Source organism: Marinobacterium litorale DSM 23545 (assembly GCF_000428985.1).
Lineage (GTDB): Bacteria > Pseudomonadota > Gammaproteobacteria > Pseudomonadales > Balneatricaceae > Marinobacterium_D > Marinobacterium_D litorale.
This window is the reverse complement of sequence record NZ_AUAZ01000002.1, coordinates 57672-115342: the sequence shown is the minus strand read 5'-3', so window position 1 is coordinate 115342 and position 57671 is coordinate 57672. Positions and strand designations below refer to the sequence as shown.

Annotated in this window: 53 protein-coding genes and 2 tRNA genes (2 of these 55 cut by a window edge); 14 read left to right on the top strand and 41 right to left on the bottom strand. The window is 56.5% G+C overall.

Going from position 1 to position 57671, the window contains the following annotated elements:
* The 4 genes in view from G403_RS0102090 to G403_RS0102075 are tightly spaced (at most 3 nt apart) and all read left to right on the top strand, a layout consistent with a single transcriptional unit that may run on beyond the window.
* Window positions 1–459, top strand: the 3' portion of a protein-coding gene (locus G403_RS0102090) for an extracellular solute-binding protein (RefSeq protein WP_245578181.1). It extends 1350 nt beyond the left edge of the window; the window shows 459 of its 1809 coding nt (coding positions 1351–1809); the start codon falls outside the window, past its left edge; its stop codon occupies window positions 457–459.
* A complete protein-coding gene (locus tag G403_RS0102085; protein WP_027852522.1) occupies window positions 459–1553 on the top strand; it encodes a microcin C ABC transporter permease YejB in 1095 nt (364 codons plus the stop codon). Before G403_RS0102090 ends, G403_RS0102085 begins: the two co-directional genes overlap by 1 nt.
* Before the next feature lie 3 nt (window positions 1554–1556).
* Window positions 1557–2582, top strand: coding sequence for an ABC transporter permease (locus G403_RS0102080; RefSeq protein WP_027852521.1), 1026 nt, complete (start codon window positions 1557–1559; stop codon window positions 2580–2582).
* Entirely contained in the window at window positions 2579–4180 is a 1602-nt protein-coding gene (locus G403_RS0102075) for an ABC transporter ATP-binding protein (RefSeq protein ID WP_027852520.1), read from the top strand. The genes G403_RS0102080 and G403_RS0102075 overlap by 4 nt, the downstream gene beginning before the upstream one ends.
* Before the next feature lie 112 nt (window positions 4181–4292).
* Here the strand turns inward: G403_RS0102075 and G403_RS0102070 are convergent, their stop codons facing one another.
* The 5 genes from G403_RS0102070 to nfuA all read right to left on the bottom strand — a co-directional run bounded on the left by G403_RS0102070 (window position 4293) and on the right by nfuA (window position 10083).
* Window positions 4293–6170, bottom strand: a complete 1878-nt coding sequence (locus tag G403_RS0102070; protein WP_027852519.1) for a SurA N-terminal domain-containing protein — start codon at window positions 6168–6170, stop codon at window positions 4293–4295.
* A 105-nt stretch (window positions 6171–6275) separates the two neighbouring features.
* Window positions 6276–6352, bottom strand: a tRNA-Asp gene (locus G403_RS0102065).
* A 33-nt stretch (window positions 6353–6385) separates the two neighbouring features.
* Window positions 6386–6691 carry an HU family DNA-binding protein gene (locus G403_RS0102060; RefSeq protein ID WP_483803752.1) on the bottom strand — a complete coding sequence of 102 codons (306 nt, stop codon included), beginning with the start codon at window positions 6689–6691 and terminating at the stop codon, window positions 6386–6388.
* A gap of 105 nt (window positions 6692–6796) precedes the next feature.
* Complete coding sequence (lon, locus tag G403_RS0102055) at window positions 6797–9220, bottom strand: endopeptidase La (protein ID WP_027852517.1); 2424 nt, start codon at window positions 9218–9220, stop codon at window positions 6797–6799.
* A gap of 269 nt (window positions 9221–9489) precedes the next feature.
* Window positions 9490–10083 (bottom strand): Fe-S biogenesis protein NfuA, encoded by a 594-nt coding sequence (gene nfuA, locus G403_RS0102050; RefSeq protein ID WP_027852516.1) that lies wholly within the window; start codon window positions 10081–10083, stop codon window positions 9490–9492.
* A 143-nt stretch (window positions 10084–10226) separates the two neighbouring features.
* On the opposite strand from nfuA, the gene G403_RS0102045 reads away from it, so the two are divergent.
* On the top strand, window positions 10227–11393 hold the full coding sequence (locus G403_RS0102045; protein WP_027852515.1) for a cation:proton antiporter domain-containing protein: 1167 nt from the start codon (window positions 10227–10229) through the stop codon (window positions 11391–11393).
* Window positions 11394–11418: 25 nt separating this feature from the next.
* Here the strand turns inward: G403_RS0102045 and G403_RS0102040 are convergent, their stop codons facing one another.
* A complete protein-coding gene (locus G403_RS0102040; RefSeq protein ID WP_027852514.1) occupies window positions 11419–12411 on the bottom strand; it encodes a glycosyl transferase family protein in 993 nt (330 codons plus the stop codon).
* A gap of 137 nt (window positions 12412–12548) precedes the next feature.
* Here G403_RS0102040 and rlmD point away from each other — a divergent pair, with 137 nt between their 5' ends.
* Both rlmD and G403_RS0102030 read left to right on the top strand, forming a co-directional pair.
* Window positions 12549–13904: a 23S rRNA (uracil(1939)-C(5))-methyltransferase RlmD gene (rlmD, locus tag G403_RS0102035; protein WP_051298404.1), complete on the top strand. Its 1356-nt coding sequence runs from the start codon at window positions 12549–12551 to the stop codon at window positions 13902–13904.
* A complete protein-coding gene (locus G403_RS0102030; RefSeq protein WP_036232216.1) occupies window positions 13898–14524 on the top strand; it encodes a pseudouridine synthase in 627 nt (208 codons plus the stop codon). Before rlmD ends, G403_RS0102030 begins: the two co-directional genes overlap by 7 nt.
* Here G403_RS0102030 and G403_RS0102025 read toward each other — a convergent pair.
* The 5 genes from G403_RS0102025 to dapA form a co-directional block, all read right to left on the bottom strand.
* Window positions 14521–15477, bottom strand: coding sequence for a 2-hydroxyacid dehydrogenase (locus G403_RS0102025; RefSeq protein WP_027852511.1), 957 nt, complete (start codon window positions 15475–15477; stop codon window positions 14521–14523). The two genes, G403_RS0102030 and G403_RS0102025, sit on opposite strands and share 4 nt — an antisense overlap.
* A gap of 12 nt (window positions 15478–15489) precedes the next feature.
* Entirely contained in the window at window positions 15490–20319 is a 4830-nt protein-coding gene (locus G403_RS0102020) for an NAD-glutamate dehydrogenase (protein WP_027852510.1), read from the bottom strand.
* Between the two features lie 241 nt (window positions 20320–20560).
* A complete protein-coding gene (gene purC / locus G403_RS0102015; RefSeq protein WP_027852509.1) occupies window positions 20561–21274 on the bottom strand; it encodes a phosphoribosylaminoimidazolesuccinocarboxamide synthase in 714 nt (237 codons plus the stop codon).
* 41 nt (window positions 21275–21315) lie between these two features.
* Window positions 21316–22719, bottom strand: a complete 1404-nt coding sequence (gene bamC, locus G403_RS0102010) for an outer membrane protein assembly factor BamC (RefSeq protein ID WP_027852508.1) — start codon at window positions 22717–22719, stop codon at window positions 21316–21318.
* An 11-nt stretch (window positions 22720–22730) separates the two neighbouring features.
* Window positions 22731–23606, bottom strand: coding sequence for a 4-hydroxy-tetrahydrodipicolinate synthase (gene dapA, locus G403_RS0102005; protein WP_027852507.1), 876 nt, complete (start codon window positions 23604–23606; stop codon window positions 22731–22733).
* A 182-nt stretch (window positions 23607–23788) separates the two neighbouring features.
* Here dapA and bcp point away from each other — a divergent pair, with 182 nt between their 5' ends.
* A complete protein-coding gene (gene bcp, locus G403_RS0102000) occupies window positions 23789–24241 on the top strand; it encodes a thioredoxin-dependent thiol peroxidase (protein WP_027852506.1) in 453 nt (150 codons plus the stop codon).
* Window positions 24242–24255: 14 nt separating this feature from the next.
* Here the strand turns inward: bcp and G403_RS0101995 are convergent, their stop codons facing one another.
* Window positions 24256–25335, bottom strand: a complete 1080-nt coding sequence (locus G403_RS0101995) for an AI-2E family transporter (RefSeq protein ID WP_027852505.1) — start codon at window positions 25333–25335, stop codon at window positions 24256–24258.
* Window positions 25336–25357: 22 nt separating this feature from the next.
* The gene (locus G403_RS0101990; RefSeq protein ID WP_036232212.1) at window positions 25358–25615 is read right to left on the bottom strand and encodes a sulfurtransferase TusA family protein; all 258 of its coding nucleotides are present in this window, start codon (window positions 25613–25615) and stop codon (window positions 25358–25360) included.
* Between the two features lie 32 nt (window positions 25616–25647).
* On the opposite strand from G403_RS0101990, the gene G403_RS0101985 reads away from it, so the two are divergent.
* Window positions 25648–27144: a M48 family metalloprotease gene (locus G403_RS0101985; protein WP_051298402.1), complete on the top strand. Its 1497-nt coding sequence runs from the start codon at window positions 25648–25650 to the stop codon at window positions 27142–27144.
* Window positions 27145–27193: 49 nt separating this feature from the next.
* Here G403_RS0101985 and nadA read toward each other — a convergent pair whose 3' ends face one another.
* The 18 genes from nadA to G403_RS0101895 all read right to left on the bottom strand — a co-directional run bounded on the left by nadA (window position 27194) and on the right by G403_RS0101895 (window position 41339).
* Window positions 27194–28237, bottom strand: coding sequence for a quinolinate synthase NadA (gene nadA, locus G403_RS0101980; RefSeq protein WP_027852502.1), 1044 nt, complete (start codon window positions 28235–28237; stop codon window positions 27194–27196).
* 202 nt (window positions 28238–28439) lie between these two features.
* Window positions 28440–28515, bottom strand: a tRNA-Lys gene (locus G403_RS0101975).
* 72 nt (window positions 28516–28587) lie between these two features.
* Window positions 28588–29268 (bottom strand): 7-cyano-7-deazaguanine synthase QueC, encoded by a 681-nt coding sequence (gene queC, locus G403_RS0101970; RefSeq protein ID WP_027852501.1) that lies wholly within the window; start codon window positions 29266–29268, stop codon window positions 28588–28590.
* Between the two features lie 18 nt (window positions 29269–29286).
* Entirely contained in the window at window positions 29287–30111 is an 825-nt protein-coding gene (gene ybgF, locus G403_RS21845; protein WP_051298400.1) for a tol-pal system protein YbgF, read from the bottom strand.
* Window position 30112: 1 nt separating this feature from the next.
* On the bottom strand, window positions 30113–30640 hold the full coding sequence (gene pal / locus G403_RS0101960) for a peptidoglycan-associated lipoprotein Pal (protein ID WP_027852500.1): 528 nt from the start codon (window positions 30638–30640) through the stop codon (window positions 30113–30115).
* A gap of 179 nt (window positions 30641–30819) precedes the next feature.
* The gene (gene tolB, locus G403_RS0101955; protein WP_027852499.1) at window positions 30820–32121 is read right to left on the bottom strand and encodes a Tol-Pal system beta propeller repeat protein TolB; all 1302 of its coding nucleotides are present in this window, start codon (window positions 32119–32121) and stop codon (window positions 30820–30822) included.
* A complete protein-coding gene (tolA, locus tag G403_RS21840) occupies window positions 32115–33032 on the bottom strand; it encodes a cell envelope integrity protein TolA (protein WP_051298398.1) in 918 nt (305 codons plus the stop codon). Before tolA ends, tolB begins: the two co-directional genes overlap by 7 nt.
* Window positions 33033–33035: 3 nt before the next feature.
* The gene (gene tolR, locus G403_RS0101945) at window positions 33036–33455 is read right to left on the bottom strand and encodes a protein TolR (protein WP_027852498.1); all 420 of its coding nucleotides are present in this window, start codon (window positions 33453–33455) and stop codon (window positions 33036–33038) included.
* A gap of 11 nt (window positions 33456–33466) precedes the next feature.
* Window positions 33467–34147, bottom strand: coding sequence for a protein TolQ (tolQ, locus tag G403_RS0101940; protein WP_027852497.1), 681 nt, complete (start codon window positions 34145–34147; stop codon window positions 33467–33469).
* A 15-nt stretch (window positions 34148–34162) separates the two neighbouring features.
* Window positions 34163–34564 carry a tol-pal system-associated acyl-CoA thioesterase gene (ybgC, locus tag G403_RS0101935; RefSeq protein ID WP_027852496.1) on the bottom strand — a complete coding sequence of 134 codons (402 nt, stop codon included), beginning with the start codon at window positions 34562–34564 and terminating at the stop codon, window positions 34163–34165.
* Window positions 34565–34701: 137 nt separating this feature from the next.
* The gene (locus G403_RS21835; protein WP_169719875.1) at window positions 34702–35022 is read right to left on the bottom strand and encodes a TraR/DksA family transcriptional regulator; all 321 of its coding nucleotides are present in this window, start codon (window positions 35020–35022) and stop codon (window positions 34702–34704) included.
* A 106-nt stretch (window positions 35023–35128) separates the two neighbouring features.
* On the bottom strand, window positions 35129–36145 hold the full coding sequence (ruvB, locus tag G403_RS0101925; RefSeq protein WP_027852495.1) for a Holliday junction branch migration DNA helicase RuvB: 1017 nt from the start codon (window positions 36143–36145) through the stop codon (window positions 35129–35131).
* Window positions 36146–36160: 15 nt separating this feature from the next.
* Window positions 36161–36790, bottom strand: coding sequence for a Holliday junction branch migration protein RuvA (gene ruvA / locus G403_RS0101920; RefSeq protein WP_027852494.1), 630 nt, complete (start codon window positions 36788–36790; stop codon window positions 36161–36163).
* Between the two features lie 2 nt (window positions 36791–36792).
* Window positions 36793–37470 carry a trimeric intracellular cation channel family protein gene (locus G403_RS0101915; RefSeq protein WP_027852493.1) on the bottom strand — a complete coding sequence of 226 codons (678 nt, stop codon included), beginning with the start codon at window positions 37468–37470 and terminating at the stop codon, window positions 36793–36795.
* Window positions 37467–37982: a crossover junction endodeoxyribonuclease RuvC gene (gene ruvC / locus G403_RS0101910; RefSeq protein WP_027852492.1), complete on the bottom strand. Its 516-nt coding sequence runs from the start codon at window positions 37980–37982 to the stop codon at window positions 37467–37469. Before ruvC ends, G403_RS0101915 begins: the two co-directional genes overlap by 4 nt.
* An 86-nt stretch (window positions 37983–38068) precedes the next feature.
* A complete protein-coding gene (locus tag G403_RS0101905; RefSeq protein ID WP_027852491.1) occupies window positions 38069–38812 on the bottom strand; it encodes a YebC/PmpR family DNA-binding transcriptional regulator in 744 nt (247 codons plus the stop codon).
* Window positions 38813–38880: 68 nt separating this feature from the next.
* A complete protein-coding gene (gene aspS, locus G403_RS0101900) occupies window positions 38881–40644 on the bottom strand; it encodes an aspartate--tRNA ligase (protein WP_027852490.1) in 1764 nt (587 codons plus the stop codon).
* A gap of 248 nt (window positions 40645–40892) precedes the next feature.
* A complete protein-coding gene (locus G403_RS0101895; RefSeq protein ID WP_027852489.1) occupies window positions 40893–41339 on the bottom strand; it encodes an HIT domain-containing protein in 447 nt (148 codons plus the stop codon).
* An 86-nt stretch (window positions 41340–41425) separates the two neighbouring features.
* Between G403_RS0101895 and G403_RS0101890 the strand changes: the two genes are divergently transcribed.
* Together G403_RS0101890 and G403_RS0101885 are read left to right on the top strand one after the other, a co-directional pair.
* A complete protein-coding gene (locus G403_RS0101890; RefSeq protein ID WP_027852488.1) occupies window positions 41426–42559 on the top strand; it encodes a GNAT family N-acetyltransferase in 1134 nt (377 codons plus the stop codon).
* Between the two features lie 324 nt (window positions 42560–42883).
* Complete coding sequence (locus tag G403_RS0101885) at window positions 42884–43156, top strand: hypothetical protein (RefSeq protein ID WP_027852487.1); 273 nt, start codon at window positions 42884–42886, stop codon at window positions 43154–43156.
* An 81-nt stretch (window positions 43157–43237) separates the two neighbouring features.
* Here the strand turns inward: G403_RS0101885 and G403_RS0101880 are convergent, their stop codons facing one another.
* The 9 genes from G403_RS0101880 to G403_RS21830 form a co-directional block, all read right to left on the bottom strand.
* A complete protein-coding gene (locus G403_RS0101880; protein ID WP_027852486.1) occupies window positions 43238–43426 on the bottom strand; it encodes a hypothetical protein in 189 nt (62 codons plus the stop codon).
* Between the two features lie 174 nt (window positions 43427–43600).
* The gene (proX, locus tag G403_RS0101875; RefSeq protein ID WP_027852485.1) at window positions 43601–44587 is read right to left on the bottom strand and encodes a glycine betaine/L-proline ABC transporter substrate-binding protein ProX; all 987 of its coding nucleotides are present in this window, start codon (window positions 44585–44587) and stop codon (window positions 43601–43603) included.
* 12 nt (window positions 44588–44599) lie between these two features.
* The gene (proW, locus tag G403_RS0101870) at window positions 44600–45676 is read right to left on the bottom strand and encodes a glycine betaine/L-proline ABC transporter permease ProW (protein WP_027852484.1); all 1077 of its coding nucleotides are present in this window, start codon (window positions 45674–45676) and stop codon (window positions 44600–44602) included.
* Complete coding sequence (gene proV / locus G403_RS0101865; protein WP_027852483.1) at window positions 45669–46871, bottom strand: glycine betaine/L-proline ABC transporter ATP-binding protein ProV; 1203 nt, start codon at window positions 46869–46871, stop codon at window positions 45669–45671. Before proV ends, proW begins: the two co-directional genes overlap by 8 nt.
* A gap of 281 nt (window positions 46872–47152) precedes the next feature.
* Entirely contained in the window at window positions 47153–48235 is a 1083-nt protein-coding gene (hemH, locus tag G403_RS0101860; protein ID WP_027852482.1) for a ferrochelatase, read from the bottom strand.
* A gap of 75 nt (window positions 48236–48310) precedes the next feature.
* Window positions 48311–48817: an META domain-containing protein gene (locus G403_RS0101855; protein ID WP_027852481.1), complete on the bottom strand. Its 507-nt coding sequence runs from the start codon at window positions 48815–48817 to the stop codon at window positions 48311–48313.
* 109 nt (window positions 48818–48926) lie between these two features.
* Entirely contained in the window at window positions 48927–50120 is a 1194-nt protein-coding gene (gene fabV / locus G403_RS0101850) for an enoyl-ACP reductase FabV (protein ID WP_027852480.1), read from the bottom strand.
* 81 nt (window positions 50121–50201) lie between these two features.
* Entirely contained in the window at window positions 50202–50978 is a 777-nt protein-coding gene (locus G403_RS0101845; RefSeq protein WP_027852479.1) for an ABC transporter permease, read from the bottom strand.
* The gene (locus G403_RS21830; protein WP_051298394.1) at window positions 50975–51658 is read right to left on the bottom strand and encodes an ABC transporter ATP-binding protein; all 684 of its coding nucleotides are present in this window, start codon (window positions 51656–51658) and stop codon (window positions 50975–50977) included. Before G403_RS21830 ends, G403_RS0101845 begins: the two co-directional genes overlap by 4 nt.
* Before the next feature lie 111 nt (window positions 51659–51769).
* Between G403_RS21830 and G403_RS0101835 the strand changes: the two genes are divergently transcribed.
* The 3 genes from G403_RS0101835 (at window position 51770) to G403_RS0101825 (ending at window position 54695) form a co-directional block, all read left to right on the top strand.
* Entirely contained in the window at window positions 51770–52207 is a 438-nt protein-coding gene (locus tag G403_RS0101835; protein ID WP_027852478.1) for a MaoC family dehydratase, read from the top strand.
* A 183-nt stretch (window positions 52208–52390) separates the two neighbouring features.
* Window positions 52391–52930, top strand: a complete 540-nt coding sequence (locus G403_RS21825) for a 2-thiouracil desulfurase family protein (protein ID WP_084403894.1) — start codon at window positions 52391–52393, stop codon at window positions 52928–52930.
* 52 nt (window positions 52931–52982) lie between these two features.
* The gene (locus G403_RS0101825) at window positions 52983–54695 is read left to right on the top strand and encodes a proline--tRNA ligase (RefSeq protein ID WP_027852477.1); all 1713 of its coding nucleotides are present in this window, start codon (window positions 52983–52985) and stop codon (window positions 54693–54695) included.
* Window positions 54696–54762: 67 nt separating this feature from the next.
* On the opposite strand, the gene G403_RS0101820 is transcribed toward G403_RS0101825, so the two are convergent.
* Window positions 54763–57671: the 3' portion of a bifunctional diguanylate cyclase/phosphodiesterase gene (locus tag G403_RS0101820; RefSeq protein WP_027852476.1), read on the bottom strand. It continues 151 nt past the right edge of the window; 2909 of the gene's 3060 nt are visible here — the last part of the coding sequence; the start codon falls outside the window, past its right edge — the gene reads right to left on this strand; it ends in the stop codon at window positions 54763–54765.

The following is a 57671-nucleotide window of genomic DNA, read 5'->3' as shown; positions in this document are numbered from 1 at the left end:
AAGGAGTTTGAACGGGTTGTTGCTCCGTTTATCCGCAACCTGGAGCGGATGGGGATCAGCGCGTCCATTCGCTTGGTCGATGTTTCGCAATACATCAACCGCATTCGCCAATTCGACTTTGACATGATCGTCAGCGGCTTCGGACAGTCCACATCGCCTGGCAATGAGCAGCGCGATTACTGGCACTCCAGCATGGCTGACCAGCCGGGCAGCCGCAACATTATCGGCATCAAGAACCCTGCCGTGGATTACCTGGTCGGCCAGGTGATCTCGGCACCCGACCGCAAGCAGCTGGTGCTTCGCACGCGCGCGCTGGACCGGGTGCTGCAATGGAACCACTACGTCATCCCGCAATACCACATCAGCGCCTATCGGGTGGCGTACTGGGACAAATTCGGGATTCCGGAACAATCTCCCCGCTATGCGCTGGGCTTTGAAAACTGGTGGGTTCGCCCCTGATGGCAGCCTACGTTGCGCGCCGATTACTGTTGATGATCCCGACCCTGTTCGGGATTCTTCTGTTGAATTTTGTCATTATCCAGCTCGCCCCGGGCGGCCCGGTCGAACAGACCCTGGCCCACCTTCAGGGGTTGGGTGTCGATGCCGGTAACAGGATCGGCGCCGGCGAACAAAGCGATCTGGCGGCAGGGCAGAATTCGGGCCAAGAAAGTGGCTACCGGGGTGCTCAGGGGCTCGATCCTGCACTGATCGCTGAGATCGAGCAGTTGTACGGGTTTGATAAACCGCCCCTCGAACGCTTCCTCAAGATGCTGGGCGATTATCTGACCTTTGACTTCGGCCGCAGTTTCTACAGTGACAAAACAGTCGTCGAACTGATCATCGAAAAGATGCCGGTCTCAATCTCCCTTGGCCTATGGACCACACTGATTACCTACCTGGTTTCGGTCCCCCTGGGGATTCGCAAAGCCGTCAGAGATGGCACCTCTTTCGATGTCTGGACCAGCAGCATTGTCATACTCGGCTATGCAATTCCTAATTTCCTGTTTGCGATTTTGCTGATCGTTCTCTTCGCGGGGGGCACCTACCTGGAGTGGTTTCCGCTGCGAGGGCTCACCTCGCCAAACTTTGATGAACTCTCTTTGGGGGCCCAGGTTCTGGACTACTTCTGGCACATTACACTGCCGGTTCTTGCTTCAGTCGTATCCAGCTTTGCCACACTGACCATGCTGACCAAAAATGCGTTTCTCGACGAAATTCATAAACAGTATGTGCTGACTGCTCGGGCCAAGGGCCTGTCGGAGACCGGCATTCTGTATGGTCATGTCTTCCGCAACGCCATGCTACTGATTATCGCCGGCATGCCCGCAGCACTGATCGGTATATTTTTCACCGGCTCCATGCTGATCGAGGTAATCTTCTCTCTGGACGGACTGGGTCTGCTTGGCTACGAAGCCGTGATCAACCGGGATTATCCGGTTATTTTTGGTACGCTTTACATTTTTACGCTGGTTGGCCTGATCCTGAAGCTGGTCTCTGATTTGACCTACACCTTTGTCGACCCGCGGATCGATTTCGAGAGCCGGGAGGTGTAACCCATGGCGCTCTCTCCCATTCAAAAAAGACGCCTGCAGCTGTTCCGCCGCAATCGCCGAGGTTTCTGGTCCCTATGGATTTTCCTGGTACTGTTCGGCCTCAGCCTGGTGGCCGAGCTGATCGCCAATGACAAGCCGCTGTTAATCGGCTTCGAAGGCGAGCTCCGCTCTCCCCTGCTCGCCGAATATTCCGAGCTGGACTTCAACGGTGAGTTCGATGCGCCGGCCGACTATAAGGACCCGTATATTCAGGACCTCATTACTGAGTCGGGAGGCTGGATGATCTGGCCCTTGATCCGTTTCAGTTACGATACCATCAACTACGAACTACCCACCCCGGCACCCTCACCGCCGTCCGCTGAAAACTGGCTGGGCACCGACGATCAGGGCCGGGATGTCGTAGCCCGGGTCATCTACGGTTTCAGGATTTCGGTACTATTCGCCCTGGTACTGACCTTGGCAAGTTCGGTGATCGGCGTTATGGCCGGTGCCGTCCAGGGCTATTACGGCGGCAAAACGGACCTTTTTTTTCAACGCTTTATCGAGATCTGGTCAGGACTACCCGTCCTTTTTCTTTTGATTATCCTTGCCAGCCTGGTCGAACCTAATTTCTGGTGGCTGCTGGGAATCATGTTGCTGTTTTCCTGGATGAACCTGGTAGACGTGGTCCGCGCCGAATTTCTGCGTGGGCGCAACCTGGAATATGTCCGTGCCGCCCGCGCCCTGGGGCTTGATAATGCGCGCATCATGTACCGCCACGTATTGCCCAACGCGATGGTTGCCACACTGACCTTCATGCCCTTTATTTTTAACAGCGGCATCGTTACGCTCACCGCGCTGGACTTCCTCGGATTTGGCTTGCCACCCGGCTCGCCCTCGCTCGGAGAGCTGGTCGCGCAGGGTAAGGAAAACCTCCACGCCCCCTGGCTGGGGCTGACCGCTTTTCTGTCTCTCTCCGTGATGCTGACGCTGTTGATTTTCATTGGCGAAGCGGTTCGCGATGCATTCGACCCGAGGAAAGCCCTGTGACCGATAAGCTGTTTGAGATCGAAAACCTGTCGGTTGCCTTTGGCCAGAACACTCCCGCGGTGAATGGCATCAGCTTTGATATCCGCCGCGGCGAAACGCTTGCGCTGGTTGGCGAATCCGGGTCCGGCAAATCGGTGACCGCGCTATCACTGCTGCGCCTGCTGCCCCCTCTGCAAGCCCGTTATCCTTCGGGCCGGGTGCTTTATAACAGCAGGAATATGCTGGAGCTGAGCGAGGCCGAACTGCGCCAGATTCGGGGCAACCGGGTCGGGTTTATCTTTCAGGAACCGATGACCTCGCTTAACCCCCTTCACAAAATTGGACGACAGATTTCAGAAACACTGCGCCTGCATCGCGGCACGGGCGGCAAAGAAGCCCGTCAGCGTGCGCTGGAGCTGTTGGACCTGGTGGGCATCCGTAACCCTCTAGAACGCCTGGAACAGTATCCACACGAGCTCTCGGGCGGCCAGCGTCAACGGGTTATGATTGCGATGGCGCTGGCTAACGAACCTGAACTACTGATTGCCGACGAGCCTACAACGGCTCTGGACGTCACAATACAGCAGCAGATTCTGGAGCTGCTGAGCCGCCTCCAGCAACAGCTCAACATGACCGTGCTGTTAATCACCCATGACCTCAACATTGTCCGCCGACACGCGCATCGTGTTTGTGTCATGTACCAAGGTAAAATTGTCGAATCCAATACCACCGAAAAGGTGTTCAACGCACCCCAACACGCCTACACGCAAAAGCTTCTCGATGCAGAACCTGATGGCGAACCAAACGCCGTGGATGATCGCTCTCCAGAACTGCTGCGCTGCGATTCACTGAAGGTCTGGTTTCCGGTAAAACGTGGTTTCTTCAAGCGCACCATCGATCATTTCCGTGCCGTTGATGGTGTCAGTCTGTCACTGAGACGGGGAGAAACCCTCGGTGTTGTCGGCGAATCCGGCTCGGGAAAAACCACACTGGCGATGGCACTGCTGCGACTGAGCAGCTCGCGCGGATCGATCCAGTTTCAGGGATGCTCTATCGACAACCTGAAACAGAAAGAGATCAAACCGCTACGACGGCAGATGCAGATCGTGTTCCAGGACCCCTTCGGCAGCCTCAGCCCACGGATGCCCATATCGGAGATCGTGGCCGAGGGGCTGAGCGTACACGACATCAACGACCCCACGGAGATCGAGAAGAGAGTTGTTGAGAGCCTGCAGGATGTGGGCCTTGATCCGTCGGTGCGCCACCGATATCCCCATGAGTTTTCAGGCGGACAACGTCAGCGTATCGCTATTGCACGGGCGCTGATTCTTAAACCGGAACTGATCGTGCTGGATGAGCCCACATCCGCGCTTGATCGCACGGTACAAAAGCAGATCATCGAGCTATTACGGGAGCTGCAGGCTCGTTACCAGCTGGGCTACCTGTTTATCAGTCATGACCTGGCAGTGGTCCGGGCACTGAGTCATCGCGTGCTGGTGATGCAGCAGGGCAAGGTGGTGGAAAGCGGTAGTGTTCAGCAGGTGTTTAACGCTCCCAGCGAAGCGTACACTCGATCACTTCTAGCCGCAGCCGGCATGGCTGGTCAATCCGGGCAGTAAAGGTGCATTAAACCGGCGCACCGCTGCCAGGTAAAGCGCTGGATGGCGGGATAAAAGCCGTGGTTGTCCGGTACCCATTCACAAGATACCGGACAACCGCTCACATCCAAAATCAGTTACGCTCCACTTCAGCCTTTTCAAGCAACGTGCTGGCATGCTGCTGGTAGAGCTGCTGGCCACGCTGATTGGCGATCATGGAGCCCAACGCCTGACGCTCCTGATCAGACAGATCGGTAGAACCCGGAGTCACCCCTTCCAACGCAACAATAGCGTAAGCGCCTCCGGCAAGCTCAGCGGTGGCATATACGCGCGCATCCCCTTCAGGCGCGGGCAGCGCAAACGCTTTACCCAGCACAGGCAATGGCAGGTTTTCCGCACCCCGGTCAGCCGCCTCAACCTGTGTCCAACGCTTGTCAGGGTCGATCTGATCCAGCGCTTCTCCCTGTTCCAACCGATCGACCCACTCTTGTGCTTGAGCGGCCAGACGGTCAACCGCCTGCTGCTGCTGAAGCTGAGCCACCAACTGATCACGGACCTCTGCCAACGTACGCTGACGGGGCTCCTGGTGGTCCTTAAGGTGCACCACAACGGTTTCGCCGTTACTCAGCTCAATCGGGTCACTATTGAGCTGGTCGTTCAACACCTGGTCCCCAAAGGCCGCTTCAACCACTCGCTGAGAGCTGCTGACGGGGTCCGAACCTCCTTCACGGGAGAAGAGATCAGTGGAGCGAATCTCCAGTGACAGCTCCTCTGCGGCGGCCTGAAGGTCACTGGAAGAGAAAGTCAGATCCGCCAGACGCTCCAGCGCTGCCACGTAATCCATCTCAGCCTGGTCCTGCGCGACCTGATCACGCAGCTCCATCTCGACCTCGGCTAACGACGGAACTTCGGTTTCACGCACATCGTCCAGTTTAATCAAATGATAACCAAACTCCGTACGTACCGGCTCTGATACCTCGCCCGGCGAAAGCGCAAACAGCGCATCCTCGAATGGCTCAACGAAAACACCTGTACCGTTGTAACCCAGATCACCGCCCTGCTCTGCTGAGCCCAGGTCAGCGGACTCCTCCCGGGCCAGCTCGGCAAAGTCCGCCCCGCCGGCAATCGCCTCGCGGAGCTCCTGCGCCTTGGCCAACGCAGCATCGGCATCACGATCATCATTGATATCGATCAGGATATGGCGCGCAGAACGCTCCTCCTGTGCCTGATATCCAGCCAGCATCTGATCATAGGCCGCCCGCAGGTCCGCTTCAGTGACCGAGTCAGGATCTGCGAAGTCCGCTTGAGAAAGCAGCACATAGTCCACGGCGACCTGTTCAGGTGTCATGAACGCATCCATGCGACTCTGATATGCTGCTTCGAGGTCGGCTTCATCGACCTCGATCGATGCCGGATCCAGCTGCAGTGTCACATAGGCCAGATCACGGGTTTGGCGATCAAGCGCCACCAACTGTTCGATTTCCGCGCCGGTCGTGAACTCAGACAGCATGAACCCGGCCTGCTGCTGCTCAATCAGCTTCTCCTTGCGTACAAGATCGCGGTACATCAGCGGCGTGAAACCAGCGCTGCGCAACACGGCCTGAAACTGGTTACGGTCAAATTTACCGTCAACCTGAAATTGAGGGGTACCCACAATCACCTGATCGACAACCTGCTCGGGCATACTCATACCCATCTCTTCGGCAGACTGCAGTAATACGGTACGTTGAATCAGGCCGTCGAGCACCATCTGTCGAAGCAGCTTATCGTCAATGGCGGCCGGGTCTGCATTTTCGCCCATCTGCGCCAGCAGCTGCCGGCGTTGCTGCTCCATACCCTGCAACAATGCCGGTCGGGTAATCTCTTCGCCGTTAACTTCCGCCGGCGCCGGCTCCTGATTGGCCAGGCTGACCAAAGACTCAACCCCCCACAACGCGAAGGTGATCGCGATCAAGCCCACGATCACCTTGGCGATCATACCTTGAGAATTTTCCCTGATGGTTTGAAGCATTGTCTGCAATAACCCTAAGTTGATGTGTCCTGCGGTGTAGATAAGCGATAAACGAATCGGTTCAAAAAAAAAGCGCATTCAGGTCGAATGCGCTTTTTCTGGATCTGGCGGAACGGACGGGACTCGAACCCGCGACCCCCTGCGTGACAGGCAGGTATTCTAACCAGCTGAACTACCGCTCCTGAACCTGATTCTCAGCTAACGGTGGGCGCGTATTACTTGTTGACCGCGTCCTTGAGAGCTTTACCAGGCTTAAACGTCGGCAGAGTTGCAGCCGCGATCTCGATCGGCTTGCCAGTCTGCGGGTTACGGCCGGTGCGAGCTGCGCGTTCCTTCACTGAAAAGGTACCGAAACCTACCAGCGCAACCGATTCACCCTTTTGCAGAGCACCGGTCACTGCTTCAAGCGCAGCATCCAGCGCACGGCCGGCAGCAGCCTTGGGAATATCGGCTGAATCGGCAATTGCGTCGATCAGTTCAGACTTGTTCACATTGTTCCCCTTTATGTATCGAGTCGTTATTTTGCTCTATCTGATAACTTTACCCAGCGTGTAGTCAGGCACTTTATACCAACTGGCTAAAACAGGTGTCAACTGGCCGCAGCCCTTTTGTGCCGCGGCTTTCGGCTAATGAGTGCTCAATTGACCGGACTCGTTCTTGTCACCTTTGGGCTCCGCCGACACCACTTTGTCCTCCTCTTCGGAGAGTGGTTTGGGCGGGTAGGCCAGCGCGATGTCGAGCACCTCATCGATCCATTTCACCGGCTTAATGTCGACATCAGCTTTGATATTGTCCGGAATCTCCTTAAGATCGCGTTGATTCTCGTCAGGGATAATGACGGTTTTTATGCCACCACGGTGTGCCGCCAGAAGCTTTTCCTTGAGCCCGCCGATAGGCAGTACCTGACCCCGCAAAGTGATTTCGCCGGTCATTGCCACATCGGCTCTGACCGGTATTTGAGTCAGTGCAGAAACCAGGGCCGTACACATACCGATACCGGCGCTCGGGCCATCTTTTGGCGTTGCGCCTTCCGGAACGTGAATGTGCAGATCGTGCTTCTCATGGAAATCCGAACGGATACCCAGTGTCCGGGCACGACTACGCACCACCGTCATCGCCGCCTGGATCGATTCCTTCATCACATCACCCAGCGACCCGGTGTGCGTCAGACGCCCTTTTCCGGGCACGACAGCCGACTCGATAGTAAGAATATCGCCGCCCACCTGGGTCCAGGCAAGTCCGGTTACGTGACCCACCAGGTCCTGTTCCTCGGCCATGCCAAACTTGTGCTTGCGCACACCGCAGTAGTGCTCCAGATCCTCGGCGGTCACTGTCGGCGACTTCGCCTGACCATCCAGGGTGATCTCCTTGATCACTTTACGACAGACCTTGGCGATCTCGCGCTCCAGGCCACGTACACCCGCTTCACGGGTGTAGTAGCGGATAATATCGATCACTGCCGAGTCGTCGATATCCAGCTCTTTTTCCTTCAGGCCATTCTGCTTTATCTGCTTTGGAATCAGATACTTACGCGCAATATTTAGCTTTTCGTCTTCGGTATATCCCGGAATACGGATGATCTCCATGCGGTCCAGCAACGGGCCGGGAATATTCATGGAGTTAGAGGTACACATGAACAGCACATCGGACAGATCGTAATCGACTTCCAGGTAGTGATCATTAAACGTGCTGTTCTGCTCCGGATCGAGAACCTCCAGCAGTGCGGAAGCCGGATCACCGCGATGATCCATGCCCATCTTGTCTATCTCATCGAGCAGGAAGAGCGGATTTTTAACGCCGATTTTGGAGATTTTCTGGATCAGCTTGCCGGGCATGGAACCGATATAGGTGCGGCGATGGCCGCGAATCTCGGCTTCATCACGCACACCACCGAGCGCCATACGCACATACTTGCGGTTGGTGGCACGCGCGATCGAGCGGCCCAGTGATGTCTTACCCACACCTGGAGGGCCAACCAGGCACAAAATTGGGCCCTTGAGCTTCTTGACGCGCTTCTGTACCGCCAGGTACTCGATAATACGCTGTTTGACCTCTTCAAGGCCGTAGTGGTCCTCGTTGAGTATTTTCTCGGCGCGCTTCATATCCATGCGCACCTTGGTTTTCTTGCTCCAGGGGATCTGCAGCATCCAGTCGATGTAACCGCGCACCACGGTCGCTTCCGCGCTCATGGGTGACATCATCTTGAGCTTGTTGAACTCGGCCAGAGTCTTGTCGAGCGCCTCTTTCGGCATGCCCGAGTTTTCAATCTTGCGCTGCAGCTCATCCAGATCGCTGCCGCCGGATTCGTCCATGTCGCCGAGCTCTTTCTGAATCGCTTTCATCTGCTCATTCAGATAGTACTCGCGCTGGCTCTTCTCCATCTGCTTTTTAACCCGGCCACGAATGCGTTTTTCAACCTCAACCAGATCGATCTCCGCTTCCATCAGGGACATCAGATGTTCCAGACGCTGACGGGCGCCAAGCATCTCAAGCAGTTTCTGCTTCTCGTCCAGCTTCAACGCCATATGCGCTGCGATGGTATCGGCCAGGCGGCTGACATCATCAATATTCTGAAGTGATGCCAGGACCTCGGACGGTATCTTCTTGTTGACCTGAATGTAACGCTCGAACTGATCCAGCGCCGTGCGCTTGTAGACGTCAGTCTCGGACTCACCAATATTGTCAATCTGTAACACGGCAACAGTCGCCGCATAGTGGTCTTCTTCGTCACGCAGTTCATCGATACGGGCGCGCTCCTCCCCTTCAACCAGCACCTTGACCGTGCCATCGGGGAGTTTCAGCATCTGCAGCACAGTGGCGACGGTGCCGGTTTCAAACAGATCCGAGAAGGCGGGCTCATCTTCGGATGCGCTGCGCTGGGCCACGAGCAGAATCTGTTTGTCGCGGGCCATGGCAAGTTCAAGCGCCTGAATCGACTTTTCCCGGCCCACGAACAACGGAATAACCATGTTCGGGTATACCACCACGTCACGCAGCGGCAGTACGGGAAGCTCGAGTGTCAACGCTTCATTGGATTCATGTTGGTCCATGATGAGTGCCTCTTAGCAGTGCACCGGAATGACGACCGATGCTTGGAACTTCTGAATTTAGTACATCAATGGGGGTCGACAAAGATATTGCAACCGTCCAGGCTGAATTCACGTCGTTATTCTTTAGGCGGGAGAGGTAAGGTCAGTTATAACAGTTTAAAGGAGCGGCGAACAGGTAGAGCGCCTCTGCACACCGCAGCGTGAAAGACGCCCTTCAACGTTATGATAGCCAGGGTAGCAACAGGACCGCCCATGGACGGCCCTTAACATCATTTGTAGTAGGCGTTTGTCGTTTCGGTGTGATCGGTCACATCGCGAACACCGACCAAGCCCGGCACGCGTTCCATCAAGGTCTTCTCAACGCCGTCCTTCAGAGTCAGGTCCACCGCGCTGCACCCCTGACAGCCGCCGCCGAAACGGAGCACTGCAACATGGCCATTCTCCTGTTCGACCAGCTCGATCAACTTAACCTCTCCACCATGGGAGGCCAGACCCGGGTTAATATCGGCGTAGAGGACATAATTGACCTGCTCATCGATCGGGCTATCGGCTGAAACCTTGGGTACTTTGGCGTTGGGCGCCTTGATAGTCAGCTGGCCACCCATGCGGTCTTCCGCAAAATCGATGGTCGCTTCCTCCAGGTAACGAACACTGGTGGGCTCGATATAGAATCGCAGCAACTCCATGTCCATGATCTCGTCTTCCGGGTCGACTTCATCCGGCCGACAGTAGGCAAGACAGGTTTCAGCGTAAGGCGTACCGGGCTGGGTTACGAACAGCCGCACCGCAATACCCTCAACCTGCTGCTTGTCCAACAGCTCAGCCAAATACTTTTCAGCGCTCTTGCTTACCGTAATATCCATAGAAACGTTATAACCTGTGATTGTGCCAATTTACGTTCAGGATACACGCTTTTTATATCCGAGTAAATTGGTTGGTTTTAGACTCTACTGCCGATGGCCTTTCGCATCTGCTAAACTGGCGACCCGCAGCAAGGAGACAGGGCATGGTCGAGCATTCAGTGGTTTTTTCGTTTTTTTTGATTTTCAGTGGTGCTGCGGTCCTGGCCTCAATTGCACTTTACACCCGCCAGCCGTTGCTGGTTGCTTACGTCATTCTGGGCGCCGCACTGGGCCCCTGGGGCTTTAAAGCGGTTTCCGACACGAATCTGCTGGCCGACATTTCCCATGTCGGAATCATCTTTCTGCTTTTCCTGCTGGGCCTTGATATGCAGCCCTCGCACCTGATCCATATGCTGCGCAAAGCCACCATGGTCGCAGTGATCAGTTCAGCAGCGTTTATGGGAATGGGATACGGTGTTGGCATCCTGTTTGGATTCACTCAGGTCGAAGCCGTGGTAATCGGTGCGGCTGTCATGTTTTCAAGCACAATCATCGGCATCAAGTTGTTACCCACCACCGTGCTGCACCACCGCCATACCGGGGAACTGGTGGTCGGTCTGCTGCTTTTGCAGGACGTGGTCGCCATTCTCGTCCTGTTACTGCTTAACAGCGGCAGTGACGAGAGTGCAGGCATGAATTTCGCCCGCTCAATGCTGGCGCTGCCGCTGCTGGCACTGTTTGCCTGGGGCTTCGTGCGCTGGGTACTGCTGCCCCTGCTTCAGCGCTTCGACCGCTTCCATGAGTATATATTCCTGGCAGCGATCGGATGGTGTCTGGGTATGGCTGAGGCCGCCGTTTACGTGGGCCTGTCGGCGGAGATGGGGGCATTCATCGCAGGCGTCGCTCTGGCCACCAGCCCCATCTCACAATACATCGCCACCAGTCTGAAACCACTGCGTGACTTTTTCCTGATCCTGTTTTTCTTCTCCGTCGGCGCAAGTTTCAACCTCACGCTGATCGACGATATCCTGTTGCCCGCCATTGCTCTTACCATCGCTGTGCTGGCCCTGAAACCGGTTGTTTTCCGCTATCTTCTGCAAGGCATCAGTGAGTCAGCCGATACCGGATGGGAGATCGGCTTTCGCCTGGGACAGATCAGTGAGTTCTCGTTACTGATCGCGTACCTGGCCTTTGCCGGCGGGCTGATCGGTACCGAAGCCTCTCACGTCATCCAGGCAACAGCGATTCTCAGCTTCCTGCTTTCAACCTATGTCGTTATTTTCCGCTTCCCCTCTCCGATCGCGGTTTCCGACCGATTGAGGCGGGACTGAGCCCGGCAGGCGCCGGGCTCAACGGTTAAAAGCGGCTGCGGTCACGACCCTCCCAAAGCGTTCGCGCCCGGTTGACCAGTTCAGCGGGTTCGGCCGCCTGCATGGGGTTCAATAACCGCAAAACCATGGCCAGGGTCGAGATTACCGCGCCCTCTCCGTAGGGGTGCTCCAGCGTACCCCGCCAAACCTTTAACAGGTCTTGGGGGTCAAGCTGATCATCTTTCACCAGGCGCTGCGGGTACAACCGCGGCCAGACGCCATCCTCCAGCTCACCATTGATGATCCAGTGCAGATCACAGTCGGTATCCGGTTTGACCTCGGCCTCGCCGCCGTCGCCGCGTACGGTCACGGCCTGGCGAGTGTTCAGTAACTGCGCGGTGCGCTGATGCATGGGCGCATAGGGTGGGTGAAATACGCCGTCGATGCTGATCTCTGCATCCAGCGGGTTCAGCATACGGCACAGGGTATGAACCGGTGACCGTAACCCGAGGATGTTACGCAGCTGGATAATCTCGCCCAACCGGGGACACAGCGTATCGATTGACATAAATGCAAAGCGCTCGTTCACAAGGGCCTCTTGCACCTGCTGCCAGTCCCGGCAGGGCGATATACCGAACAGACGGAGCATATCTTCGGTGTATATACGCCCGGCGGTGTGTCCCCGTGAACCATGCATAAATACCGGGTATCCGGATTCAGCCAGCACCAGCGCGACAAGCAGGAACCAGGGCAGGTGACGCTTTTTCCCGGCATAGGTGGACCAGTCAATTCGTGCGCAGACCTGTTCCGGTGGTACAAACCGCGTTTTAACGGCATCGGCAAAACCGGCCAACTCTTCCGGCGCCTCCTCCTTGACCCGCAGCAACATTAGAAATGCGCCCAGCTGTTCAGGCCTGACCTGATCATCAAGGATCATGCCCATCGCTTCGGCCGCTTCCTCTCGCGTCAAAGATCGACTTCCCTTTTTTCCCTTCCCGAGTATTCGGACGAAAGGTGCAAATGGGTGTTCCTGTGACATGGGGCTAATACCTCAAATAGTCGGATCGATATATGCCATTCTACATCAAGGCACCATTGAATAGGTTTACGGCTACCCATGGCCCAGATACCCGTGTAGTTGGTAGAATGCGCTCCCGCTAACGGAACATGACACACATGAATCGAAAACGTATCCAGTTTGGTGGCCCATCCCGCCGTGGCAAAGCAGCCCCCTCAGGCCCCGTTCAGCTCGACATCAACAACCTCAGTGGCGAAGGCCGGGGGGTTGGTCGATCGGAGGGCAAAACGGTGTTCGTTGAAGGCGCCCTGCCCGGAGAGCGCGTGGATGCCGAAATCATTCGCCGCCATAAACGTTTTGATGAAGCACGCTTGATTCATCTGCTGGCACCGAGTTCCGAGCGTCAGTCGCCACCCTGTCAGTACTACGGTCGCTGCGGCGGCTGCCAGCTGCAACACCTGGAGAGTGATGCGCAGATCCGTTATAAACAGGCACAGGTACTCGAACAGCTGCAACGCTTTGCCGGGATCCAGCCTCAATCCATCGAACCCGCATTGCACGGCGACAGCTTGAGTTACCGCCGAACCGCCCGTATCGGTATCAATCAGCGCGGCGATGGTGAGGTAATCATTGGCTTTCGCCAGAGTGGCACTCACCGACTGCAGGATATCGAAAGCTGCCCGGTCCTGCTTACGCCGATCAACCAGTTGATCGGCAGACTTCGCCAGGTACTCTCGGATTGCGGCAAGATAAAACATCTGACCCATGCGGAGGTCAGCTGGGGTGACGATAGCGGCATTCTCTGTCTGCGCATCACCCGGCGTCTCATGCCCGACCTTCAGCAGTCATTGCTCGCACTGACAGCAGAGCTCGGATTTCAGCTGGTTATCGAAGATAACGACGGACACTATCATCTGCTCGACCCAAACCCGCACACACCAACCTACACCCTGAAAGCGCAGACGATAGAGCTTGAGTTTGAGGCCGGTGACTTCCTTCAGGTGAATCCCGCGATGAATGCGGCCATGGTTGAGCGAGCCGTGGAGTGGCTCTCCCCCTCGCCCTCTGACCGCGTACTCGACCTGTTCTGTGGCCTGGGTAATTTCACGCTGCCACTGGCACGGCACGCCGCATCGGTTATCGGCGTGGAGGGGTCGGAGACCATGGTCAACCGTGCTCGTTCCAATGCCGCGCGCAACGGAATCACCAACGTCGAACTGTTTCGCAGCGACCTTAGCGCCGATATCCGGGAAACGGGTTGGTACCATCAGGGGCAACGCGAGGGATTTGACCTGATTCTGCTCGATCCGCCGCGCACCGGTGCGGCCGAAGCCATCGATCACCTGGTTCATTACCAGGCTCGAAGGATCCTCTATATCGCCTGTGATCCCGGTGCATTGGTGCGTGATGCCAAGGCATTACAATCGGCGGGTTATCATCTTACGCGTTTTTGTATCGTCGACATGTTCCCCCACACCGCCCATGTGGAATCGATGGCCCTGTTCGAATGCTGAATGTGGAGCTGCTTTACAGCGATAATGAGATCGTTGTCGTCAACAAACCGGCAAACCTGCTATCGGTGCCAGGCAAGGGCCCCGATAAGCAGGACTGTCTCTGGCGTCGGGTGCAGGAGCGCTTCCCCACTGCCAGAATTGTGCACCGCCTCGACTACGCCACCTCCGGGATATTGGTACTGGCGCTGAATGCGAGCTCACATCGGCAACTGAGCTTGCAGTTTCAGGCCCGTGAAACCGGTAAGCGCTATCAGGCCATTGTGACGGGTTTACCGGATCAGCTGACCGGAGAAATTGATCTACCGCTGCGCTGTGACTGGGATAACCGACCTTTGCAGATGGTCGACCACGAACAGGGCAAGCCCGCCCTGACTCGCTGGGAAGTAATCGAGCAAAACGCGCTGGGCACGCGTTTGTTGTTGACGCCCATCACCGGCCGCTCTCACCAGTTGAGAGTGCACCTGCTGGCGATCGGGCATCCGATTGTCGGCGACGGTTTCTACGCGCCGCCGGAGGTTAGAGCCCTGTCACCGCGTCTGCTGCTACACGCGGAGCTGTTGCAACTCAAGCACCCCACCACCGGTGAGATGCTTGAGTTCCATGCATCCTGCCCGTTTTAGGCCTGATCAACTCGGCGCAGGCTCTCGCCATTACTGAAGGCGCGGATATTTTCCGCGGTCTGATCGATGATACGCCGACGTGCCTCAACACTGCCCCAGGCACAGTGCGGCGTCACGATCAGGTTGGGAATATCCGGCGCCAACAATGGATTCCCCGACTTTGGCGGCTCTACGGTCAACACATCGGTTGCCGCACCGCCCAGATGGCCATTGCGTAGCGCATCTACCAGTGCCGGCTCATTAACCACGCCTCCGCGGGCCGCATTGATCACAAAGCTGCCTTGACGCATCCGTGCCAGCACGTCCGCATCGACGAGATCACGGGTGGTCTCGGTCAGGGGACAGTGCAAACTCAAAACATCCACGGACTCGACCAGCGCTTCAAAGCTCACCCGTCCTGCAGGCACCTCTGCCGTCCCCGGCCTTGCCGATACCAGCACCTCCATGCCGAAGGCCCGGGCGAGCTCCGCAACGGCTTGGCCCAGGGCGCCATACCCGACAATGCCGAGTTTGCGCCCCGCCAGTTCCAGGATTGGATAATCCAGCAGGCAGAACTGGGTCGCACGCCCCCAGTCACCGTCCCGTACCGCGCGGTCGTAGTCCAATAGATGCGTGTGTAACGCAAGCATCAACCCCATCACATGCTGAGCCACGGAGCGAACCCCGTAGCCCTGAGCATTGCATACAGCGATGTTATTGCGCCGCGCGCTATCCAGGTCCACATTGTTGACACCGGTAGCGACAACACAGACCAACTTCAGCGCATCAGCACTGTCCAGCGCCTGCGCGTCAAGGACTACCTTGTTAACCAACACCAGATCGCAGTCAGCAATCCGTTCGCTGACCTGCTCCGGGGCGCTGCCCCGATAGCAGGTCAGCTCATCGACGCACGCCCGAATGGGCGCAAGATCGAGATCATCCAGACTCTCGACATCGAGAAAAACCGCCTTCATGCAACGCGCTCCTTAACTTCCGTTGGCCAACTCTACAAGCTCACGTATCGCAACGGCGAATACGGCACTGTCAGGTTGAGAAACGGAACGGAGATCAGTCAGCACCTGGTTCCAGCGGGCCAGCAACACCTCATTGGCTTCCAGCCAGTGCTCTACACACGCCTGACTCGAAAGCCCATCGCCATCGACAGGCTCGGTCTCCCGGGCACGGGCGAGCACACTGAGCGTAATCGCGCGCTGCTGGGTATTCAGATCCTCTCGGAAACCATCACGAGCCAGTGATTGCCAGTGGGTATCCTGGTCCATCGCCTTGATCTGACGATCCACGCTGTAGAAGTCCAGGCGGTCGCCCACCAGGAAGTAGACGTCGGCCACCCGATCCAGCGGTTCGCCCGTCTGATGCTCGGTAGCGATAATACCCAACAGGGTATAAAGCGAATCGAAGGATGCTGCCTGCACGGCCAACTCGGCAGGGACGCCAGCCTGTTCCAGCTCCGTGTAACGGGCCTGCCACGCTTCCAGGGGCTCTCCTGTCAGACGCTCAGCCAGAGACAGGGACATCGCTTCAACGCCGGGACGGAACTGCCCCACCAATGCCTCTGGATCGATCCGCTGGCGACAGGTGTTGAGAATCCAGTTCGCGGCACGCCGCACCAGACGCTGTAGATCCGCCATCATTCCCTGCAACAGATCCGCCGGTACTCGGTTATCCAGCGCCTCCATCTGATGCCACAGATTATCCATGGAGAAGATATCCCGCGCAGTTACATAGGCCGCGGCAATATCGGGCAGGTCACGCCCTGTCGCCTGATGCATCCGCAGCGGGAAGTTGATGCCCATGCGGTTGATCATGCCGTTGGCAATCTGAGTGGCGATAATCTCCGCCCGCAGTCGGTGACCCGCCACTTCGTCGCCGTATCGCTCGACCATCCCATGCGGAAACGCCGTTTCGACCTCGCGGGCCAGATACGGGTTCTCCGGCAACCAACTGGCGGTCAGCACCTCTTTCAACTCCGCTTTAACGTAGGAGATCAGTACCGAAAGCTCCGGCCGTGTCAGTTTAAGTCCCTGCTCGGAACGCTGCACGATCTGATCATCGGTGGGGATGAACTCCAGCGCGCGGACCAAACGGCCACTGCTCTCCAGCTCATTGATCAGACGACGGTAGTCATCCAGCGCACGATCAACCTGAGCCCCGGCAATACTGATGGCAAGCGCCTGACTGTAGTTGTTTTTGAGCACCAGCGATGCGACCTCCTCGGTCATCTCCTTGAGGAAGCTGTTGCGCTGCTTGACCGTCAAATCGCCGTTGTTGACCACTTTATTGAGCAGGATCTTGATATTGACTTCGTGGTCGGAGCAATCGACGCCGCCGGCGTTATCGATAAAGTCGGTATTACAGGCACCGCCCTTGAGCGCAAACTCGATTCGACCGAGCTGGGTGAAACCCAGGTTACCGCCCTCGCCCAGCACCTTGCAGCGCAAGTCCCGGCCATCGATGCGCAAACCGTCGTTGGCTTTGTCGCCCACATCCGCATGGGACTCATGACTGGCCTTGACGTAGGTACCGATCCCGCCGTTCCAGATCAGATCCACCCGCGCCTTGAGCAGCGCTGAGATCAGATCGTTCGGAGCAAGCCGGTCCTGTTCGATATCAAACCGTGCTTTCATTTCAGGGGTGATATCGATCCATTTGGCCGCGCGCGAGAATACGCCACCGCCTTTGGAGATCAGCGATTCATCATAATCGGCCCAGCTGGAACGCGGCAGCTCGAACATTCTCTGACGCTCGGCAAAACTGGCCGCTTCATCTGGATCGGGATCAATGAAAATGTGCAGGTGGTTAAAGGCCGCGACTAACTGGATGTGCTCAGACATCAGCATACCGTTACCGAATACATCGCCGGCCATATCACCAATCCCCACCACCGAGAACGATTCGGTCTGAGTATCCAGCCCCAGCTCACGGAAGTGCAGTTTGACCGATTCCCAGGCCCCCCGGGCGGTAATCCCCATCTTCTTATGATCGTAGCCCTGTGAGCCACCGGAGGCGAAGGCATCACCCAACCAGAAGCCGAACTCTTCCGCAATGGAATTCGCGATATCGGAAAACGTCGCCGTTCCCTTGTCGGCCGCGACCACGAGGTAAGGATCGTCCTCATCGTGACGCACCAGCTCAGGCGGCGGCACCACGTCACCATCCACGTAGTTGTCGGTAACATCGAGCAGCCCGCGGATGAAGGTCTTGTAGCTGGCGATGCCCTCCTCCATGATCTCTTCCCGGCTGCCGTTGGCCGGCAACTGCTTGGCGACAAAGCCCCCCTTGGCACCGACCGGAACGATAACCGCGTTCTTCACCTGCTGAGCTTTAACCAGACCCAGCACCTCGGTGCGATAATCCTCGCGACGATCCGACCAACGCAGCCCGCCACGGGCCACCTTGCCACCGCGCAGATGGACACCTTCCACCCGCGCTGAGTAGACGAAGATCTCGAACATGGGCCGCGGTAGCGGAATATTGGCGATGGCATGGGGATCCATCTTGAAGACGAAGTAGTCCTTCAGCTCTCCGTTGCCGTCAGTCTGGAAGTAGTTGGTACGCAAGGTGGCGCGGATCAACTCCAGGTAGCGCCGCAGGATCTTGTCATCATTGAGGTGATCGACTTTTTCCAACGCATCGAGAATGCTGTTGGCGATGCGCTCCGCCAACGCCTCGACCTTGGAGCTGTTCTGACGTCCCGGCTCGAACCGCGCCCTGAACAACGCAACGAGCAGTCGCGCGATATACAGGTGACGGGCCAGGGTGTCGGCAATATAGGGCTGACTGAACCCGAAACGGATCTGCTGGTTGTAACGGGAATAGGCGCGCAGCATGGCCACTTCGCGCCAGGTCAAACGGGCGCCGATAACAAGCCGGTTAAACTCGTCGTTTTCGGCATGCCCGCTCCAGATATTGGAGAACGCATCCTGGAATACCTGTTTTACCTCCTCAAGATCAACCGTCTCCGAGCTGTTGTAGAACAGTGTAAAGTCGTGAATCCAGAACTGTTCGCCATCACGACGACGCACCATGTAAGGATGCTCGCCCACAACTCGCATTCCCAGGTTTTCCAGCACCGGAATGATGTCGGAGAGAACCAGCGGATCATTGCGGTTAAAAAGCTTGAAGCGCAACAGGTCTCGCGACTGCTCGATCTGCCGGTAGAAACTCATGCTGATGCTCTTACCGGTATCGAGTTCCTCGATATGTTCGATATCGAAAACCGCGCTGCTCGGCGAGAAATGCTCGCGGTAGGCGGACGGAAACGCCGTACGATAGCGGTTGGCCAGATGATTACCGCGCTCTTCGCCGGCAGAATCCACCAGTACATGGTGCAACTCATCGGACCAGGAGCGCGATAGTTCCGCCACCTCCGCTTCCAGCTCCTGAGGATCAAAGCGGATCTCTTTGCTCGGATCTACAGGCAACACGAAATAGACACGGGTCAGAACGGACTCGCTATAGTAGGTAGTGAACTCGCAATCCAGCGCGCCGAGGCGCTCCAGCAGCATCTCCTGAACCTGCGTACGCAAGGCCGTATTAAAGATATCCCGCGGCACGTAATAGAGCATGGTGTAGAACTTGCCGCAGGCATCGCGACGAATCAGCAGCCGCACCTTACGCCGCTCCTGGAGGTTAAATACCCCCATCGCGTTATCGAACAGCTCCTGTTCGCTGGAGAGCAGCAACTCGTCACGGGGCAGCTCATTCAGGATCTGCGCCAGTGACTTGGCACTGTGTCCCCCCGGCGTAAACCCGGCGTGGCTGAGCACGCACTCCATACGACGGCGCAGTATCGGAATATTGCGCGGCGACTCCACGTAGACCGGCGACGTGTAGAGGCCATAGAAGCGACACTCGCCAATCACCTGTCCCTGATCATCAAACCGTTTGACCAGCACCAGGTCACGATAGGCCGGGCGGTGCACCCGTGAGCGCTGATCATCCTTGGCGAAACTCAGGGGCTCAGGCTCCAGCAGGAAACAGTGCTCCGGCGCAGTGGGCGTTGGCTTGACGCGCTCCTGCAGCTGGCAGATCCCCAGGGCCGAACCCTCTCTCTGCTCGATACTGAGCTGCCCCCCCTCATGTTTGAAATCAAGCTCTTCGTAGCCGAGAAAGGTGAAACGGTTATCGAGCATCCAGCTCAGGTAGGCGCGCGCCTCTTCCCGCTTGCCGCTATCGATAACGCTATCATCGGCGAGCTCCTGCTGCAGCGTGTCAACCTGGGCACGCATCGCCTCAAAATCCCCCACGGCGGCACGAACCTGACCCAGCACCTCACTCAAACTGTGCTCGATTCCCTTGAGCTCTTCCGGGTTGCTGTGACGATCGACTTCGATATAGAGCAGCGCCTCGCGCTCGGTGTCTGCCGCATCACTCTGCACTCTGACCTTATCGCCGTTGCGCTGCACCGAGAGCACGCCGCTATGAACCACATGGATCGACAGCCCCCGCCGGTTAAGCTCCATACGAACGGAGTCCACCAGAAACGGCATATCGGCATGCATAATCTGGATAACCGTGTGACCGCAGTGCCAGCCGTGGCGCTCCAGGTCAGGGTTGAACACATGGATATTGCTGTCGTCCCCCGGTGCTTCCTGCAGGTGTTCCCAGCAGGACAAGGTGGCACCGTACAGGTTTTCGAAGCTGCGCTCGGCCAACTCCTCCAACGGTGACACACGGTAATACTGATACATAAAATCAAGGACAGGGTTCAGATCCGCCTCGGGCAGGCGGGCAGTGAGCATATCACCCAGCTGGGAAAGGATTTTATTCTTCTGTTCGTTTCGCCGTTCGGACATCTGCCACTCTCCATCGGGGCCGAAAAATTCCAGTTTCGATAATGCTAGTTCAGCATCAGAAAATTTGCCAAGGCATAATGCTATTTCCTGAAACCATTTTCCAGTCAATCAGAATTATGCAGTGATTTATTTTATGTTTATTGGGCCACACAAAGGATTTATCACCACCAATATTTCATACCAAAAAAAAAGCTCCGGCCTAGGCCGGAGCTTTTAGAAATCTCTGTCGTGACGGTCAGAATCAGTCGAAACTGATTCCCAGACGGCGACCAACCTCTTCATAGGCCTCAATAACGCCGCCCAACCCCTGGCGGAAGCGATCCTTATCCAGCTTCTTGCGGGTTTCTTTATCCCAGATCCGGCAGCCATCCGGTGAGAACTCATCGCCCAACACCAGTTCACCCTTGTACATGCCGAATTCAAGCTTGTAATCCACCAGCACCATGCCGGCCTGATCGAACATCGCCTTGAGCACATCGTTGGCAGCAAAGGTCAGCTCTTTGGCGCGCGCGACCTGATCGGCCGTCGCCCAGCCAAACGAGTCGATGTGGTATTCGTTCACCATCGGATCGCCAAGCGCATCGTTCTTCAGGAAAAACTCGAACGTCGGCGGATTCAAATCCATACCTTCCTGAACACCGTAACGCCGGCAGATAGAGCCTGCCGCCACGTTACGCACGACACACTCGATGGGGATCATCTCAAGCCGCTTCACGGCCGACTCGGTATCCGACAACAGTTTAATAAAATGGGTCGGTATTCCTGCCGCTTCAAGCTTCTGCATAACAAAAGCATTGAACTTGTTGTTCACCATGCCCTTGCGATCCAGCTGCTCTACCTTCTTGCCATCAAAAGCGGAGGTGTCATCGCGAAACTCGAGCACCATCACATCGGCATCATCAGTGGTATAGACCGATTTCGCCTTACCGCTGTAAAGCTGTTCACGCTTTTCCATCAAATTCTCCAAAATACCCTGCGCTCAGGGGTGTCACATATTCAGTTGCCGTAGGGCAGGTGCTCTTTGACGGCCCAAAGGATCTCATCGGCGATAACATCCGGCGCGGCCAGACCCTGATCGGTACGCACCGACAGGAAGACGCCACTGCGGGTCCGGTTCAACTTGAGCTGATAGCGCCCCGTGTGTTCAAACTCGCCGGTGTCCTGATTATAGACGCCGCTCTCACCGTCGCCGAACACGTAGATCACCTTGCCAGCGAACCAGATTTTATATCCGGGCCGATTGGCCGGATCATCCGGATCGGTAAGCGCCGAGACCTCGTCCGCCTCGGGATCAATCTTCTCGATCCGGGTTGGTCCCGAGCTGTAGCGAATCGCATTCGGGTCATCACTCATCTCGTCATCACCACCCAGCGCCGACGAGAGCAGACTGGTATTGAATGTGATCTCTTCACGGTCGGAGTGGAGCCATTCAAAGAAGCCCATTCGTTCCGTTTCGCTGACCGGGGTGGAGGTGGTGTAGGTGAGATAGATCATGCCGGTTGCCTGATCGCGAGTCCCCACATCGATCTCGGTGGCATCCAGCGCATCATTGAGCTGTGTCCAGGCCTCATCAATCGGTGCGCCCAGTTTGAGCACCGGATGACCGCGCGAGTCACGTCCCAGCTGCGACCCTTCGTGGGATTGACGCTGCATGGCGACCAGACTCTGTGAATCCGGCTCCGCGGCCTTGCTCAGATAGCGCAGCATCTCGAACATCATGTCCGACTTGTACTCCACATCGCGGGCGCTACCCGTACTGCTCCAGTCCACATCCGCCACGGAGGCATCCAGCGGGTACTGGACATGCTGCATACGGATCGCCGTGCGCTCGTAATCTTCCGGGTCGGGCCGCAGCGATACGCGCAGCTTGTTGCGGGTCGGCCCCTGGATATCCTGAAGTGTCAGGCGTTTGATCCAACCATCCACAAAGCCGTACTGATCGCCTTCCAGCGTTATCCAGTCAGTCTCCATGATGCCGCTGCGCGGATCCGTCGATGACAGTCCGATACCGTTGAACGACCAAAACTCCTGCAGTTTGATCCAGACATCGGCGATCGGTTCATCGACCAGCAGAACACGCTCACCATCTTCACGCTTGAGATTTACCGACTCGCTACCCGACTCGACATAGAAAAACTCCGGCCGAGGCACGGCAAACTCACCCGTGGTCTCGGACGCGGTTGTCCCCACCTCGGGCACCACCAGCCGCTCCTGCATCTGGCGCGAGCGCATGCCGGGAGGCAGCTTGAGTCGCTCTGCCGCCTGAGCCTGCTCATAATCCTGCCCACGATCGCGGACAACACCGTTTTCCCCGTACAGCGGATTGTTTTTCAACATACCGCAGCCGCTGAGGCCGGAGGCGACCGCAATCGCCAGCAATGATAAGGAAGCTTTGGTCATATCCCTGCCCGTTAAATCAGTCCGCACTGTCGCAGTGCGTTGCGCACATCCTCGTGATACTCGTCAGCCAGCACAGTCAGCGGCAGTCGAATCCCCAGGCCAATCAGCCCCATTTCATGCATCGCCCACTTCACCGGAATCGGGTTCGCTTCAACAAACAGCTTGGTATGCAACGGCATCAGCTTGTGCTGCAGAGCGCGCGCGGCCTCGACCTGCCCTTCCAGGCCCAGACGACAAAGCTCTGCCATTTCGGCCGGGGCCACGTTCGCGGTCACCGAAATGTTGCCCTGTCCACCAAGCAGAATCAGCTCGATAGCCGTCGCGTCATCGCCGGAGTACACCGCAAAATCTGCAGGCACATTCTCGATCAGTTGCCGTGCACGCTCCAGATCGCCGGTTGCTTCCTTGATTCCCACGATATTTGGGTGGTCAACCAATCGATAAACGGTTTCCGGCTTCATGTCGCAACCGGTCCGGCTCGGTACGTTATACAGAATCTGCGGAATATCGACAGCGTCTGCAATCGCCTTGAAATGCTGGTACAAACCCTCTTGGGAGGGTTTGTTGTAATAGGGCGTTACCAGCAGGCTGTAATCCGCACCTGCATTCTTGGCACGTCGAGTCAGTTCGATCGCTTCGTGAGTCGAGTTGGCACCGGTGCCGGCCACAACCGGAATCCGGCCATCGACACGCTTGATGACATGTTTGATCACGTCCAGGTGCTCATCGTAATCCAACGTCGCGGATTCGCCGGTGGTTCCCACGGCACCGATCGCGGCGGTGCCGTGTTTCAGATGCAGATCGACCACCTTATCCAACGCTTCCCAATCGACATCTCCGTTGGCATGCATGGGGGTCACGAGCGCTACAATACTGCCGCGAATCATCTCTTTCTCCATCTGAATTCAAAGACCAAGTATGGTACTGACGCCGCCCCCGCGGCACAACCGGATAACCAATTACCCTCGGGGGCAGCTTTTGCTATCTTAAAGGGCTGGCATTTTAAACGATTTGGCGCTCGCAAGCGTAGTAGGTCGATACACTTTTCACAATGCAAAGGAGCTAAAGCATGCTAGAAACTGGACAGACGGCCCCCGACTTCAATGCCGTGGATCAAAACGGCGACCCGATCAGCCTCAGCCAGTTCAAGGGCAAGAAAGTGGTCCTCTACTTCTACCCGCGGGACAACACCCCTGGCTGCACGGCCCAGGCGTGCGATCTCAGAGATAATTATGAGCGACTCCAGGCCGAGGGCTACCAGGTTATCGGCGTCAGCACTGACACCGAGAAGAAGCATCAAAACTTTATTGCCAAGTATGAACTGCCCTTCCCGCTGATTGCCGATACCGAGCATCAGGTTCATGAACTCTATGGCACCTGGCAGTTGAAGAAAAACTACGGCAAAGAGTATATGGGTACCGTGCGTACCACCTTCCTGATTGATGAAAACGGCACTATCACAGACGTTATCAAGAAGGTAAAAACCAAGGAACACACCGCCCAGATTCTCAGCGACGACTGATTCGTCCGGGGCGTCTACTCAGACGCCCCTTCCTGATCCGCGTGTTGAGCCACCTTTGGCCAGGCGTTGACCACGGCTTTAACCAACGTTGCCAGCGGAATCGCAAAGAACAGCCCCCAGAATCCCCACAGTGTCCCGAACACCAACACCGCAACGATAATCGAAACCGGGTGCAGGTTAACCGCTTCAGAGAACAGAAGCGGGACAAGCACATTCCCATCCAACGCCTGAATCACAGCATAGGCGATCATCAGCCACATGAAATCGCCGCTCCAGCCCCACTGAAAAAAGGCGATCAGCGCAATCGGAAAGGTAACCAGCGCCGCACCGATATAGGGAATCAACACGGACAGCCCTACCATAAGCGCCAACAGGGCCGCGTAGTTAATCCCCAGCAACGCGAAGGTAATCCACGTCACCCCGCCAACAATCAGGATCTCCGTTGCCTTCCCCCGCACATAGTTAGCGATCTGGAGGTCCATCTCCTGCCAGATGCGGGTCATCATCTCACGCTTCTCGGGCAGAAAGCTGGAAAAGGTGGAGAGCATCGAGTCACCGTCCTTCAGAAAGAAGAACACCAGTATTGGCACCAATACCAGATAGATCGCCAAAGCCGCGATACCGGTCAGCGAATTCAGGGAGAAGGTAACGACCCACTGCCCCAACCGACTGAGCTCGGCAGCCGCGACACCAATCAGCTCGCGGATCTGTGCCTCGGATACCAGATCGGGGTATTTCTGCGGCAGCAACAGCAACAGGTTCTGGACCTGCACCACCATCCCGGGCAGCTCATTAAACAAGTTGACGGATTGCCGCCAGGCAATCGGCATTACAAACAGCAGGAATGCGGTGACAAAACCAAGAAACACGAGGAACACCAGTAGAACGGCCAACAGGTGGGGCACGCCCCGCTCCTCGGTCCAGGTCACAAGCCCCTGCATCAGAAACGCCAGTATCAAACTGGCAAACACCGGTGCCAACGGCGCACCGAGAAAAACAATAATCGCCAACCCGGTCGCAAGAATCAGAAACAGGAACAGCGCTTCCTCATCCGAGAAATACTGATCGATCCATTTATTGAGAATTTTACGCATTGGCGCTCAGCGCTCCCTGGTTTCAGCTTTTCGGCCCACGCCGTATGATATGGATATAACATTCACCATCGGTGAACGAATCGACCATTTCGTGGTCGCTATGTTCGACATAGACGCGAAAATCTCGAACCGATCCGCTGTCAGTGGCAACCACCTTCAGCACCTCACCCGGTGACATACGGTTCAGCGCCTGTTTGGCCTTGAGCAACGGTAGAGGACAGCTCAAGCCACTGGCGTCAAGCAGTTGATCTATGCTGCTGTCGGCTGAAGACTGGTGCATCAATTATTTACCTCCGACTTGTGAAGAGCTGCATGCGACGCACTTTATACCAAAACAGGATCAAAGATAATCGTCCTGAAAAAGCAAAGCGGGTTTTACCGCTACTGATGGCGTTTAGCCTGGGCATCACGTTAAATCTGCCTACGGCGCATGCCGACCCAAGTCTGCCTGTATTAACCGATGCCACCTCCAGCACGATCTCTCTGCAAGAGGAGCACCGATTGGGGCGCAACTGGGCCCGGGTGCTGCGCGGCCAAGCCGCCCTTCTGGACGACCCGGTGGTCAAGCAATATCTGAATGACCTGCTGTGGCAGGTCGTAGAGCACAGCGAATTGATGGACCGCCGCCTTGAACTGGTCGTACTGGACAAGGAAAGTTTTAACGCCTTCGCCGTTCCCGGGGGCATCGTCGGCATTCACGGCGGCCTGTTGCTGGCCTCCGAATCTGAAGCGGAGCTGGCCTCAGTGGTCGCCCACGAACTGGCTCACTTAAGTCAAAGGCATTATGCCCAACAGCTGGAAGAGAGTCGGCGCAATCGGCCCCTGATGCTTGCCGGCCTGCTCGCCGGTATTCTCGTTGCGGCGGCGGATAGTCAGGCCGGCACCGCAGCGATCACCTCGACCATCGCCGGATCAGCACAGGCCCAGCTTGCATTCAGCCGGCGCAACGAACAGGAGGCTGACCGAATCGGGATGCAGACGCTGTCCGCCAGCGGGTACGATCCCTACGCGATGCCCAAGATGTTCGAGCGCCTGCAAAACAGCTATCGGTTCTACGGCCAGAAGCCCCCCGAATTCCTGCTCACTCACCCGGTGACGGAATCACGCATCGCTGACTCGCTCAATCGTGCAGCAACACTGCCACGACCACCCGTTAACGGCGATGATATGCTCTATGATCTGGTACGCACGCGACTGCAGGTGCATTACAGCAAGGAGCCGCAAACGCTCTACAGCACATACTCCGAGCAGGCCAGCGATGGCGGCAGCGGCACCGCACGTTATGGTCAGATGATCAGCGCGCTGGCAGCCGGGCGCACACAGCAAAGCCGGGAGGCATTCGAATCACTACCATCTCAATGGCGGGATCACCTCTATGTACGCTTAAGTGAGCTGGACCTGCTGCTGGCTGAAGGCGCGCAGAATCAGGCATTCAACCGCGTAGAAGCACTATTGGATCTTTATCCGGACAGCATGCCCGTGCGCTATCGTTATGCACTGATCGCTCGACAGACCGGCCGGATCAAGCTGGCGGCACAGGTCCTGAACGAGCTGGTACGCGACTACCCCAACGATGTGGATTTTTGGTATCAACTGGCGGAAACGGAAGGCCTGAACGGTCGAATCTATGCGGTGCATATGGCGCGCATCGAGTATTTTATGCTCACCGCCCAACTGGATCTGGCGTTACGCCAGGTTGAGTTCGCACGCAGAGAAAACGGATTAAATGATATCGAGAAAGCGCGTCTTAATCAGAAAGAGCTGGAGATCAAGACGTTACGCCAGCAGATGAAAGACGACCTGTCATAAACACGGAGCATAAGCGGTAGCCGCCGTCACCGGCGCTACCGCGTCTCTATTAGCGGACCTGAAAATCCAGCATCCGCTGCAACGGGATACGCGCCCGCTCAATCAAGCCTTCATCCACAGTAACTTCATCACGCCCCTGCTCCAGGGCCTGAGCGATGTTTTCCAAGCCGTTCATCGCCATCCAGGGGCAATGTGCGCAGCTGCGACAGGTCGCGCCGGAGCCGCCGGTGGGCGCCTCTATGAAGGTTTTGTCGGGTGCGGCCTGCTGCATTTTGTAAAAAATGCCGCGATCCGTCGCCACAATAAACATAGAATGTGGCAACTCCTGAGCCGCACGAATCAGCTGTGACGTCGATCCGACCGCATCGGCCAACTCAATGACAGCTTCCGGAGATTCCGGGTGCACCAGAATACCGGCATCGGGATAGACCTGCTTGAGATCCTTGAGCCCCTTCGCCTTAAACTCTTCGTGGACAATACAGGCGCCGTCCCAAAGCAGCATCTCGGCATCAGTCTGTTTCTGAACATACGCACCCAAATGTTTATCCGGCGCCCAGATCACCTTTTTTCCCTGATCTGCCAGATGCTCCACCACTTGCAGGGCGATACTGGAGGTCACCACCCAATCAGCACGCGCCTTGACGGCAGCCGAGGTGTTGGCATAGACCACGACCTCGTGATCCGGATGTGCATCGCAGAACGCCGAGAACTCATCAACGGGGCAGCCAATATCCAGCGAGCAGGTAGCTTCCAGAGTGGGCATCAAAATGCGCTTTTCAGGACTCAGAATCTTGGCGGTTTCCCCCATGAAACGAACCCCGGCAACAACCAGCGTAGAGGCGTCATGGCGAGCGCCGAAACGGGCCATTTCCAGCGAGTCAGCCACGTAACCACCGGTCTTTTCAGCCAGTGCCTGAACCATCGGGTCTGTGTAATAGTGAGCCACCAGACAGGCGTCTTTCTCTTTAAGCAGCGCGCCAATACGCTGGGTGTACGCTGCCACCTGATCCGCGTCCAGCGCCGAAGGCAGGTGTTCCTGCGCAAAGTGTTCCTGAACGATAATGCGATCGTCGATTTCCGGTTTCGTCAGCATGCTTCTTCTATCTTGACTACTGGACCAACGGGCGCGAGGCCCATGAAAAGGGTGCGAAAGTATACCACAACCATCAGCTTAGACAGGACTCGGGATCAATATTACCGACACGGAATTGAAATCGATGCAACCGATTGGCATATGAAACCCTGAAACCACAGACGAGTGATAGCAGGCGGGTATAAATAAAACAGGAGGGGAATGGTGGGTCGTATAGGACTCGAACCTATGACCAATTGGTTAAAAGCCAACTGCTCTACCAACTGAGCTAACGACCCAACAGGGCTGCGAAGTATACGCAGTCCTGATACAAATGCAACCGCCAATCCGCCGAAACGCGTGAATACCCCTTAATGGTAACGCGTGGGATCCGGCAGCCCTGCATCGGCGAACCCCTTGGCACGTAACCGACAACTGTCACACTGCCCGCAGGCACGGCCGTCGTCATCGGCCTGGTAGCAGGAAACGGTTTCCGCGTAATCGACGCCGAGTTTGCCACCTGCCAGAATAATTTCCGCCTTGGTCATGTCGATAAGCGGCGTCTCGATGCGGATCGGCTCGCCGCTGACTCCATTTCGCGTCGCCAGGTTAGCCATCTTCTCAAACGCCTCGATGAACTCGGGACGACAATCCGGATACCCGGAGTAATCGACGGCATTCACGCCGATAAAGATCGCCTCGGCGTGCAAAACCTCAGCCCAGCCCAGCGCAAGCGAGAGAAAAACCGTGTTGCGGGCGGGAACGTAAGTAATCGGGATACCCTCGCTTTCCTGCTCAGGCACTTCGATGTTGGTATCGGTCAGCGCCGAGCCGCCGAAATCTTCGAGATTGAGCCGCAAAACCCGATGCTCCGCCACACCAATAGAGTCTGCAACACGCTTTGCTGCATTCAGCTCCGTCAGGGAGCGCTGGCCATAATCGAAGCTCAACACATGACATGCGTAGCCCTGCGACTTCGCGATGGCCAGCGCCGTGGCGGAATCGAGACCGCCGGACAAGAGTACAACGGCCCGCTTTTCCCGGTTTGTCATAACGTTTGAATTTTCCTGTTACGAGGATGGAGTGTAGTTACGCGCCAGGCCAGCGGCCGAACTCTGAGGAAAGTCGGTCAGCAAGCGTGAAAACGCTGCCTTGGACGCTTCGCCATTGCCAAGCCTGTCTTCAACCACACCGAGCTTATAGAGCGCATCCGGCACCTTAGTGTGATCCGGGAACTGGTCGAGCACACGCTTAAATGCCGCTTTCGCCTGCTCCAATCCCTGCTGCGCGAGCTGCACCTCACCCACCCAGTAATGCGCGTTAGCCAGGTGACTGCTCTGCGGATAACGCTGAATAAACTGATCAAACGCGCCAAGCGCCTGTTCGAACTGGCGCTCCCGCACCAGCGCAAAAGCTGCCTTATAGGCGTCCAGATCACTGACCCCATCGACGACGGGCTGGGTCGAAGAGGATACTGCGGCGGAAGCCTCGCCATTCGCCTGCTCAGGCGTGTTTTCCGTGGCATCCGGTTGCGCTGGCACCTCGGAATCCGCAGCGCCTTGAGCCATACCGTATTGATCGCCCGCCGCCGCTTGAATAAGCGCGCTGATCCGGCGGTCAATATCGCGGTACCGATCCCGCTGTTCGCGCTCCATTTTATCCAGCCGATACTGTTGCGTTTCGAGCTGCCCTCGCAACTGACGAACCTCCTCCTGCAGCTGCTGAACCATCAGCAAGAGCTCGCTTTGCGGAGACTGGGCATAGGACGCACCACTACCGGCGCTGGAGTCAGTCACCGGGATTGGGGTTACATCCGCCGCGAGCACTTTCGCGCCCCCCACCCAGGGGAGCGCGAGGGCGAATACCAGCGGAAGTGCTTTTAGATCACGCGCCATATCAACGGGATACGTACTTCAGTTCCACACGACGATTCTGAGCCCAGGACGCTTCGCCCTGCCCCATCACAGCCGGCTTCTCTTCGCCGTAGCTGATTGTCTCTACCTGAGATGCGCTGGCTCCGTTGACGATCAACAGACGCTCAACGGCATTGGCGCGACGCTCACCCAGAGCGATGTTGTATTCACGGGTCCCACGCTCATCCGCATGCCCTTCCAGACGAACCGATGCCCCCGGATTCTGGGACAGGTAACGTGCGTGCGCTTCCAGATCAGCAAATCCGTCCTGCTTAACAACGGACTGGTCGAAGTCGAAATAGAACACGGTTTGAAGCTGATTTACATCGGCCATATCGCTGCCGCTGACACCCGAGCCATCAACCCCGTACGAGCTGGCAGAGCCACTGCCACCCTGACCATCAGCGCCGCCAGCGCCACCGTCAGTAGTAGTACTCGTGGTGCTACAGCCGGCAACCCAGGCGACAGCCGCACCCAGTGCAGCCGCTTTCATCAGATTCAACGCACGCATCATTTTCTCCTAGTCAGACAAAACGCGATATAATTTATTGATTACGCTAATCTTAGCGATAGCATATTGCAAGAGACCGACCGTTGTATTGCAGCGATCAGATCGAATTTTTTCCAAGCCGTCGCCACTCTGAGACAACAGCCCTTCCGCAGCTTCCATAACGCCCGAAAGACCCACAATTATTGCAAGAATGGCGACCAGGCAGGCTCACGCACATCGCCACCGGGGCTGGGCATTCTGAAGCGCACCTGGCCGTCCAATGATACAGCCGCGAGCACACCTTTACCCTGCTCCTGACTGGCGTAAATGATGATGCTCCCGTTGGGGGCGATACTCGGGGACTCATCCAACCCGGCACGGGTCAGTATATCGAGACGTCCGGATTTCAGGTCCTGAACGGCAATGGTGAAATCCCCCCCCTGCGGGCGGTGTACCATGGCGAGAAATCGGCCATCCTGGGTCAGCCGCGGCCGCGCATTGTAGTTCCCTTCCCAGGTTAAACGTTCAAGATCTCTGGAGCTCAGATTAAGCCGGTAAATCTGGGGCTGACCGCCACGATCCGAGGTAAATAACAGCGACTGCCCGTCGGGTGCCCAGGTTGGCTCAGTATCGATCCCGTAATGGCGTGTTACACGCTGCAACTGGCGCGAGCGCATATCAAGCACGTAGATCTCGGGGTTGCCATCCTTGGACAGCACAAGAGCCAGCTGGTTGCCGTCCGGTGACCAGGACGGCGCTCCGTTAAGCCCTTTGAACGACTGGATCCGTTCACGCTTTCCGGTACTCAAATACTGGACATAGATAGCCGGACGCCCGGTTTCAAAAGACACATAGGCCAGTTTGGAACCATCCCCCGACCAGGTCGGCGACATAATCGGTTCACTGGATTCAAGGATGGTCCGGGGGCGAGCGCCATCCCAGTCCGAGAGCATCAGGCGATAACGGTTACTGTTATCGGCGCGGCGATCGGCGGTGACGTAGACGATACGGGTCGAGAATGCCCCCTTAAGCCCTGTCAGCTCCTCAAATATACGGTCGGCAATATAGTGGGCCGCATCGCGCAGCTGGGCCGGTGTGCTTTCTACCCGCTGCCCCATCAAACGCTGCTCCTTGAGCACATCGTAGAGCTCAAAATTAATCTCCAGGCGCTGCTCGCCGAGCGGCTCAATCCGTCCGATCAACAGATAATCGGAGCCGCTTACACGCCAGTCACGGAAATAAACATCACTTTGCCGACTCGGAAAGCCCAGCATGCTTTCGCGCGGAAGCGCGGAGAAAAAACCGCTACGCGCCAGATCCTGTTCCACGACCTTTGCTACATCTTCAGGTAGCGCCGACGTGCCGCTCCAGTTAAACGGAACCACTGCAACCGGTGATGGCTCGGCAACGCCCTGGGTCACTTCCACAACTAATTCGGCGCGAGCCAGTGACCCCGTCACCAGTAAAACAAGACATGCCAGTACCGATTTAAACTTCACCATCTTAACCCCTCCGGTCGGAAAATCACTTTTATCGACCTTAACCTGCGCTCGAATAGAATCGGATCGACTTCCGCCACCCGCTCAAACCGCTCGGTACGATATACAGCCTGGACCGCTGAACGATCAAAGGCCGCATCACCACTGCTTGTCACAATAGTAGCCTGATCGACCTCACCATTACCCAGCAACCGTATCGCGACCACCGCTTCCATGCCGTTACGAGCGGTACGCGGTATCCGCCAATTCTGTTCCACCAGCGTCTGGATATAACTTTGCATGTCGCCCACCACTGACTGAGCGCGTTTCTCCGCTGCAGCGCGGGCAGCTTCCGCCTTGGCCTTGGCTTGTGCTTCGGCACGGGCCTGCTCCTGACGCTGGGCCTCAGCCTTCGCTTTCGCCTCCGCTTGACGACGCGCTTTCTCCTGCGCTTCACGCTTGGCCTGAGCTTGCCGTTGAGCCTCCTGCTCTGCTTTGCGTCGAGCCTCCTCCTGCGCCTTACGCTGCGCTGCCAGCTCAGCCTGCTTACGCTTTTCCGCCTCTTCCTGAGCACGTTTGGCGGCCAGCGCCTTGGCTTGGCGCGCCTTCTCCTCGGCCGCCTTTCTGGCTTGCTCAGCCTGCTGCTCTCGCCGTTTCTGCTCCGCCTGTGCCTGCTGCTCCTGCTGCTTCTGCTGAGTCTCATTAGGCTTCGGCGCAGGATCCGGAGCGGGAGGCGTCTCGCTCTCAGCCCCCGACTCCGGACTGGACGGCGTCTGGCTCAAGGCATTCAGATCGATCATGCGGGCCTGAATATGTCGCGGCGTGCGGCGCTCCGGCTCAGCGTCACCGATCCAGTGCGTTAGCAGGCCACCAAGCACGATTATATGCAACAGGGTCGCCAGTGCCGTCGGCACCAGGTAGCTGCGAATCTCCACCGGCTACTCCGTCACCAAACCAACGCTGGAGGCGCCCGCCCCCTTGAGCAGCACCATCAACTGCACGACCGCGTCATAACTGACGTTCTTGTCACCGCGCACCAACAAAAGCTTTTGAGGGTTAACGCTAAGCACTTTCTGCACGCGGCCAGCGACCTCCTCGGCCGTTACCGCTGTTGTCTCGTCTGCGCCACCGATGTTGATGTAGTAACTGCCCTCGCGGTCCACCGACACAATCATCGGCTCATCGTCGTCGGTATCCACCGGCTCCGCAGTAGTCTGGGGCAGATCGATATCGATCCCCTGGGTCAGCATGGGCGCCGTCACCATAAAAATAATCAGCAGCACCATGGTGACATCGATATAGGGGACGACGTTGATTTCGGCGTTGAGCTTACGTTTCTTGCGAGTTCGCCTGATCATCTGAAACCGTCTCAGGAGGTGGAGTGTACGCGCCGATAGAGGATACTGGTGAACTCATCGGCAAAGGTTTCGTAATTGTTCAACAACCACTCGGACTTGGCCGAAAAACGGTTGTACGCGATAACCGCTGGAATCGCAGCAAACAGCCCCATGGCAGTCGCGACCAGCGCCTCGGAGATACCCGGTGCCACCGAAGCCAGCGTTGCCTGGTGCACATTGGCCAAGCCACGGAAAGCGTTCATGATCCCCCATACTGTGCCAAACAGGCCGATATAGGGGCTGGTGGAACCCACCGTGGCGAGAAAAGGCAGGTGACGCTCCAGTCGTTCTTCTTCCCGCGCCAGGGAAACGCGCATGCTGCGCTGAACCCCATTCATGACCACTTCCGGGTCGACCCCTGGCTGTTTGGTCAGGCGGGTAAACTCTTTGAGGCCGGCGCGAAACAGGTTCTCTGCGCCACACAACGAATTGGGATTGGCATTTACTTCGCGATAGAGATGACTCAGATCCACACCGGACCAGAAACGGTCCTCGAACTCGCGAAACGAGCTTTGGGCGCGCCGGAGTACCTGACGACGCTGAAAGATCATCACCCAGGAAACAAAGGACGCGAGCAGCAAAAGCAGCATCACCAACTGAACTACCAGACTGGCATTGAGCACCAGTCCCCAGATCGACAGCTTGTCTTCCACTTACAACTCCTAATATCAGTCCAGTTGTTCCAGTCTTTGCAGTAATTCTTTGGGCCAGCGCCGTGGCTTTAGCGTTTTTTCATCCACACAGACAACACGGATATCACCCTCGCAGCGGGCATCTCCTGCGTCGCCAACCACGCGCTGCTTGAAAATAACCGTGGCAGCGCCAGCCAGTTCGATGTCGCTGCGCACAATAAGTTCATCATCCAGGTGGGACGGCTTCAAATAACGGGCCTGCACATCATGAACGACGAACAGCCAGCCTTGAGATTTTAGTATCTGCTGAGAATACCCAACGGCGCGCAACATCTCGGTGCGGGCACGCTCCATGAATTTGAGGTAATTCACGTAGTAAACGATGCCACCGAAGTCGGTATCTTCGATATATACCCGGCAGCGCCATTCAAAAGCCATCGGCGTTTGGTCCCGTCTCGCTCGATCATCATGCGTATTTGGATGAGGTCAGTAACCACAGGTAGCGGTCGACCTCAGGCCAGAAGGGCACACAATAGCAGGCCGTATATTTTATACAAGACAGGGGGTGGATGGGCTCAGATAAGTTTGGAGCGACGTTTTACACGGGAGTGACAGCTCAAGCAAAGGCTGGTGGCGGGGTCAGCGCGCAGCTGGTTCATTTCGATCTCTTCACCGCAACCGATACAGTAGCCATAGAGCCCGGTATCGATGCGCTCAAACGCCGCATCAACCGCGGCGATATCATCTTCGAGCTGACGTACCAATACCTCGCGATTCTCTGGCACCAGATCCGAGCCGCCCGCCTGAGCCGGCAGGATGGAGCACAGGTCGCGTTCCAGCTCGCCGCGGAGCTGTTCGAGTGATTTTCGCAGGGTGCGCAAATCAGACTGGTTCACCGGCATTCCCCAACAAAGTTGACTGCCAAGAATACTAGCAGCGCTTGTCAGGTTATTCTTTTGATGCCGATCATCTTAGTCCGTTATCGGCCGTGAATGTGTCCGGCTATTGATTCCCGTCAGGCTTTTCCAGTCCAAAATGCAGGTATGCATGCTCAGTGACAACGCGGCCGCGTGGTGTACGCATGATAAAGCCCTGCTGAATCAGATAGGGCTCCAGCACATCCTCAATGGTATCGCGCTCTTCACTGATTGCGGCCGCCAGATTATCGACCCCAACCGGCCCTCCACCGAACTTCTCGATCATTGCCAGCAGCAGCCGCCGGTCCATATGATCAAAGCCACGCTGGTCCACGTTGAGCATATTGAGCGCAAGATCAGCGATCTCACGGGTGATGCGCCCCTCCCCTTTGACCTCGGCGTAATCCCGCGCCCGGCGCAGCAGACGGTTGGCGATCCGGGGCGTACCCCGCGAACGACAAGCAACCTCCCGCGCTCCGTCTGACTCTATCGGCGTTTCAGACAACTCCGCCGAACGCATCACAATGCCGGTCAGATCCTCGACGCTGTAAAACTCCAGGCGTTGAACGATGCCGAACCGATCGCGCAGCGGTGATGTCAGCAGACCCGCCCGCGTGGTCGCACCAACCAGGGTAAACGGGGGAAGATCGATCTTGATCGAGCGCGCGGCCGGCCCTTCACCGATCATAATATCGAGCTGGTAATCCTCCATCGCCGGATAGAGCACCTCCTCCACATTGGCACTGAGGCGATGAATTTCATCGATAAACAGTACGTCGTTCGGCTCAAGGTTGGTAAGCAGTGCCGCGACGTCCCCCGCCTTTTCCAGCACCGGGCCCGATGTGGTTTTGATCTGCGAACCCATCTCATTGGCAATAATATTAGCCAGAGTCGTCTTCCCAAGGCCGGGCGGACCAAAGATAAGCGTATGGTCCAACGCCTCGCTTCGATTGCGCGCTGCATGGATAAAGATCTCCATCTGCTCCCGCACACGGGGCTGACCGTGATAATCGGACAGCAGCTTGGGCCGGATCGCCCGATCCTGAGCCTCTTCCGCAGGCATCGCCACCGGGCTGATAAACCGGTCCGCTTCGATCTTCATCATCTACCCCTTGCTTTAGCCCGTCACCATCGACTTAAGTGCGTGCCGGATCAGCTCTTCAACGGCTGCATCGCTACCCTGAACCGCCGCCGCCGCTTCAATCGCCTTGGTTGCCTGAACCGGTTTATAGCCCAACGCCACCAGTGCACTTTCCGCTTCCGCACGATTATCTGTCGCCACCGGCAGCGGCGCATCACTGGCCGGTGCGTCCAGCGCGAACTCCGTAGCAGTGGGCAGTTCGAGGCGATCAAGCTTGTCTTTCATCTCGACAATCAGCCGTTCGGCGGTTTTCTTGCCCACGCCGGGAATACGCACCAGCGTGGCGCTATCTTCCCGGTTAACGCAGTGAATGAACTCTTCGCTACTGATGCCGGAAAGAATCGCCAGCGCCAGTTTGGGCCCCACACCGTTGGTTTTGATCAGTGCGCGAAACAGCACACGCTCGCGCGCATCGGCAAACCCATACAGCAGCTGGGCATCCTCCCGCACCACCATATGGGTATGCAGACTGATGCGCTCTCCCAGAGCCGGCAACTTGTAAAACGTATTCATGGAGGCCTCAACCTCATACCCGACGCCGTTTACATCAAGTAGCAGTTGCGGCGGCTGTTTCTCCAGCACTTCACCCGTCAGTCGACCTATCACTTTTATCTGTTCTCCATTTTTCTGGCTGCTTCCGGGGTTTCCAACCGATGCCCCCTCGCTATAAATTCAGGCAACTGTAAGCCTGCGACCAACGAGGCCATCCGGGCAGCAAAGATCACCACCATGGCACTGATATCCAGCCAGGGACTCGGCGCGCCCAGGCGCTCATAGACAAAAACATAAACCAGAGCCCCCATCAGCGCACAGGTCGCGTATAGCTCGCCGTTACGCTGCAGAACCAGGGGAATCTGCCCGGTCAGCACATCCCTGATCATACCGCCCGCGACGCCGGTGATCACCGCCATCATCACAGCCACCTCGGTTGGCGCACCGGCACCCAAGGCTTTCTGTAACCCCAGCACGCTGAACAGCGACAGTCCCAGTGCATCCAAAACCAAAAGGGCTTTACGCGGTGAACTCATATATCGGGAGCCGAAAAACGCGGCGACCGCGCTTACCATCGCGACCCACAGGTAGGTTGTATCGCCGACCCATACGACGGGATGCAGATCCAAAGTTATGTCTCGGATCGTGCCGCCACCCAGCGCAGTCACAAAACCCAGTACAATGACACCGAGAATATCGATCCGTTTGCCGGGCGCGGCTATGGCACCGGTGACTGAAAAAACGGCGACCCCCAAGAGGTCAGCAAGGTAGATAAACTCCGAGTACCCGGTCACACCCAACGACCTCGCACACGCGCCCGCGAGCCCGCCGTCGCGATCTGCTGGCCGCGGGAGTGCGCATGACAAAGCGCGATGGCCAGCGCATCAGCAGCGTCAGCCTGAGGTATACCGGGAAGTTTCAACAGATGCGCCACCATGATCTGAACCTGACTTTTGTCGGCACCGCCGTTACCAACCACTGACTGCTTAACGCGCCGGGCCGCATACTCAGCCACCGGCAACCCGGCATTGGCACCCGCTACGATCGCCACGCCACGGGCCTGACCAAGCTTCAACGCCGAATCCGCATTACGCGCCATGAACACCTGCTCGATCGCCATCTCCTGGGGCACATAATGCTCAATAATCTCGGTAACCCCGGCATAAACCTGCTGCAGGCGCTCCGGCAACAGTTCGCCCTGAATACGGATACAACCACTGGCTACGTATTCATTTCTGGCGCCGTTCACGTTGATGACACCGTAACCGGTCACACGGGAACCCGGATCTATACCAAGAATCAGCATGCTCTGCTCTTTATCGAATGGCGGGGTAATCATAACAAAAAGCCGGGGTCTGGGCCCCGGCTTGGAATGCAACAGCGAAGCGACGGTTACGCCTCCTCCATCGCCTCTTCGGGGATATCCGCATTGTGATAGACGTTCTGTGAATCGTCGAGATCCTCCAGCGCATCGATCAACTTCATCACCTTGCGGCCGGTATCCACATCCAGCTCCACCGTGGTCTGGGGGATCATCCCCACCTCGGCGTGGGCTGGCTCAAAACCGGCATCGACCAATCCCTGCTTCACATCCATATAATCCGGCGCTTCGCAGTAGACATCGATCGAGCCATCGTCGTTGGTCACCACATCGTCGGCTCCAGCCTCCAGCGCAGCCTCCATGATGGCGTCTTCGTCCACGCCGGACTCAAAGCTCATGACACCCCGCTTATCAAACAGGTAGGAAACCGAGCCATTGGTGCCGAGATTACCACCGTGCTTGCTGAACGCGGCCCGTACCTGAGATACGGTACGGTTCACATTGTCGGTCATACACTCAACCATGATCGCTACGCCGTTGCTGCCATAACCTTCGTAGGTCAGCTCATCGTAGTTATCACCCTCGCCACCACCGGCACCACGCTGAATCGCCTTGTCGATGGTGTCGCGTTTCATGTTGGCGCCCAGCGCCTTATCCACGGCGGCGCGCAAACGCGGGTTGTCTTCCGGGCTTCCACCACCCTCTTTTGCAGCAACGGTCAGTTCACGAATCAGTTTGGTGAAGATCTTACCGCGCTTGGCGTCCTGGGCCGCCTTACGGTGTTTGATATTGGCCCATTTGGAATGTCCTGCCATACCCCTTCCTCAATCTGTGGCAGCACCTCCACGAGGAAGGTGCCACCGGTGTTACTGTTTGTATCTGCTCAGGGAGTTTTGCGTAGTTTGATATTCAGGTCGCGCAGCTGGGCCGCGCTGACTTCGCCCGGCGCGTCGGTAAGCAGACAAGCCGCGCTCTGGGTCTTCGGAAACGCGATCACTTCACGAATCGAAGAGCTGCCGGTCATCAGCATGATCAGGCGATCAAGGCCAAATGCCAGTCCACCGTGAGGCGGAGCGCCGTATTTGAGCGCATTGAGCAGGAAGCCGAACTTCTCCTCGGCTTCTTCGTCGGAGATGCCAAGCACCTTAAACACGGCTTTCTGCATCGCCTGATCGTGGATACGAACAGAGCCACCGCCGAGTTCGGTACCGTTGAGCACCATGTCGTAGGCACGTGACAACTTGCCCTCCGGCTGCTCGATCAACTGCTCCGGCGAGCAGTTCGGCGCCGTAAATGGGTGGTGCAAGGCAGTGAGGCTGCCATCGTCCAGCTCTTCGAACATCGGGAAGTCGACCACCCACAGCGGGGCCCAGTTCTTCTCGATCATGTTCATGTCTTCGCCAACCTTGATACGCAATGCGCCCAGCGCTTCGTTGACGGTATTGGCCTTGTCGGCACCGAAGAAGACGATATCGCCATTCTGAGCACCCAGGCGTTCCATGATCTTCAGCGCGACCTCTTCGCCCAGGAATTTGACGATCGGTGACTGCAGACCTTCGGCACCATTTTCCAGCGCATTGACCTTGATCCAGGCCAGCCCCTTGGCGCCGTAGATACCAACGAACTTGGTGTAGTCGTCGATGATCTTACGGGTCAGTTCGGCACCGCCCGGCACCTTCAGCGCGGCGACGCGACCTTTCGGATCCTTGGCAGGGCCTGCGAATACCTTGAAGTCCACATCAGCCACCAGGTCGTTGACGTCAACCAGCTCCAGCGGAATACGTAGATCCGGTTTGTCGGAACCGAAACGGTGCATCGCTTCAGCGTACGGCATGGTCGGGAATTCGCCGAGCTCGATATCCAGCAGTTCCTTGAACAGCTTACGAACCATACCTTCGGCCAGGCCCATGATCTCCTGTTCGCCGAGGAAAGAGGTCTCGATGTCGATCTGGGTGAATTCCGGCTGACGGTCTGCACGCAGGTCTTCGTCACGGAAACATTTAGCGATCTGGTAGTAACGATCGAAGCCGGAGACCATCAAAAGCTGCTTGAACAGCTGCGGGGACTGCGGCAGTGCAAAGAAGCTACCTTCATGGGTACGGCTCGGTACCAGGTAATCACGGGCGCCTTCCGGCGTTGCACGGGTCAAAATCGGTGTTTCGATATCGAGGAAGCCGTTTTCTTCCAGATAGTTGCGAACCGCGTGAGTCACCTTGGAGCGAAAACGAAGCTTCTGCTGAATCTCCGGACGACGCAGGTCGATGTAACGGTGGCGCAAACGTACGTCTTCGCCCACCTGCTGGTGTTCATCGAGCTGGAACGGAGGGGTTTCCGCCTTGTTCAGAATTTTCAGATCCAACCCAAGGACTTCTACAGCACCGGTCGGCATCTCCGGGTTTTCGGTACCGTCCGGACGTGCACGCACACGGCCAACCAACTCGATAACAAATTCGTTGCGCACGCTATCGGCCAGGTTGAAGCTTTCCTCGCGATCCGGATCAAAGACCACCTGGGCGATGCCCTCGCGATCCCGTACGTCCAGAAATATCACACCGCCGTGGTCCCGGCGGCGATGAACCCATCCCATCAGGGTGATCTCTTCACCGATATGCTCTTTCCGAAGATCGCCGCAATAGTGGCTGCGCATAGTGTCCTATCCCGTTTTGTTACCTTGCAGCCTGGCCGTAAAAGCCAGAGCTTCAACTAGTTTGAATGGTGGCGAACCCGAGCCCCTTTCGGAACACGCATTGGCGTTTAAATCGGGCTTGGAACGGCGCTACCGCCTCATAAAAGCCGGCAAAAAACCAGTCAGGGATAGCACCGTCTCGATTAAAGGCGGGAAGTATACTCGATTTGCGGGACGCTGACAGCGTAGGCTAAGCAATTACGTCCCGATCAACCGACGGGACAAAAGCTCAGTTCTTCACTCATCAGCCGACATAGACGATCACGAATATCGACCAGCTGCTCTTCGGTATAGGGTTTGGCCGGCACTTTACCCCACACCGGATCGGGCCAGGCCGCATCGTCAACCTTGCGAACCACATGATGAATGTGAAGCTGGCTGACCTGATTACCCAGTGCTGCCACATTCATTTTGCGCGCCTGAAACAGGTCAGCGAGATTTTCGGCTAGAAAGCTCGACTCACGAATCAGCTGTTCGCGATCTTCCAGCGGGAGATGAAAGATCTCGGTCATATCTGCGCGACGCGGGACCAGAATGAACCAGGGATAATTGGAGTCATTCATCAACAACAGCTTGCACAGAGGAAAATCCCCCATATCGATGGTATCTGCAGCAAGCTTGGGGTCCAGCTCGAATTCCAGTTCCAGTTCGTCCATATAACTCCTGTTCAACTCAGTCGAATCTGATAATTTAGGTACCACGTATCCGAATTCTAAACCACTATCAGTCAGTATAGGCGAAGATGGTAGAGATCAAGCTACACCCAGCGATCAGTGAAATTCCACGCTCGCTCTGGAATGGGCTGTGCGGCACCGGCAACCCTTTTCTGCGTCACGAATTTCTGGAATCTCTTGAGCGCTCCGGCAGCGTGAGCCCTGAAAACGGCTGGCAACCCCTGCATATCACGCTGACCGAGCACAATCAGTGCGTCGGTGTTATGCCGCTCTATCTGAAAAGCCACTCCTGGGGCGAATATGTCTTTGATTGGAGCTGGGCCGACGCCTGGGAGCGCCATGGGCTTGACTACTATCCCAAGCTGGTCACCGCCATCCCGTTTACCCCCTCCACCGGTCCACGATTTGGTTTGGCAATTGAGCCTGAGCGCGCACTTCCAGTCCTGGTTGAGGCGGTTCAACAGATCAGCGCCCGCTATGGCTGCTCGGGCTGGCACGGTCTATTCATTGAGCCTCATCTTGTCAAAGACCTTAAGGCACTCGCCCTGAGCACCCGTCTTGGAACCCAGTACCATTGGTTCAACCGGAATTACCGCAGCTTCGATGATTTTCTTGAACAGTTTTCATCTCGCAAACGCAAAAATGTGCGCAAAGAGCGAGAGAAAGCACTTCTTCAAGGCGTTGAACTGATAACACTGGAAGGCGCAGAGATAACCGAAGAACTGCTCGATCAGTTCTACCGGTTCTATCAAACCACCTACCTGAAACGCGGCATGCAAGGCTACCTGACCCGGGCATTTTTCAGTTTGCTCACAGAGCAAATGCCGGAGAACCTGATCATGGTAACAGCCCACCACAACCATCGGGTGATCGCCGCTGCGCTCTCACTCAAAGACGAAGATACACTGTACGGTCGGTACTGGGGATGCCTTGAGGAGTTTGACAGCCTGCACTTCGAAGCCTGTTATTATCAGGGTATCGATTACTGTATCGCCAACGGGTTACAGCGGTTTGATTCGGGCGCCCAGGGAGAACACAAAATCAAACGCGGCTTCGAACCGATCGAGACCTGGTCGGCGCACTGGGTCGAGACGCTGGCCTTTCGCCAGGCGATCGATGAGTTCACCCGCGAAGAAGAGCAGCAGATGCGAGGTCATATCCGCCGCCTGAGTGAAGAGCTCCCCTTCCGCCGCGACCGCTGATTAAGCGGTTGACCCAGATCAATCAAACATCACAACTGAAACCATCCCGTCACACCGCTTTGAAACCACCGAAATGCTGGCGCTTCAACAGGTTACGAAACGGTTACTCCCGTCACACCGCTTTGAAACCACCGAAATGCTGGCGCTTCAACAGGTTACGAAACGGTTACGCCACTGCAGCATGAACCGCACTTATCCATTCAAGCCGGCACTTGAGAATTACTCCATCATCAGGACTAGCACCCGACCGGGCCTCACCTACACTGAAAGACGCAGAGCAAGCATAACCCTAATAACCGCGCTCAGCGCAAAGGAGGATCGACAATGTTGACCTATGAGGAGTGTCTGGCGATGTCGGATCTGACGGAAGAGGAGATCAGTGCTATCGCCGTGCATGAGCATATGGACTCAATGATTGCGATGGCACTCGGTCACTATCTGGTAACTCACGACGGTGAGCCAATGATCAAACAGATCATACTCGATGATATCGAACAGGCCAGGCGAGCCGGCAATGTGGAGAACGAAAGAGTGCTGCGTGCGGTATTACAGCACTTTATAGCCACCCACCCGGAGCATCAAAGCGCAGTCGCCTGATCCTGCAATATACAAAAAGGCCGCAGCACCCAAAGTGCTGCGGCCTTTTTGTTTGACCGATCTGTATCTTGCTGCGCGCTATCAGTGAACAGAGTGCTCGTACTTTTTCTGAATTGCGATCAGGGCCGGTTGAATGTCCAAAGGCGCATATTTCATAGCTTGCTCGAACAGCTCCTTATTCTCCTCGGACAACCTCTCTTCTTCAGTCATGGCAGACAACTTACGCATCGCTTCCATGAACTTGGGATGGGGGGCGGTATTAGTACTCATCGTGCGGCCTCCTCGGCTGAGTTTGAGTCGCGCAGCTCCACCCTGGCGGGTTTTGGCTACACCCTAATGTTGCATAGACCGCCGCCGACGGCAATGCTCAATTTAGAATGAAACCCAAAACCAAAACACCCCGGTAACAACCGAGGTGTTTCATTCGCTCAGGGTCCAGAGCCTTTACTTAGCGGCCGCCTTGGCTGTCTCGATCCAACCATCAAACACTGCCTGGTTAGCTTTAATCCAGCTGTCAGCGTGACGCTCGATATCCTTGAGAGAGTCTTCACCGTTGGCAATCATCATGTTTTCTGCGCTGACCGCGTTGATCGGCAGCTTGATGATCTCGAACAGTTTGGCAGCAGCCGGGTTTGCCGCTGCCCATTCGCCGTTCGCGACAATGCGCTCTGCGTTGATATCGAAGCCGTAGTTCTTGCCATTAGGCAGCGCAGTATCAGTGCCGTTCGGGTTAGCAGAGTAAGGCACCTCCAGCCAAACCACATCCTGCCCGGGAACCAGACGACCGGAAACCCAATACGGCGTCCACGTATAGTAGAAGATCGGCTCACCCGCATCGTAACGCGCAATGGTATCGGAGATGATGGCCGCGTACTGGCCCTGGTTGTGGTTGATGTTGTCGCGCAGCTCGAACTCATCCAGCTGATATTCGATCACACCTTCACAACCCCAGCCAGCCTGACAACCGGTCAGATCTGCCTTGCCATCACCGTTGGTATCGAAGATCTTGGCGATCTCTGGATCGTTGAAATCGCCCAGATTGTCGATACCGTGAGCCTCGGCGGTCTTCTTATCAATCAGATAACCCTGGGCCGCACCCTCGATATAGCTGCCCTTGCGGTAGAACACTTCATCACCACCGGCATTTTCATACATGGTGTTGTGAAGCGGGTACCAGTTAACGGCCATATAGGTGGCATCGCCATTAGCGATTGCCGTATAGCCCGCGCTATAGTCCACTTCACGGATCGGCTCCACATCGTAGCCCAAGGCCTCCAGTGCCTTGTTAACAACCACGGTCTGGAAAGTCTCTTCAGCGATGGGACTCTGCACCGCCTGGACACTGACACCCTCCCCCGGGAGAGCTGCAGCGATCGCTGTCGATCCTACGGTCATTGAAACCGCGGCCGTTACCCATTTCATATTTCGCATATCCACTCCTGTTCAGTTGGACGAAGACTTCATTCGACGATAAATCAGGCCTGCCGGCCCACTTTCATACCAATGGCGCGTTCCACGCGCCCGTGCATCACGGCCTAACGCCTGTGTCATACGGTCGAGAATAATGGCGAGGATAACGATACCGACCCCGCCGACCGTCGCCAGACCGATATCCAGACGCCCGATGCCTCGCAGCACCATCAGGCCAAGACCACCGACCGAGATCATCGAAGCGATAACCACCATCGACAGGCAGAGCATCAGCGTCTGGTTAACACCGGCCATAATTGTCGGCATCGCCAGTGGCAACTGGACCCGCGTCAGTAACTGGCGCTTGCTGACGCCAAAAGAGTGCGCCGCTTCGATCAGGTCTGATGGCACCTGACGAATCCCCAGATTGGTCAGACGAATAACCGGCGGCACCGCAAAGATGATCGTCACCACGACCCCGGGAACGTTACCGATACCGAACAACATTACGATAGGCACCAGGTAAACGAAGGCCGGGGTTGTTTGCATCGCATCCAACATGGGCCTCAAGAAGCCATTCACCCGCTCACTGCGGGCCATCCAGATCCCGCTCGGAATACCGATCAGGGCACAGAACAGCACCGCCGTCAGGACCAGCGATAACGTCGTCATCGCCTCCTGCCAGGCCCCGATAGACCCGAGCACGATGAGGCTTATGAAGGAGCCAATCCCTAACCGAGCACTGGCCAGCTGCCAGGCCAGCAAACTCATAATGATGATAATGAGCGGTGCCGGTGCCATGTTGAGCAGGGTATCAACACTGCTTAACAGCGCTTCGATGGGCACTTTGATTGCGGTAAAGAATGGCCGAAAGTTGGTCACGACCCAATCGATACCACTGGTAACCCAGGCATCCAGTGGAATCAGTGTTTCCTGGAATGGGTCGAGCCAGGAGAATTCAACCACCTCATCCGGTACATCGTTCTGCAGCCAAGCTTCAGTCTGCCCCTGCTCCGCTGCGCCCTCAGCCTGCCCCCAGGGGTTGGTCTGAGTCTCAGTCGTCGCCCAGGGATCTGCCGCCTGCTGGGTGTCATTTGTTTGCTCAGCCATGATACTCACCCTCCCTATCCAGGGTTTCCAATAGAACCGCCTTGCTGATAACACCCAGATATTTCTGATCTTCATCGATCACCGGAACGCTGCACGGCGCTTGAGCAACACGGGAGATAAGCTCGCCCACCGCCGTATCCGCCGGTATCGCCTCCACATGGGTCAGCATCGCCTGCTCCAAAGGCGCTTTCTCTTTCAGCGCTTCAGTTAATGCGGGTACCGACACAACGCCGAGAAAGCGGCTCTGAGGATCGACCACATAACCATATTCGCGATCGTTATCCTTGAGTAACTGCAGGCTGGAACGCACGCCGTCCTCAGTTCCCTTGCGAATAATCGTGGCCTGACGTTTGCGCGCAATATCTCGCGCGCAGAAGACATTGCTGACATCCACACCCCGGAAGAACGAGCGCACATAATCGTTGGCCGGGTTATTCAGAATCTCGTCCGGCGTACCCACCTGAACCACGATGCCACCCTGCATAATGGCGATTCGATCACCGATACGCATGGCCTCGTCCAGGTCATGGGAGATAAATACAATGGTGCGTTGGTGTTTATTCTGGAGCGCGACCAGCTCATCCTGCATCTCGGTCCGAATCAACGGATCCAGGGCGGAGAACGCCTCATCCATCAGCAGAACATCGGGATCATTGGCCAGAGCACGGGCCAGACCCACACGCTGCTGCATCCCGCCGGAGAGCTCATCCGGGTAGGAGTTGGCGAAGGCCTCCAGGCCCACCTGGCGCAGCGCGGACAACGCTTTTTCATGTCGCTTGGCGACCGGCTCACCGGCAATTTCAAGACCGAAGGCCGTGTTTTCCAGCACGCTCATGTGCGGCATCAGTGCGAAGGACTGAAATACCATACTGATCTTGCGACGCCGGACCTCACGCAACGCCTCCTCGTTGATCGCCGCTATATCCTCGCCATCGATAAGAACCTGCCCACGGGACGGCTCTATCAACCGGTTCAGAAGACGAACCAACGTAGATTTGCCCGAACCGGACAGCCCCATCACCACGAAGATTTCCCCTTCGTGAATTTCCAGATTTGCGTCCTGGACGCCGACAGTGAGCCCCGTGCGCTCAAAGATCTCCTCTTTTGAAACGCCCTGCTCAAGTAATTTGAAGGCTTCGGAGGGATCATCCCCGAAGATTTTATAGAGATGCTTAACTTCCAGTTTGACGGTCATGCAATATATATCGCCTTTCGAAACTGTTTTAAGCCGGCTTCTGTGGATATCACGAGCCGGACGGACCCTAACAGCCTTACTGGCATGCATGATTGCTGCCAGAAATGGGCCGGATCGTCAGGTTCTTTTAGACCCTACCCATTCCCTGAGCAAAAATAAAGAACGTATTACGATGAATTATGTAGTCGGGAGCGATGACGGTCGACCCTCAGAAAGACCAACCATTACAATAGGATATAAAAACAAGCATCCTGCGCTTACTGCATCACAGGGGCGCACACCTAGAGATCCGCGCCCTGTTCCTGTGCAAGCCTGAGTCGTGCGCCAGTGTCAACTTCAGGCAACGCAAGCCAATCACTGATCTGGGTGTGAACAAGCTGTTCTAGCGCATCGATATGCGCCGTACGGCTGTTAAGGGCGGGGATATATTCGTATCGATCACCGCCGGCTGCGACGAAATAGTCACGGTTTTCTACGCCAATCTCTTCGATGGTTTCCAGGCAGTCAGCCGCGAAGCCTGGACAAAACACCTGAACCGACTTCACACCGTGGTCGGGCAGGCTTTTAAGTGTCTCGTCCGTATAGGGCTTGAGCCACTCCTCTCGACCAAACCGGGACTGAAAGGTGGTGATATAGTCCGACGACTCGAGCTTCAGCCGCTCAGCCAAAAGTCGCGACGTTTTCATGCATTCGCAGTAATAGGGGTCACCGGAAAGCAAGTATCGCTTGGGTACACCGTGGTAGGAAAAAAGCAGCTTTTCAGCACGACCATGCTGCGACCAATGCGCTTCTATAGCCTCTGCCATCGCTTCTATATAGGGCGGATAGTCGTGATAGTGAGAGATAAACCGAAGATCCGGTAACCAACGTCGTCGCGAGAAATCATGTGCGAGCGCATCGAACGTGGAACCGCTGGTTGCCGCGCTGTATTGGGGGTACAGCGGCAGCACGATGAGCCTGCGCACGCCATCCGCCTGCATCTTACCGATCACGTCCGAAATGGAGGGATTACCGTAGCGCATGGCAAACTCAACCTGAATCCGCCCGTCGAGTTGCGCAAACCGGTCCCGAAGCGCCTGAGCCTGAGCCTGCGTATGCAGTAACAACGGCGACCCCTGCTCAGTCCACACTTCCTTATATGCCGCAGCAGATCGCTTGGGACGGGTATTCAGGATAATGCCGTTCAGTATCAACCACCACAGAGGACGTGGCACCTCGACCACACGCGGGTCCCATAGAAACTCTTTCAGATAACGCTTGAGTGCAGCCGGGGTTGGTTCGTCAGGCGTTCCCAGGTTGGTTAGCAAAACACCGATACGTTCTTGATTATCATGCCTAAACCCGTTTACGGATCGATACTTCATGCCGCCGCTATCTCCCAGGAGCCAAAACGATAGTTTAATCAAAGAGACAGGTACGGAACCAGCCGGGCAAACAGATCATCCCCGGCTTAACGAAGCGGGCCCGGAGTTCGCAGTACTCACACGCGCTCCGAGGTCAGGCCTCAGCCGAATTGGCAACGCCTGATCATCATGGTAGAGAAGCAGATCGCCCTCTGCCGTCAAACGTCCGATCTTGACCGCCTTTAAACGACTCAGCAACAAAGCTTCCTGCACCATAATTGCGTCAGGGCAGATACGACGTGTAACTTTAAGATCCGAAACAATCAGGCCGCCCGATTCATCCAGCTCAAACCGCCCCATAAACCGATTACAGCCGGCGTCTCCCCCCACGCGCTGCAGGTCACCGAAGGCAAGGCGAGGCGAAAAACGTTGATCAACAGCACGGGGGCCGATGGCATAAACAGTCCAGTTACCGTCCAGTTCCTGGCGATCAGTCACCTGACGCTGAGCAGTAGGAGCCTGGCTGTAACGCTGCATACCGTCGCTGGCGCAGCCGCCCAGCAAAATAAGAGAAAGGGGTACAACAAACATCCATTTATCCATCGCTGCCTGCTCCTTCGGCATGGTTTATATATCGCAACTGACTAGCAGAGCCCGCTAGCAGCGGCTCGGGAAACGGTTTTAAACGCCCGTTTCCCGAGAGTATAGCTGATCAGATCTGGATCACGTCAAATTCCACTTCAGGGTTCACATCGGCATCATAATCAACACCCTCGATACCGAACCCAAACAGCTTCAAAAACTCCTGCTTGTAAAGCGCATAATCAGTCACATCAAACAGGTTTTCTGTAGTGACCTGAGGCCAGAGCTCACGGCATGCGCTCTGGACATCATCACGTAACTCCCAGTCGTCGAGCCGGAAACGATTACCTTCATCGATGACCGCCTGGTCACCATAAAGCCCCGTGCGATAGAGTCGATGAACCTGCTCCATACAGCCTTCATGCAACGCTTTCTCACGCATGACTTTGAACACCATCGACAGGTACAGGGGCATGACCGGGATGGCCGAGCTGGCCTGAGTAACCACGGATTTAAGAACCGCGATGTTAGCCTGGCCACCCTTGGCCGCAAGCCGGGTATTCAGCTCCGCTGCTGCTCGGTCCAGATCCTGTTTGGCCTTACCCAATGCGCCATGCCAATAGATCGGCCAGGTAATGTCGGTACCGATATAGCTGTAGGCGACGCTTTTACACCCTTCAGCCAGTACACCGGCCTCATCCAGCGCCTGAATCCAAAGCTCCCAGTCTTCACCGCCCATAACGGTGACCGTGTCTTTGACTTCCTGCTCCGTCGCCGGCTCAATCTCGGCTTCAGTGATGCAGTCCTTATTGGTATCGATTGCCGTGGACCGGTAGGGCTCGCCAATCGGCTTAAGTGCAGAACGCACCACCTCGCCGCTGTCAGGCAGCTTACGCACCGGAGATGCCAGCGAGTAAACCACCAGATCAACCTGCCCCAAGTCCTCTTTGATCAGGTCAACGGTCTTCTGCTTGGCCTCATGGGAGAACGCATCACCGTTGAGGCTTTTTGCATACAGCCCTTCTTCATGAGCGATCCGTTCGAAAGCCGCCGCGTTGTACCAGCCCGCCGTGCCCGGCTTCTTTTCCGTGCCCGGCTTTTCAAAAAAAACACCGATGGTTGCAGCACCGCTGCCGAACGCTGCGGCGATACGGGACGAGAGCCCATAGCCACTGGAAGCGCCAATCACCAGAACGCGTTTAGGGCCGTTTTCGATCTGGCCCTGCGCTTTGGTGTAATTAATCTGCTCGCGCACATTCGCTTCACAGCCAGTGGGGTGAGTAGTCGTACAGATAAAGCCGCGGATTTTCGGTTTGATAATCATTGTCAATCTTATCGCTATCCGTTGGTTGCTACGGGGGAAGCCAAACCCGGTAAGATACCCGATTTTAGTCGCTGGCAACAGTTACAGCCGAAGTTGGTCTAAGCGTGTAAAGCAGCGTTTCAAGATCAGGTTAACAACTATCAACGTACCCAGCGCGGTCGCCCCCACCAGCATCAACATCACCAGGATCTGATAACGTACGGCCAGCGCCGGATCAACGCCGGCCAATATCTGGCCGCTCATCATTCCGGGTAACGACACCAAGCCAACCGTCATCATCGCATTGATCGAGGGAATCATCCCTGCGCGGATCGCCTCACGACGCAAGCGCTGAGATGCCTCCTGCCAGTTCCCGCCGAGGCTGAGCACCAGCTCAACCTCCTGGCGCTGATCACGCAAACTGGACAGCAGGCGCTCCAGCGACAGAGAAACCGCATTCATGGCATTACCGGCGATCATCCCCCCCAATGGAATAAAGTACTGCGGTTGATACCAGGGCTCCACCTGAACGACGACACGGGTCACCATTACCGTTATCAACGTAAACGTCACCGCCATCGAAACGAAGGTAGGGCCCAGAATGGCCACCCGCTCCTCTTCTACACGCCCGCGGATCGCATGGGCCGCCCAGAACAGCATCCACATATAAAGCAACAAAATGAGAAGGGGATGTTCCAGATCAAAAATGAACTGCAGCAAATACCCGACCAGAGCCAGCTGTGCGACTGTTCTTACTGAGCCGATCAATAAGTCCTTCTCAAGCTTCAACCGGTAGTACAGTGAAGCGGCGGCTGCAATCAGGATAAAAAGCAGCGACAGCGAGAGCTGAAGCCAGCTGATCTCGATAACAGAGGTCATGCTTGTATCAACCCGTTTTCATTCAATATCCAGTGTTCACCCTTAAGGCCTTCAACCGGCTGGTGGCTGACAATCACTTGAGTCATTCCCCGGGACAGAAAACGGTCAAGCAACCTGGCTGCCCGTTCGGCGTTAGCGGGATCGAGCGCGGCGAAGGGCTCATCGCAGAGCAGGACTTCCGGGCACAGAAGCAAACGCTGCAGCAACGCTACCCGGGACTGCTGGCCGGGTGAAAGTTTCTTCGCACATGTTTCCAAATCAAGGTTAAGATCAAGACAACTCATCAACTCACGAACACTGGACTCATCAAGCTGCCAGCCCCGATAGGCCTTCAAACTCAATGGCAACCAAAGATTGTCACGTATACTGCCCTCAACCATCACGGGCTGCTGCGGCAGATATGCAACGCGACGGCGAAGCGTCGTTGCAGGCCAGCTATCCAGCGGCGTATCGTCGTACCGAACGTTTCCGGTATGCCCCTGATCGAGACCAATCAATGCGCGCAGGAGTGTCGATTTACCTCCACCGGAGGGACCGGTAATCAGATAACGCAAGCCCGGTCGAAACAGCAGGCTGTCGATCGTCAACAGCGTCTGCTGATCCCGGATAAGAGTCAGTCCCTCTGCACTCAATAAACGGGCATCGATTGATTGCGTTCCATCCTTCGCGGCACTGTACACTTGGGTTAGACTCCTTTACACGAATGCAACAACTCTACCTTAGGCTGTCTACAAAATTTAGACAGTGCAGTTTTACCGTTCACGTATACCAACGCCAGGATGGATACAGCTATGCAAGAACTTCATGGTTACTATCTCGAAGATTTGGATATCGGCATGAGTGCGTCCTATGCCAAAACGATCTCCGAATCGGACGTTTACACCTTCGCCGGTATCTCCGGCGATAACAACCCGGTTCATATCAACGAGGAGTATGCCAAGACAACCCCCTTCGGGGGCCGGATCGTACATGGAATGTTCAGCGCAGCGCTGATCTCAACAGTGGCAGGCACGCGACTGCCAGGGCCGGGATGCATCTATGTCGATCAGCAGATCAGCTTTAAGGCTCCCGTCCATATCGGCGATACCGCCTGCGCGACACTGACAGTCACCGAGATCGACGCGCGCCGTAAGCGAGTCATCTGCCGTACTGATGTCCACGTGGGTGACAAACTGGTCGCGACCGGCAGCGGCACGTTTATGGTCAGCAAACGCCCGGCGCAGGACTGACTTCGATGAGGTCAGGTGCTCCCGAACAGAATCCCCGGGAGCACAATAACCATACAGTCCTCATGACTACTAATTGATCTGAATCAAATTTTTAACCAAAGGTCGATCTATCCGTTACTGACACATCGCTTTAAACTCTTGCCCTTAGAATAAATATAAAAATGGATAAAGGATTGGAAAACGATGGCTAAAATCCTCGTCAGCGCCTGCCTGCTGGGCGCTCGCGTTCGTTATGATGGTCAGCACAATCTGCTTGACCACCCGGTACTCGCGCAATGGAAACGCGAAGACCGACTGGTCATGGCCTGCCCGGAGGTGCTGGGAGGCTTACCCACTCCCCGTCCCGCCGCCGAAGTACAGAGCCGTTTCCCGATACTCGTAACCACAGACGAAGGCCAGGACCTTACCCCTCAATATTTAGCCGGTGCAGAACTCACCGCGGATATTGCGCGGGATCATGGTTGCATCTGTGCCTTGATGAAAGCCAACAGTCCATCCTGCGGAAACCACGCCACCTACGACGGCAGTTTCACCGGCGAAAAAGTCAATCATCCGGGTGTTGCCGCCAATGAGCTGATTCGGGGCGGAATCCCGGTTTTCAATGAGCATGAGATAGACCGGCTGATCGAGTTTGTAGAGAGCCGGACCCGGGCCGACCTGAGTGTGTCAGGGCGGTTTCATCGCTCATTCGATTCAGGCCGCGCGTATCCGACTTGTGGCTGACCGCTCCCCCACCTAAAATGGACGCCATTTTTCAGTTGGGACAAGCGGAGCCATGCGAGCAAGCCAATACCTGATCGCCACACTCAAAGAGACCCCGGCGGATGCCGAGGTTATCAGCCACCAGCTTATGTTGCGCGCGGGCCTGATCCGCAAACTGGCAGCCGGCCTGTACACCTGGCTGCCGATGGGGCTACGCACCCTGCGCAAAGTTGAGCGCATCGTCCGCGAGGAGATGGACGCCTCCGGTGCACAGGAGGTCCTGATGTCGGCTATTCAGCCGGCGGAGCTCTGGCAGGAGTCCGGCCGATGGGAACAGTACGGCCCGGAATTACTGCGCCTGAAGGACCGACACGATCGTGAGTTCTGTGTAGGACCGACCCACGAAGAGGTCATAACCGACCTGATTCGTCGCGAGCTACGCAGCTACAAACAGCTGCCGGCTAATTTTTACCAGATTCAGACCAAATTCCGTGATGAAATTCGTCCGCGCTTTGGCGTGATGCGTTCACGTGAGTTCATCATGAAGGATGCGTACTCTTTCCATGCTGATCGTGAGTCGCTGCAGGCGACGTACGAGCGGATGTACGAAGCCTACGTCAACATCTTTACCCGCCTGGGCCTGGATTTCCGACCGGTTCTCGCCGACACCGGCTCGATCGGCGGCAGCTCGTCCCACGAGTTCCATGTACTCGCGGAGTCCGGCGAAGACGATATCGCATTTTCCGATGCCAGCGACTACGCCGCCAACGTAGAACTGGCCGAAGCGCTGCCCTTGGGTAACCGGGCTGAGCCGACCGAGGAGATGTACCTGGTTGATACGCCCAATGCCAAAACGATCGCTCAACTGGTTGAGCAATTTGATCTGCCGATCGAAAAAACGGTTAAAACGCTGATCGTAGAAGCCAGCGACGAAATCGAAGCGCCCTTTGTAGCGCTGCTGGTCCGGGGTGACCATGAGCTCAACGAAATCAAGGCGGAGAAACTACCCGAAGTCGCAACGCCGCTGCGAATGGCAACTGAGGAGGAGCTGCGCAGCACCATCGGTGCGGGCCCCGGTTCTTTGGGCCCGGTAAACCTGCCGATCCCCTGTGTCATCGATCGCACCGTTGCCAACATGAGTGACTTTGGAGCCGGTGCCAATATCGAAGATAAGCATTATTTCGGAATCAACTGGGAGCGTGACCTGCCAACCCCGAAAATCGCGGATCTGCGTAACGTCGTTGAAGGCGATCCCAGCCCCTGCGGCCAGGGTACTCTGATGATCAAACGGGGTATCGAGGTGGGACATATTTTCCAGCTCGGAAGCAAGTATTCCGAAGCAATGGGCGCCACGGTACTGGATGAAAACGGCAAAGCGGTCACCATGGATATGGGCTGCTACGGTGTCGGAATTACCCGCGTGGTGGCCGCCGCTATCGAACAGAATAATGATGAGCGCGGCATCATTTGGCCGAGCGCTCTGGCACCGTTCCAGGTCGCTCTGGTTCCGTTAAACTACGACAAGTCGGACGCGGTTAAAGCCAAAGCCGATGAGCTGTATGAGGCATTTAAAGCGGCCGGCGTCGACGTACTCCTGGATGATCGTAAAGAACGCCCGGGAGTGAAATTCGCCGACATGGAACTGATCGGTATCCCGCACCGTCTGGTCATCTCCGACCGGGGCCTGAAGCAGGAAACGCTGGAGTACAAGGCACGCACTGACGACGAGTCACAAGATATCGCCGTTAATGACGCACTCTCTTTCATCACCCGGGCCCTGTCCTGATACGACCGGCCGAAGGCAAAAGCTCTGCCTTCGGCCGGCTACTCGTACTGTGCTGCCTGCGCAGCAATCACGCTTCTTCAGTTTTCACCAGAGTCAGGGATTGCTTCAGAGGCTGTAACACCTGCTCAATGGCGGTGACCGATAGCCAGGTTTCCAGCGGTGCCGCACGGGCGAACAGGAAGCCCTGGTAGAGCACCACGTGATGCCGTGCCAGCCAGCGCATCTGATCGACGGTCTCCACGCCTTCTGCAATCACTTTCATATCCAACCCTTCGGCCATACGCCCGACCGAACGCACAATCGCCTCATCCGCCGGCGAATCGGGCAGCTCCTTGATGAATTCCCGATCTATTTTAAGGTGTTCCACGGGCAGTCGTTTCACATATGCCAGTGACGAATAACCGGTACCAAAGTCGTCGACGGCAACGCGTACGCCCAGTTCTCTGAGGGCAGTGAGCACGGAGATGATTGCTTCGGGATGCTCCAGAAATTGCCGTTCAGTCACCTCCAGCGAGATCCAGCCCGGTTCACAGGCATACTCTTCCAGATAATCCAGCAGGCGCTCGATAAAGCCCGGATCTAACAGCTCCTGGCCACAGATATTAATCGCGACCGCACTCCCGCCGGGAATCCGCCGTGCCAGCAACGCCGCCGCAGAGATCGCCGTGCGCAGCAGCCAGGGCTCCAGCAGCATGATCCAGCCACTGTCTTCCAGTATCGGCACGAAACGCCCCGGACTGAGCGGCTGCCCATTTTCATCGCGCAACCTTAACAGCGCTTCGAAATGCTCTACCCGCCCATCCCGCGCATTCACGACCGGTTGAAAGTGCAGCTCGAAACGCTCCTCCTCGATCGCACGCTTGAGGTACTCTTCCAGATCCAGCTGGTCGCGACTGCTTTGCACCGACCCCGGTTTAAACACCGAGATCTGACCGCGTAGCCCCTTACCGGTATTGAGCGCGATTTGAGCGGCCTGCAGCAGCGGCTCAAACTGGACCGCATGCTCTGGCCAGAATGCAAGCCCGGCGGAGATGCTGACTTTGACTCTCTGCTGACCCAGCGTCATCGGCTCACCGACACGACGCTGGGTGCGTTCAATCAGTTCAAAAACACCCGCTTCATCGCCATCATAAAGAACGACAAAGCTATCCGCCGTCAGACGAGCGGCATAGCCCTTATCCAGCACTTCGGATACCCGGCGGCTTACTTGTCGGATAACAGAGTCCCCGGCTCTATATCCCAGGCTGTTATTGATCATCCGCAGGCGATCAATATCGAAGATCAGCATCGCCAAACGCTCTCGACCCTCACACTGCGCCTCAAACTCCCGGGCAATCTGGACCCGGCTCGCCATCACCGCGAGCTGATCGATCTGATCCAGCTCATCAAACCGCGATGCCGCACTCGCCTGGTTGGTGATATCCCGGGCGCGCAGCAAAAAGTGCAGCTCTCCCCTGAAATGACTGATTCGACGCAGTTCATAGCTGACAGTGCGAACGCGCCCTTGAGCCGCCAGCTCACCCTGCCCCTCAGCAAAGGCCCCGTCATGGGCCAACCGGGCCATGACGACAGCAGGGCTTTCATCCAACCGGAAACCGTAATCGACCAAGGACCCCAGACGGTCCCCCTCGCTGCTCAACCCCAGTGTCTGCCGCGCACTCTGGTTCGCATACTCCACCGTCATATCGCTACGATAGAGAAGCAACATCTCATCAGAAGCATCCAGAGTCTGAGACAGATAGATTAACTGGCTGTCATCAGCGCGGACCTGACCATAGTCGGACACCACCACCAGGTGGCGGGGCTCAGAGCCCAGCATGAGATGTGAAACCACTGCCTGCATCAGCTTGGGTGGACTGGACTCGATCACGATCTCCCCCGGCCCCGCTTGCAGATGACCAAAACGACAGAGTTCCGGTAGCAGGGTATGGGCCTCCAGCTGCAACGCGGGATTCCGCCCCCCGGCTTCCAGCAGCTGACGCGACCGCTCGTTAAATTGCATCAAGCGCTGCTCTTCATCGAACAGCAGGATCCCTTCACCCAGCTGAGCTACCAATGCAGCACTTTGTTCTGCGCTATGCTGAGCCTGGCGACGATATCGGTTGGCTTCGGACAGAGAGTACTCCAGCTGAATAGAGCGCCGCGCCAGCAGCGCGCACAGCGCACCCAGCGAAAGTAACAGCAGTCCGGACCAAAAGACCGCCATCAACGAATGCTCCAACGGTATCCAGGACACGCGTTGACGGGAGATCAGGTACCAGGGCATCCCCTGCGCCAGCGCGATCGCCGAAGGGCCTGTTTCATTTTCCAGGGAAAGGAGCAGGCGAGTTTCAACCCGTGCCCCGTTTACCGCTACAGTGAGCTTCTCGTCACCTTCCAGCAGACCGGCCGAGAGCTGAGCTACCGGTACATCATGCCCCTGATCCCAGTATGCAACTCCCGAACTATCAACAATCAGCCGTCCATCGGCGTCGGCCAGTTGAAGCGATGCAGTTCCGGTTGGCGCAGACTGACGCAGCGGGCGCAGCAGATAATTGGCATCCACGTTCAGAACCAGCATGCCATCTGTTTCACCCTGCCCGTTAGCCAACCGCATGACGAAGCGCATCATCGGTCGGTAAGGCTTCTCGACGACACCCTGCTCCACATTGAGATCCAAGGCGGACAGGTAGATCTGACCCGGTTCTAACGCTAGAGCATCCACGTAGTAGTACCGGTCACTCTTACTCTGCAAACGGCTACTCGGTACCGAGAAGATCTCACCGCCCATGCGGTGCACCCGGACGCGTTCATCGCCGTTGACATTTAACAATCGTACTTGCTGTATGTAGGGGTGATCCTGAAGATAGGCCTGCCAATCGAGCTCAAGAGCGGGCCTGTCGGCCCCACCGGTACCACGCCAGCGCTGAAAGCTGCCAAGCTGTGAAAGGTAGATCAGATCGGAGAGTACCGAGGTCATCTGCTGCGTCAGCGCAT

What these genes read in the sequence shown, in the direction of transcription:
- G403_RS0101855 (WP_027852481.1), bottom strand. Translation starts at nt 48,817, where the DNA reads ATGGATAAATGGATGTTTGTTGTACCCCTTTCTCTTATTTTGCTGGGC.
- G403_RS21825 (WP_084403894.1), top strand. Translation starts at nt 52,391, where the DNA reads ATGGCTAAAATCCTCGTCAGCGCCTGCCTGCTGGGCGCTCGCGTTCGT.
- G403_RS0101985 (WP_051298402.1), top strand. Translation starts at nt 25,648, where the DNA reads ATGCGACGCACTTTATACCAAAACAGGATCAAAGATAATCGTCCTGAA.
- G403_RS0102045 (WP_027852515.1), top strand. Translation starts at nt 10,227, where the DNA reads ATGGTCGAGCATTCAGTGGTTTTTTCGTTTTTTTTGATTTTCAGTGGT.
- G403_RS0102020 (WP_027852510.1), bottom strand. Translation starts at nt 20,319, where the DNA reads ATGTCCGAACGGCGAAACGAACAGAAGAATAAAATCCTTTCCCAGCTG.
- G403_RS0101905 (WP_027852491.1), bottom strand. Translation starts at nt 38,812, where the DNA reads ATGGCAGGACATTCCAAATGGGCCAATATCAAACACCGTAAGGCGGCC.
- dapA (WP_027852507.1), bottom strand. Translation starts at nt 23,606, where the DNA reads ATGATTCGCGGCAGTATTGTAGCGCTCGTGACCCCCATGCATGCCAAC.
- G403_RS0101885 (WP_027852487.1), top strand. Translation starts at nt 42,884, where the DNA reads ATGTTGACCTATGAGGAGTGTCTGGCGATGTCGGATCTGACGGAAGAG.
- hemH (WP_027852482.1), bottom strand. Translation starts at nt 48,235, where the DNA reads ATGAAGTATCGATCCGTAAACGGGTTTAGGCATGATAATCAAGAACGT.
- G403_RS0102080 (WP_027852521.1), top strand. Translation starts at nt 1,557, where the DNA reads ATGGCGCTCTCTCCCATTCAAAAAAGACGCCTGCAGCTGTTCCGCCGC.
- ruvB (WP_027852495.1), bottom strand. Translation starts at nt 36,145, where the DNA reads ATGAAGATCGAAGCGGACCGGTTTATCAGCCCGGTGGCGATGCCTGCG.
- tolB (WP_027852499.1), bottom strand. Translation starts at nt 32,121, where the DNA reads ATGGTGAAGTTTAAATCGGTACTGGCATGTCTTGTTTTACTGGTGACG.
- queC (WP_027852501.1), bottom strand. Translation starts at nt 29,268, where the DNA reads ATGACAAACCGGGAAAAGCGGGCCGTTGTACTCTTGTCCGGCGGTCTC.
- ybgC (WP_027852496.1), bottom strand. Translation starts at nt 34,564, where the DNA reads ATGGCTTTTGAATGGCGCTGCCGGGTATATATCGAAGATACCGACTTC.
- lon (WP_027852517.1), bottom strand. Translation starts at nt 9,220, where the DNA reads ATGGACCAACATGAATCCAATGAAGCGTTGACACTCGAGCTTCCCGTA.
- G403_RS0101890 (WP_027852488.1), top strand. Translation starts at nt 41,426, where the DNA reads ATGGTAGAGATCAAGCTACACCCAGCGATCAGTGAAATTCCACGCTCG.
- pal (WP_027852500.1), bottom strand. Translation starts at nt 30,640, where the DNA reads ATGCGTGCGTTGAATCTGATGAAAGCGGCTGCACTGGGTGCGGCTGTC.
- proV (WP_027852483.1), bottom strand. Translation starts at nt 46,871, where the DNA reads ATGACCGTCAAACTGGAAGTTAAGCATCTCTATAAAATCTTCGGGGAT.
- fabV (WP_027852480.1), bottom strand. Translation starts at nt 50,120, where the DNA reads ATGATTATCAAACCGAAAATCCGCGGCTTTATCTGTACGACTACTCAC.
- bamC (WP_027852508.1), bottom strand. Translation starts at nt 22,719, where the DNA reads ATGACCAAAGCTTCCTTATCATTGCTGGCGATTGCGGTCGCCTCCGGC.
- aspS (WP_027852490.1), bottom strand. Translation starts at nt 40,644, where the DNA reads ATGCGCAGCCACTATTGCGGCGATCTTCGGAAAGAGCATATCGGTGAA.
- G403_RS0101835 (WP_027852478.1), top strand. Translation starts at nt 51,770, where the DNA reads ATGCAAGAACTTCATGGTTACTATCTCGAAGATTTGGATATCGGCATG.
- proX (WP_027852485.1), bottom strand. Translation starts at nt 44,587, where the DNA reads ATGCGAAATATGAAATGGGTAACGGCCGCGGTTTCAATGACCGTAGGA.
- G403_RS0101995 (WP_027852505.1), bottom strand. Translation starts at nt 25,335, where the DNA reads ATGCGTAAAATTCTCAATAAATGGATCGATCAGTATTTCTCGGATGAG.
- tolR (WP_027852498.1), bottom strand. Translation starts at nt 33,455, where the DNA reads ATGATCAGGCGAACTCGCAAGAAACGTAAGCTCAACGCCGAAATCAAC.
- G403_RS0102085 (WP_027852522.1), top strand. Translation starts at nt 459, where the DNA reads ATGGCAGCCTACGTTGCGCGCCGATTACTGTTGATGATCCCGACCCTG.
- G403_RS0102025 (WP_027852511.1), bottom strand. Translation starts at nt 15,477, where the DNA reads ATGAAGGCGGTTTTTCTCGATGTCGAGAGTCTGGATGATCTCGATCTT.
- G403_RS0101825 (WP_027852477.1), top strand. Translation starts at nt 52,983, where the DNA reads ATGCGAGCAAGCCAATACCTGATCGCCACACTCAAAGAGACCCCGGCG.
- G403_RS0101990 (WP_036232212.1), bottom strand. Translation starts at nt 25,615, where the DNA reads ATGCACCAGTCTTCAGCCGACAGCAGCATAGATCAACTGCTTGACGCC.
- G403_RS0102030 (WP_036232216.1), top strand. Translation starts at nt 13,898, where the DNA reads ATGCTGAATGTGGAGCTGCTTTACAGCGATAATGAGATCGTTGTCGTC.
- ruvC (WP_027852492.1), bottom strand. Translation starts at nt 37,982, where the DNA reads ATGCTGATTCTTGGTATAGATCCGGGTTCCCGTGTGACCGGTTACGGT.
- rlmD (WP_051298404.1), top strand. Translation starts at nt 12,549, where the DNA reads ATGAATCGAAAACGTATCCAGTTTGGTGGCCCATCCCGCCGTGGCAAA.
- proW (WP_027852484.1), bottom strand. Translation starts at nt 45,676, where the DNA reads ATGGCTGAGCAAACAAATGACACCCAGCAGGCGGCAGATCCCTGGGCG.
- nfuA (WP_027852516.1), bottom strand. Translation starts at nt 10,083, where the DNA reads ATGGATATTACGGTAAGCAAGAGCGCTGAAAAGTATTTGGCTGAGCTG.
- G403_RS0102070 (WP_027852519.1), bottom strand. Translation starts at nt 6,170, where the DNA reads ATGCTTCAAACCATCAGGGAAAATTCTCAAGGTATGATCGCCAAGGTG.
- G403_RS0101845 (WP_027852479.1), bottom strand. Translation starts at nt 50,978, where the DNA reads ATGACCTCTGTTATCGAGATCAGCTGGCTTCAGCTCTCGCTGTCGCTG.
- purC (WP_027852509.1), bottom strand. Translation starts at nt 21,274, where the DNA reads ATGGAAAAGCGTGAACAGCTTTACAGCGGTAAGGCGAAATCGGTCTAT.
- G403_RS0102040 (WP_027852514.1), bottom strand. Translation starts at nt 12,411, where the DNA reads ATGTCACAGGAACACCCATTTGCACCTTTCGTCCGAATACTCGGGAAG.
- G403_RS0101895 (WP_027852489.1), bottom strand. Translation starts at nt 41,339, where the DNA reads ATGGACGAACTGGAACTGGAATTCGAGCTGGACCCCAAGCTTGCTGCA.
- G403_RS0101880 (WP_027852486.1), bottom strand. Translation starts at nt 43,426, where the DNA reads ATGAGTACTAATACCGCCCCCCATCCCAAGTTCATGGAAGCGATGCGT.
- nadA (WP_027852502.1), bottom strand. Translation starts at nt 28,237, where the DNA reads ATGCTGACGAAACCGGAAATCGACGATCGCATTATCGTTCAGGAACAC.
- bcp (WP_027852506.1), top strand. Translation starts at nt 23,789, where the DNA reads ATGCTAGAAACTGGACAGACGGCCCCCGACTTCAATGCCGTGGATCAA.
- ybgF (WP_051298400.1), bottom strand. Translation starts at nt 30,111, where the DNA reads ATGGCGCGTGATCTAAAAGCACTTCCGCTGGTATTCGCCCTCGCGCTC.